The sequence below is a fragment of the Brachybacterium phenoliresistens genome, from assembly GCF_039530785.1.
GTDB classification, from domain to species: domain Bacteria; phylum Actinomycetota; class Actinomycetes; order Actinomycetales; family Dermabacteraceae; genus Brachybacterium; species Brachybacterium phenoliresistens.
Genome location: NZ_BAAAOW010000001.1, coordinates 57517 through 114099 on the forward strand (window position 1 = coordinate 57517; position 56583 = coordinate 114099).

The 56583-nt window shown below is 72.9% G+C and carries 52 protein-coding genes (2 of these 52 cut by a window edge); 31 read left to right on the forward strand and 21 right to left on the reverse strand.

The window, feature by feature from the left end; all coding sequences use genetic code 11:
• On the reverse strand, positions 1-749 hold the 5' end (the start) of the coding sequence (locus ABD234_RS00265; RefSeq protein WP_038370358.1) for a DEAD/DEAH box helicase. Its footprint begins 1171 nt before the window's first position; only the first 749 of its 1920 coding nucleotides appear in the window; the start codon lies at positions 747-749; its stop codon lies beyond the left edge, outside the window.
• A 204-nt stretch (positions 750-953) separates the two neighbouring features.
• Here ABD234_RS00265 and aspS point away from each other — a divergent pair, with 204 nt between their 5' ends.
• On the forward strand, positions 954-2780 hold the full coding sequence (gene aspS, locus ABD234_RS00270) for an aspartate--tRNA ligase (RefSeq protein ID WP_038370357.1): 1827 nt from the start codon (positions 954-956) through the stop codon (positions 2778-2780).
• A gap of 99 nt (positions 2781-2879) precedes the next feature.
• Here the strand turns inward: aspS and ABD234_RS00275 are convergent, their stop codons facing one another.
• A complete protein-coding gene (locus ABD234_RS00275) occupies positions 2880-3461 on the reverse strand; it encodes a DUF3043 domain-containing protein (protein ID WP_038370356.1) in 582 nt (193 codons plus the stop codon).
• 71 nt (positions 3462-3532) lie between these two features.
• On the opposite strand from ABD234_RS00275, the gene ABD234_RS00280 reads away from it, so the two are divergent.
• The 8 genes from ABD234_RS00280 to ABD234_RS00315 all read left to right on the forward strand — a co-directional run bounded on the left by ABD234_RS00280 (position 3533) and on the right by ABD234_RS00315 (position 10618).
• Positions 3533-4999, forward strand: coding sequence for a dipeptidase (locus ABD234_RS00280; protein WP_051486432.1), 1467 nt, complete (start codon positions 3533-3535; stop codon positions 4997-4999).
• Positions 4996-5289, forward strand: coding sequence for a hypothetical protein (locus ABD234_RS00285; protein ID WP_232226160.1), 294 nt, complete (start codon positions 4996-4998; stop codon positions 5287-5289). Before ABD234_RS00280 ends, ABD234_RS00285 begins: the two co-directional genes overlap by 4 nt.
• Positions 5290-5397: 108 nt before the next feature.
• Positions 5398-5757: an iron-sulfur cluster insertion protein ErpA gene (gene erpA / locus ABD234_RS00290; protein WP_038370355.1), complete on the forward strand. Its 360-nt coding sequence runs from the start codon at positions 5398-5400 to the stop codon at positions 5755-5757.
• Positions 5758-6199: 442 nt separating this feature from the next.
• Positions 6200-7123 (forward strand): aa3-type cytochrome oxidase subunit II, encoded by a 924-nt coding sequence (gene ctaC, locus ABD234_RS00295; protein ID WP_038370586.1) that lies wholly within the window; start codon positions 6200-6202, stop codon positions 7121-7123.
• Entirely contained in the window at positions 7120-8829 is a 1710-nt protein-coding gene (gene ctaD / locus ABD234_RS00300) for an aa3-type cytochrome oxidase subunit I (protein ID WP_038370354.1), read from the forward strand. The genes ctaC and ctaD overlap by 4 nt, the downstream gene beginning before the upstream one ends.
• A gap of 1 nt (position 8830) precedes the next feature.
• Complete coding sequence (locus tag ABD234_RS00305; RefSeq protein ID WP_038370353.1) at positions 8831-9247, forward strand: cytochrome c oxidase subunit 4; 417 nt, start codon at positions 8831-8833, stop codon at positions 9245-9247.
• 150 nt (positions 9248-9397) lie between these two features.
• A complete protein-coding gene (locus ABD234_RS00310; RefSeq protein WP_051486431.1) occupies positions 9398-9673 on the forward strand; it encodes a hypothetical protein in 276 nt (91 codons plus the stop codon).
• A gap of 183 nt (positions 9674-9856) precedes the next feature.
• Complete coding sequence (locus ABD234_RS00315) at positions 9857-10618, forward strand: class I SAM-dependent methyltransferase (protein WP_038370583.1); 762 nt, start codon at positions 9857-9859, stop codon at positions 10616-10618.
• 347 nt (positions 10619-10965) lie between these two features.
• On the opposite strand, the gene qcrB is transcribed toward ABD234_RS00315, so the two are convergent.
• The 4 genes from qcrB to ctaE all read right to left on the reverse strand — a co-directional run bounded on the left by qcrB (position 10966) and on the right by ctaE (position 15280).
• Positions 10966-12636 (reverse strand): cytochrome bc1 complex cytochrome b subunit, encoded by a 1671-nt coding sequence (qcrB, locus tag ABD234_RS00320; protein WP_038370352.1) that lies wholly within the window; start codon positions 12634-12636, stop codon positions 10966-10968.
• 4 nt (positions 12637-12640) lie between these two features.
• Positions 12641-13699, reverse strand: a complete 1059-nt coding sequence (qcrA, locus tag ABD234_RS00325; protein WP_038370581.1) for a cytochrome bc1 complex Rieske iron-sulfur subunit — start codon at positions 13697-13699, stop codon at positions 12641-12643.
• Between the two features lie 8 nt (positions 13700-13707).
• Positions 13708-14508 carry a cytochrome bc1 complex diheme cytochrome c subunit gene (gene qcrC, locus ABD234_RS00330; RefSeq protein ID WP_038370351.1) on the reverse strand — a complete coding sequence of 267 codons (801 nt, stop codon included), beginning with the start codon at positions 14506-14508 and terminating at the stop codon, positions 13708-13710.
• A 67-nt stretch (positions 14509-14575) separates the two neighbouring features.
• A complete protein-coding gene (ctaE, locus tag ABD234_RS00335; RefSeq protein ID WP_051486430.1) occupies positions 14576-15280 on the reverse strand; it encodes an aa3-type cytochrome oxidase subunit III in 705 nt (234 codons plus the stop codon).
• Between the two features lie 244 nt (positions 15281-15524).
• Here ctaE and trpD point away from each other — a divergent pair, with 244 nt between their 5' ends.
• On the forward strand, positions 15525-16607 hold the full coding sequence (trpD, locus tag ABD234_RS00340) for an anthranilate phosphoribosyltransferase (protein WP_038370350.1): 1083 nt from the start codon (positions 15525-15527) through the stop codon (positions 16605-16607).
• Positions 16608-16644: 37 nt separating this feature from the next.
• On the opposite strand, the gene ABD234_RS00345 is transcribed toward trpD, so the two are convergent.
• From ABD234_RS00345 to ABD234_RS00355, 3 genes are all read right to left on the reverse strand, one after another.
• On the reverse strand, positions 16645-16926 hold the full coding sequence (locus tag ABD234_RS00345) for an Lrp/AsnC family transcriptional regulator (protein WP_038370349.1): 282 nt from the start codon (positions 16924-16926) through the stop codon (positions 16645-16647).
• A 96-nt stretch (positions 16927-17022) separates the two neighbouring features.
• Positions 17023-18690 carry a DEDD exonuclease domain-containing protein gene (locus ABD234_RS00350; RefSeq protein ID WP_038370348.1) on the reverse strand — a complete coding sequence of 556 codons (1668 nt, stop codon included), beginning with the start codon at positions 18688-18690 and terminating at the stop codon, positions 17023-17025.
• Between the two features lie 79 nt (positions 18691-18769).
• Positions 18770-20581 carry an AMP-dependent synthetase/ligase gene (locus ABD234_RS00355; protein ID WP_038370347.1) on the reverse strand — a complete coding sequence of 604 codons (1812 nt, stop codon included), beginning with the start codon at positions 20579-20581 and terminating at the stop codon, positions 18770-18772.
• Positions 20582-20749: 168 nt separating this feature from the next.
• On the opposite strand from ABD234_RS00355, the gene ABD234_RS00360 reads away from it, so the two are divergent.
• A complete protein-coding gene (locus ABD234_RS00360) occupies positions 20750-21685 on the forward strand; it encodes an ROK family glucokinase (RefSeq protein WP_038370346.1) in 936 nt (311 codons plus the stop codon).
• Positions 21686-21722: 37 nt separating this feature from the next.
• Here ABD234_RS00360 and ABD234_RS00365 read toward each other — a convergent pair whose 3' ends face one another.
• Together ABD234_RS00365 and ABD234_RS00370 are read right to left on the reverse strand one after the other, a co-directional pair.
• Complete coding sequence (locus ABD234_RS00365; RefSeq protein WP_038370345.1) at positions 21723-22238, reverse strand: hypothetical protein; 516 nt, start codon at positions 22236-22238, stop codon at positions 21723-21725.
• The gene (locus ABD234_RS00370; protein WP_051486429.1) at positions 22235-22990 is read right to left on the reverse strand and encodes an alpha/beta hydrolase; all 756 of its coding nucleotides are present in this window, start codon (positions 22988-22990) and stop codon (positions 22235-22237) included. The genes ABD234_RS00365 and ABD234_RS00370 overlap by 4 nt, the downstream gene beginning before the upstream one ends.
• 73 nt (positions 22991-23063) lie before the next feature.
• On the opposite strand from ABD234_RS00370, the gene ABD234_RS00375 reads away from it, so the two are divergent.
• Both ABD234_RS00375 and ABD234_RS00380 read left to right on the forward strand, forming a co-directional pair.
• Positions 23064-23777, forward strand: a complete 714-nt coding sequence (locus ABD234_RS00375) for a lysophospholipid acyltransferase family protein (RefSeq protein ID WP_038370344.1) — start codon at positions 23064-23066, stop codon at positions 23775-23777.
• A 76-nt stretch (positions 23778-23853) separates the two neighbouring features.
• A complete protein-coding gene (locus ABD234_RS00380) occupies positions 23854-25236 on the forward strand; it encodes a class II 3-deoxy-7-phosphoheptulonate synthase (RefSeq protein ID WP_084148214.1) in 1383 nt (460 codons plus the stop codon).
• A 61-nt stretch (positions 25237-25297) separates the two neighbouring features.
• Here the strand turns inward: ABD234_RS00380 and pknB are convergent, their stop codons facing one another.
• A complete protein-coding gene (gene pknB, locus ABD234_RS00385; RefSeq protein WP_038370342.1) occupies positions 25298-27361 on the reverse strand; it encodes a Stk1 family PASTA domain-containing Ser/Thr kinase in 2064 nt (687 codons plus the stop codon).
• A 122-nt stretch (positions 27362-27483) separates the two neighbouring features.
• Between pknB and ABD234_RS00390 the strand changes: the two genes are divergently transcribed.
• The gene (locus ABD234_RS00390) at positions 27484-27837 is read left to right on the forward strand and encodes an Rv2175c family DNA-binding protein (RefSeq protein WP_232226159.1); all 354 of its coding nucleotides are present in this window, start codon (positions 27484-27486) and stop codon (positions 27835-27837) included.
• Between the two features lie 62 nt (positions 27838-27899).
• Here ABD234_RS00390 and ABD234_RS00395 read toward each other — a convergent pair whose 3' ends face one another.
• Positions 27900-29006: a polyprenyl synthetase family protein gene (locus tag ABD234_RS00395; RefSeq protein WP_038370340.1), complete on the reverse strand. Its 1107-nt coding sequence runs from the start codon at positions 29004-29006 to the stop codon at positions 27900-27902.
• 195 nt (positions 29007-29201) lie between these two features.
• Here ABD234_RS00395 and ABD234_RS00400 point away from each other — a divergent pair, with 195 nt between their 5' ends.
• The 4 genes from ABD234_RS00400 to ABD234_RS00415 all read left to right on the forward strand — a co-directional run bounded on the left by ABD234_RS00400 (position 29202) and on the right by ABD234_RS00415 (position 33672).
• A complete protein-coding gene (locus ABD234_RS00400) occupies positions 29202-30368 on the forward strand; it encodes a hypothetical protein (RefSeq protein WP_038370339.1) in 1167 nt (388 codons plus the stop codon).
• A 47-nt stretch (positions 30369-30415) separates the two neighbouring features.
• Positions 30416-31564, forward strand: a complete 1149-nt coding sequence (gene metX / locus ABD234_RS00405) for a homoserine O-acetyltransferase MetX (protein ID WP_051486428.1) — start codon at positions 30416-30418, stop codon at positions 31562-31564.
• Positions 31565-31718: 154 nt separating this feature from the next.
• Positions 31719-32132 carry a universal stress protein gene (locus tag ABD234_RS00410; protein WP_038370338.1) on the forward strand — a complete coding sequence of 138 codons (414 nt, stop codon included), beginning with the start codon at positions 31719-31721 and terminating at the stop codon, positions 32130-32132.
• Positions 32133-32268: 136 nt separating this feature from the next.
• The gene (locus tag ABD234_RS00415; protein WP_084148192.1) at positions 32269-33672 is read left to right on the forward strand and encodes an RNA polymerase sigma factor; all 1404 of its coding nucleotides are present in this window, start codon (positions 32269-32271) and stop codon (positions 33670-33672) included.
• A gap of 187 nt (positions 33673-33859) precedes the next feature.
• On the opposite strand, the gene ABD234_RS00420 is transcribed toward ABD234_RS00415, so the two are convergent.
• Positions 33860-34234, reverse strand: a complete 375-nt coding sequence (locus ABD234_RS00420) for a CPBP family intramembrane glutamic endopeptidase (protein WP_344354254.1) — start codon at positions 34232-34234, stop codon at positions 33860-33862.
• Positions 34231-34449: a DUF7455 domain-containing protein gene (locus ABD234_RS00425; RefSeq protein ID WP_038370335.1), complete on the reverse strand. Its 219-nt coding sequence runs from the start codon at positions 34447-34449 to the stop codon at positions 34231-34233. The genes ABD234_RS00420 and ABD234_RS00425 overlap by 4 nt, the downstream gene beginning before the upstream one ends.
• A gap of 152 nt (positions 34450-34601) precedes the next feature.
• Here ABD234_RS00425 and ABD234_RS00430 point away from each other — a divergent pair, with 152 nt between their 5' ends.
• The 3 genes from ABD234_RS00430 (at position 34602) to ABD234_RS00440 (ending at position 38512) form a co-directional block, all read left to right on the forward strand.
• Positions 34602-36707 carry a DNA gyrase/topoisomerase IV subunit B gene (locus ABD234_RS00430; protein ID WP_038370334.1) on the forward strand — a complete coding sequence of 702 codons (2106 nt, stop codon included), beginning with the start codon at positions 34602-34604 and terminating at the stop codon, positions 36705-36707.
• Positions 36708-36788: 81 nt separating this feature from the next.
• The gene (gene hisF / locus ABD234_RS00435) at positions 36789-37574 is read left to right on the forward strand and encodes an imidazole glycerol phosphate synthase subunit HisF (protein WP_038370333.1); all 786 of its coding nucleotides are present in this window, start codon (positions 36789-36791) and stop codon (positions 37572-37574) included.
• Positions 37571-38512, forward strand: a complete 942-nt coding sequence (locus ABD234_RS00440; protein WP_051486427.1) for a metallophosphoesterase — start codon at positions 37571-37573, stop codon at positions 38510-38512. The genes hisF and ABD234_RS00440 overlap by 4 nt, the downstream gene beginning before the upstream one ends.
• Positions 38513-38530: 18 nt before the next feature.
• Here ABD234_RS00440 and ABD234_RS00445 read toward each other — a convergent pair whose 3' ends face one another.
• Entirely contained in the window at positions 38531-39439 is a 909-nt protein-coding gene (locus tag ABD234_RS00445; protein ID WP_038370332.1) for a D-hexose-6-phosphate mutarotase, read from the reverse strand.
• A gap of 58 nt (positions 39440-39497) precedes the next feature.
• Positions 39498-41948 (reverse strand): DNA gyrase/topoisomerase IV subunit A, encoded by a 2451-nt coding sequence (locus tag ABD234_RS00450; RefSeq protein WP_038370331.1) that lies wholly within the window; start codon positions 41946-41948, stop codon positions 39498-39500.
• Positions 41949-42042: 94 nt separating this feature from the next.
• Between ABD234_RS00450 and ABD234_RS00455 the strand changes: the two genes are divergently transcribed.
• Genes ABD234_RS00455 through ABD234_RS00465 form a run of 3 tightly spaced genes read left to right on the forward strand, consistent with a single transcriptional unit; the run spans position 42043 to position 46470 of the window.
• A complete protein-coding gene (locus ABD234_RS00455; protein WP_038370330.1) occupies positions 42043-44775 on the forward strand; it encodes a GNAT family N-acetyltransferase in 2733 nt (910 codons plus the stop codon).
• On the forward strand, positions 44772-45347 hold the full coding sequence (locus ABD234_RS00460) for a DUF5998 family protein (RefSeq protein WP_038370329.1): 576 nt from the start codon (positions 44772-44774) through the stop codon (positions 45345-45347). Before ABD234_RS00455 ends, ABD234_RS00460 begins: the two co-directional genes overlap by 4 nt.
• Positions 45331-46470 carry an alkaline phosphatase family protein gene (locus ABD234_RS00465; protein ID WP_038370328.1) on the forward strand — a complete coding sequence of 380 codons (1140 nt, stop codon included), beginning with the start codon at positions 45331-45333 and terminating at the stop codon, positions 46468-46470. The genes ABD234_RS00460 and ABD234_RS00465 overlap by 17 nt, the downstream gene beginning before the upstream one ends.
• Before the next feature lie 170 nt (positions 46471-46640).
• Here the strand turns inward: ABD234_RS00465 and sepH are convergent, their stop codons facing one another.
• A complete protein-coding gene (sepH, locus tag ABD234_RS00470; RefSeq protein WP_038370327.1) occupies positions 46641-47990 on the reverse strand; it encodes a septation protein SepH in 1350 nt (449 codons plus the stop codon).
• 232 nt (positions 47991-48222) lie between these two features.
• Here sepH and ABD234_RS00475 point away from each other — a divergent pair, with 232 nt between their 5' ends.
• Positions 48223-48525, forward strand: a complete 303-nt coding sequence (locus tag ABD234_RS00475; protein ID WP_038370326.1) for a DUF4193 domain-containing protein — start codon at positions 48223-48225, stop codon at positions 48523-48525.
• Between the two features lie 28 nt (positions 48526-48553).
• Here the strand turns inward: ABD234_RS00475 and ABD234_RS00480 are convergent, their stop codons facing one another.
• Positions 48554-49036 carry a DUF3093 domain-containing protein gene (locus tag ABD234_RS00480; protein WP_038370325.1) on the reverse strand — a complete coding sequence of 161 codons (483 nt, stop codon included), beginning with the start codon at positions 49034-49036 and terminating at the stop codon, positions 48554-48556.
• A 106-nt stretch (positions 49037-49142) separates the two neighbouring features.
• Here ABD234_RS00480 and dut point away from each other — a divergent pair, with 106 nt between their 5' ends.
• Genes dut through ABD234_RS00500 form a run of 4 tightly spaced genes read left to right on the forward strand, consistent with a single transcriptional unit; the run spans position 49143 to position 51690 of the window.
• Positions 49143-49613 carry a dUTP diphosphatase gene (dut, locus tag ABD234_RS00485; protein ID WP_038370324.1) on the forward strand — a complete coding sequence of 157 codons (471 nt, stop codon included), beginning with the start codon at positions 49143-49145 and terminating at the stop codon, positions 49611-49613.
• A 3-nt stretch (positions 49614-49616) separates the two neighbouring features.
• A complete protein-coding gene (locus ABD234_RS00490) occupies positions 49617-50354 on the forward strand; it encodes a DUF3710 domain-containing protein (RefSeq protein WP_038370323.1) in 738 nt (245 codons plus the stop codon).
• Complete coding sequence (locus tag ABD234_RS00495; RefSeq protein WP_344353320.1) at positions 50351-50821, forward strand: OB-fold nucleic acid binding domain-containing protein; 471 nt, start codon at positions 50351-50353, stop codon at positions 50819-50821. Before ABD234_RS00490 ends, ABD234_RS00495 begins: the two co-directional genes overlap by 4 nt.
• A complete protein-coding gene (locus ABD234_RS00500; protein WP_084148189.1) occupies positions 50818-51690 on the forward strand; it encodes a DUF3159 domain-containing protein in 873 nt (290 codons plus the stop codon). Before ABD234_RS00495 ends, ABD234_RS00500 begins: the two co-directional genes overlap by 4 nt.
• Before the next feature lie 83 nt (positions 51691-51773).
• On the opposite strand, the gene ABD234_RS00505 is transcribed toward ABD234_RS00500, so the two are convergent.
• Positions 51774-52562, reverse strand: a complete 789-nt coding sequence (locus tag ABD234_RS00505; protein ID WP_084148188.1) for a potassium channel family protein — start codon at positions 52560-52562, stop codon at positions 51774-51776.
• Positions 52559-53230, reverse strand: coding sequence for a potassium channel family protein (locus ABD234_RS00510; protein ID WP_038370322.1), 672 nt, complete (start codon positions 53228-53230; stop codon positions 52559-52561). The genes ABD234_RS00505 and ABD234_RS00510 overlap by 4 nt, the downstream gene beginning before the upstream one ends.
• 100 nt (positions 53231-53330) lie before the next feature.
• Here ABD234_RS00510 and ABD234_RS00515 point away from each other — a divergent pair, with 100 nt between their 5' ends.
• Positions 53331-55355 (forward strand): APC family permease, encoded by a 2025-nt coding sequence (locus ABD234_RS00515; RefSeq protein WP_038370320.1) that lies wholly within the window; start codon positions 53331-53333, stop codon positions 55353-55355.
• Positions 55342-56583, forward strand: partial view of a class I SAM-dependent RNA methyltransferase gene (locus ABD234_RS00520; protein ID WP_038370319.1) — the 5' portion only. Its footprint extends 72 nt past the window's final position; the window shows 1242 of its 1314 coding nt (coding positions 1-1242); its start codon is at positions 55342-55344; the stop codon falls past the right edge of the window. The genes ABD234_RS00515 and ABD234_RS00520 overlap by 14 nt, the downstream gene beginning before the upstream one ends.

Sequence of the window (56583 nt, forward strand, 5' to 3'; positions counted from 1 at the left end):
ACGGTCGAGGACTGGCGGGCCACGGTCACGCGGACCGGATCGTTCATGTGCTCGGCGGCGACCTTCTGGATCGCCGGCGGCATCGTCGCGGAGAACAGCGCCGTCTGCTTGGTGGACGGCGAGTGGGAGAGGATCTCCTCGACGTCCTCCGCGAAGCCCATGCGGAGCATCTCGTCGGCCTCGTCCAGGACCGCGTAGCGGATCCCGTCCAGGCGCAGGCTGCCGCGGCGCATGTGGTCCATCACGCGGCCGGGGGTGCCGACGACGACCTGGGCGCCGCGGGAGAGGGCGCGCTCCTGCGGGTGGTAGGGCGAGCCGCCGTAGACGGCGACGACCTCGAGGCCCTCGCTCGCGGAGGCAAAGGAGGTGATCGCGTCGGCCACCTGCATGGCGAGCTCCCGGGTGGGGGCCAGCACCAGGGCCTGCACCGAGCGCAGGGCCGGGTCGACGGCGGCCAGCAGCGGCAGCCCGAAGGCGGCCGTCTTGCCGGTGCCCGTCTGGGCGACGCCGATCACGTCGCGGCCGGAGAGCAGGGACGGGATCGCCTGCTCCTGGATGGGGGAGGGGCGCTCGAAGCCGAGCGCGGCCACCGCCCTGCGCAGCGCCGGCGGCAGCTGCAGATCGTCGAAGGTCGGCTCGGGGGCGGCCGGGGCCGCCTCGGCCGGGGGCGCCTCATCGCCGGCGCCGGCGCCCTCGCGGGGCGCGTCGGTCATCTCGGGGTCGGAGGGCATGGGGGCGTGTTCAGACATCTCGTCCTCGGTCTGCGGGATTGGAGCCGCTGCGGGGGTGGACCCGCACTCGCGCAGGTCGGGACAGCTCCCCAGTCTAGGTGCGAGGGTGCGCACGGCGACAGGTGCGGGCCGGGCGAGATCGCTCACGCCCGCTGTAGGCTGGCCCCTGCCCGGGCGGCCCCCCGCCGGGTCGAGACCACCCCGACGACGAAGGACATGTCTGTGCTGCGCACCCACAACGCCGGTGAGCTCCGTGAGGACCACATCGGAGCGACCGTCACCCTGACCGGCTGGATCGGCCGCCGCCGCGATCACGGCGGCGTGACCTTCCTCGACCTCCGCGATGCGAGCGGGGTCGCGCAGGTGGTGGTGCGCGAGGACGAGGCCATGCACCTGCGCAACGAGTACGTGCTGAAGGTCGTCGGCACCGTGGACCGTCGCCCCGAGGGCAACGAGAACCCGGCGCTGCCCACCGGCACCGTGGAGGTCACCGCGCAGGAGGTCGAGGTGCTCAACACCTCGGCGCCGCTGCCCTTCCAGCTCGACGAGCACACCGAGGTCGGCGAGGAGGCGCGGCTGCGCTACCGCTACCTCGACCTGCGCCGCCAGGGCCCCGCGCAGGCGCTGCGCCTGCGGTCGCTGGCCAACCGGGCCGCCCGCGACGTGCTGCTGGACGACGGCTTCCTCGAGATCGAGACGCCGACGCTGACCCGCTCCACCCCGGAGGGCGCCCGCGACTTCCTGGTGCCCGCGCGCCTCTCGCCCGGTTCCTGGTACGCCCTGCCGCAGTCGCCGCAGCTGTTCAAGCAGCTGCTCATGGTCGCCGGCATGGAGAAGTACTTCCAGCTGGCCCGCTGCTACCGCGACGAGGACTTCCGCGCGGACCGCCAGCCCGAGTTCACCCAGCTCGACATCGAGATGTCCTTCGTCGACCAGGAGGACGTGATCGCCCTCGGCGAGAAGATCGTCCAGAAGGTGTGGGCGAGCGCCGGGTACGAGATCTCCACCCCGATCCCGCGGATCACCTACGAGGAGTCCATGCGCCGCTACGGCTCGGACAAGCCGGACCTGCGCTTCGACCTCGAGATCACCGAGATGACCGAGTTCTTCGCCGACACGCCCTTCCGCGTGTTCCAATCCCCGTACGTGGGGGCGGTCGTGATGGCCGGCGGCGCCTCGCAGCCGCGCCGCACCCTGGACGCCTGGCAGGAGTGGGCCAAGCAGCGCGGTGCCCGCGGCCTCGCCTACGTGCTGATCCAGGAGGACGGCAGCCTCACCGGCCCGGTCTCCAAGAACATCTCCGAGCAGGAGAAGGCGGGCCTCGCGGAGAAGGTCGGCGCGAAGCCCGGGGACTGCGTCTTCTTCGCCGCGGGCGAGGCGAAGACCTCCCGCGCCCTGCTGGGCGCCGCCCGCAACGAGATCGCCGCGCGCCTGGGCCTGATCGACGAGGACGCCTGGGCCTTCGTCTGGGTCGTGGACGCGCCGATGTTCGAGCCGGCCGGCGACGCGGTCGCCGCCGGTGACGTGGCCGTCGGCTCCGGGGCCTGGACCGCGGTCCACCACGCGTTCACCTCGCCCAAGCCGGAGTACCTCGACACCTTCGACAGCGATCCCGGCTCGGCGCTCGCCTACGCGTACGACATCGTCTGCAACGGCAACGAGATCGGCGGCGGGTCCATCCGTATCCACCGTCGGGACGTCCAGGAGCGCGTGTTCTCCGTGATGGGGATCGACGAGGAGCAGGCCCGCGAGAAGTTCGGCTTCCTGCTGGACGCCTTCGCCTTCGGCGCCCCGCCCCACGGCGGCATCGCGTTCGGCTGGGACCGCGTGGTCTCGCTGCTGGCGAAGACCGATTCGATCCGCGACGTCATCGCCTTCCCGAAGTCCGGCGGAGGCTACGACCCGCTGACGCAGGCCCCCGCGGCGATCACCCCGCAGCAGCGCAAGGAGGCCGGCGTCGACGCGAAGCCCGAGCCGAAGGGCGAGCAGGCCGCTGCGACGGCCGAGAGCGGGAAGGCCGCCGCGACGGGGGAGTCCGCTCCCGCCTGATCCGTCGTCCGCGCGGACCCGGACATGCACAAGGGCGCTCCCCTCGGGGAGCGCCCTTGGTGCTGTCGGCGCAGGCCGCGGCGCCGGTGGGGAGCAGTGTCAGCGGGGAGCGTCGCCGTGCTTGATCTGCGCGCGGGGCAGGCGCCAGCGGCGGATCTGCATGGCACGCATGATGCCGTAGCCCACCAGGCCCTGGCCGACGGAGCCGTACCGCTCGGTGAGCGCCGCCCGCAGCCGCCGGCGCAGGATGAAGCCGTCGACCACGCACAGCAGGATCCCGCCCCACAGGACGATGATCATGCCGGTGCTCATGACGGTGTAGAGATCGATGCGGATCAGCGGGACGACCAGCGCGATCACCATGAAGACGAGCGCGATGGGGAAGAAGTACTCCGCGATGTTGCGCCGGGAGTCGACGAGATCGCGCACCAGGCGCCGCTCGGGACCGCGGTGCTGCGCGGGCATGTTCGCCTCGTCGCCGGTCATGAGCGCCTGCTGAGACTTCGCGCGCTGGGCGGAGGCCCGCTCGCGGTCGCGGCGCCGCGCCTCCTTGCGGTCGGTCACCACCAGCGGTCGGCGACGTGCCGCCTCCGCCTCGCGGCGGGTGCGGGTCGGCCGGCCCTTGCTGCCGGGCCGCGGTGCGGGCGTGGACTCGGGGGTCTCGGGCTTCTGGGAACTCACCGGAGCATTCTAGGCGCTGGACGTGCGTGATCCCGGTGAGCCGTCCGTCGCGGTGGCGATACGGTGGATCCATGCCCACTGCCGATGCCCCCCGCCCCGCCGCTGTGCCGGATCTCGCCGCCGATGTGCCCGCGCTGCGCGCGCGCCTGGACTCCCTGCTGCCCGCGGCGATCGCCGACCTCGAGGACCTCGTGCGGATCCCCTCGATCGCCTTCGACGGATACGACCGGGCCGAGGTCCGTCGTAGCGCCGAGGCCGTCGCCGAGCTCCTGCGCGGTGCGGGACTGCCGGATGTGCGCATCACCAGCGTCGCCGACGGCGCGCCGGCGGTCATCGGCCGCCGCCCCGCCGCGGACGGCATGCCCACGGTGATGCTCTACGCCCACCACGACGTCCAGCCCACCGGCGATCCCGACCAGTGGTCGAGCGCGCCCTTCGAGCCCACCCGTCGCGGGGATCGCCTGTACGGGCGCGGCGCCGCCGACGACAAGGCCGGGGTGATCGCCCACGTCACCGCGCTGCGGCTGGTCGGGGAGGAGCTCGCCGCCGCCGGCATCGGGGTGAGCGTCTTCGTCGAGGGGGAGGAGGAGGCCGGCTCCCCGACCTTCCGCCCGTTCATCGAGGCCCACCGCGAGGACCTCGCCGCCGATGTGATCGTCGTCGCCGACAGCGCCAACTGGTCCGTGGGGACGCCGGCGCTCACCACCAGCCTGCGCGGGCTGGTCGATCTGACCGTCACCGTCCATGCCCTCGACCACGCGGTGCACTCGGGCATGTTCGGCGGGCCCGCCCTGGACGCGCTCACCCAGCTGGGACGGCTGATCGCGACCCTGCACGACGAGGACGGCTCCGTAGCGGTCGACGGCCTGGTGCAGGCCCCCGATCCCGAGGTCGACATGCCCGAGCAGGACTACCGCCGCGATGCGAGCGTCCCCGAGGGTCTCGAGCTGGCCGGCACCGGATCGATCACGTCGCGGCTGTGGACCAAGCCCGCGCTGTCGGTGATCGGCATCGACGCCCCGAGCGTGCAGCAGGCCTCCAACACCCTGGTGCCCTCCGCCCGGGCCAAGCTGTCGCTGCGGATCGCCCCCGGCCAGGACCCCGAGGCCGCGATGTCGGCGCTGATCGCCCACCTCGAGGCGCACACCCCGCGCGGCTGCCGCCTCGAGATCGCCCGGGGCGAGCAGGGCCGGCCCTTCCTCGCCCCTGCGGACACTCCCGCGATGGGTCTGGCCCGTTCCGCCTTCGCCGCGGCCTGGGGCACCGACCCGGTGGACACCGGGCTCGGCGGGTCGATCCCGTTCATCGCCGATCTGCTCGAGGTCTTCCCCGGCGCCGAGGTGCTGGTCACCGGCGTCGAGGATCCCGATTCCCGCGCCCATGGCGTGGACGAGTCCCTGCACCTGGGCGAGTTCGCCCGGGTGTGCCTGGCCGAGGCCCTCCTGCTGCGCGCCGCCGGGAGCCTGCAGGGCGGGGCCCCGGAGACCTCGGCCGCGACATCGCAGACCGCCGGCTCCGAGACGGGGGAGGGGGCATGAGCACCCAGCGTCCCGGTCCCGGGACCGACCCCGAGCGTCCCGAGGACGGCGTCGTGCACGTCTCCCCGCTGACCGTCCCCGCCCTGTTCCTGGGCCTGGTCGTCGGCTTCCTCGCGGCGTACTTCTTCCTCGGATGGGGCGCCTTCGTGCTGGTCGCCGTGGTGGTCGGCGCGCTGTCGGCCCTGGTGCGGGGGAGCCGGCACCGCGAGGCGGCGATCGCCCTCGTCCTGGGCACCGCGGTCGGCTACTGCGGCGTGATCCTGCTCGCCCTGTTCCGCGGAGCGCTCTGACCAGGGGCGTCTGCGCGCCGGGCGAGGACCGCCCAGCGGTCGGGTGTCCCATTGCGGGCCGCGCAGGCGTACGCTGGATGGATCCGCAGATCCGATCAGGAGGACGGCATGACCACCACCGCTGAACCGACGCAGACCGCGGCGCACGGCGTCACCCTCACGGAGGGGGCGGCCGAGAAGGTCCGCACGCTGCTGGACCAGGAGGGCCGCGACGACCTCCGCCTGCGCATCGCCGTGCAGCCCGGCGGCTGCTCGGGACTGATCTACCAGCTCTACTTCGACGAGCGCATCCTCGACGGCGACGCCACCGTCGACTTCGACGGGGTCGAGGTGGTCGTGGACAAGATGAGCACGCCCTACCTCAGCGGGGCGGTCATCGACTTCTCCGACACCATCGAGAAGCAGGGGTTCACGATCGACAACCCCAACGCGCAGAGCTCCTGCGCCTGCGGCGACTCCTTCTCCTGAGCCCCGCACCCTCGCGCGCGTCCCGGACCCGCGGTCGGCTTCTGCCGGCCGCGGGTCCGTCGTCTGCGGGCATCCGGGAGCTCATCCGTCGGCCGAGCACCGCGGGCGGGTGGTCTCCGGCCGCGAGCCGGGGCGCCACGCCGGCGCGCCGGAAGTCGGCATGCTCACAGCGGGGTTCCCAGGCGGTCCGGACGGCGGGTCCGTGCTGTGTCCGCCCTGAGAAGACCGTATGATGACGGTGTGTCGTGAGCGGACCCGCTCCTGCGCCGCGCCCGGGATCCCGGGAGCGAGAGGCAGGGCTCCGGGGCCGGCTCGCGGACCACGCGCCGGGACCCGTCCCGACGGACATCGAGTACCATCCCCGCCCCGCGGGCCATGCGCCATCTCCCCAGGTGGCGTGCGGATCGCCCGGGTCGGTGACGACGAGCGGAAGGTCATCCACGTGATCCCCCAGGCCACCCACCGCCCCCGGCGCCTGCGCCGCGTGGCGACCGGTATCGCGCTAGCGGGCCTCGCCCTGACGGGCTGCACGGCTGAGCAGCGTCGCGGGTTCCTCCCCGGCGATTCCACCCAGGAAGTCACGAACCAGACAGGCCGCATCGTCGACCTGTGGGTCGGCTCGTGGGTCACCCTGCTCATCGTCGGCCTCATCGTCTGGGGCCTGGCCATCTGGTGCGCGATCGCCTACCGTCGCCGCCGCACGGACACCGGCTACCCGGTGCAGCTGCGCTACCACGTGCCGCTCGAGATGATCTTCACCCTCGTCCCCGTGGTCATGATCATGACGCTGTTCTACTTCACGGACCGGGACATGACGGCGATCGAGAACCACGTCGCCGAGCCCGACGTGACGATCAACGTCGTGGCAAAGCAGTGGAGCTGGGACTTCAACTACGTCGACGAGGACGTCCACGAGCCCGCGGGCGTGCAGTCCTTCGAGACCGGCGTCCCCGGGGCGGAGGAGTCGCTCCCGGTGCTGTACGTGCCGGTCGACCAGACGGTCGAGTTCAAGCTCGACTCGCGCGACGTCATCCACTCGTTCTGGGTCACGGACTTCCTCTACAAGAAGGACATGTTCCCCGGCCACAGCACGAGCTTCCAGGTGACCCCGACGAAGGTCGGCACCTACAAGGGCAAGTGCGCCGAGCTGTGCGGCGAGTACCACTCGGACATGCTCTTCGTGCTGAAGGTCGTCCCGCAGGACGAGTACGACCAGCACATCCAGGATCTCCGGGACCAGGGTCTCGAGGGTCAGCTCAGCGTGGACCTGAACCGCAACGCCGAGGAATGGGACATGCGCGAGCTCAGCGAGACCGCCCACGACAACGCCTACGGGCGCACCGAGAAGCAGGGGGAGCAGGAGTGAGCACGCAGAGCGCCACCGCCCAGTCAGCGGATCGTTTCCTTCCTCGGCGGGAGACGAACCTGGGCAAGCAGTTCTTCTCGCTGCTGACCACGACCGACCACAAGGTCATCGGTCTGCTCTACATGGGCATGGCCTTCGCCTTCTTCTGCTTCGGCGGCGTCCTCGCGCTGATGATCCGCGCGGAGCTGTGGGAGCCCGGCCTGCAGGTCGTGGTCTCCAAGGACCAGTACAACCAGCTGTTCACCATGCACGGCACGATCATGCTGCTGATGTTCGGCACGCCGCTGTTCAACGGCTTCGCCAACTTCCTCGTCCCGCTGCAGATCGGCGCGGTCGACATGGCGTTCCCGCGCCTGAACATGTTCGCCTTCTGGCTGACGCTGTTCGGCTCCCTGATCGCGGTGGCCGGATTCCTCACCCCGCAGGGCGCCGCGTCCTTCGGCTGGTTCGCGTACGCGCCGTTGTCGGACACGACGTTCACCCCCGGCCTGGGCGGTGATCTGTGGGTCTTCGGCCTCGGCTTGTCGGGCTTCGGGACGATCCTGGGCTCGGTCAACTTCATCACCACGATCCTGTGCATGCGCATGCCCGGCATGACCATGTTCCGGATGCCGATCTTCACCTGGAACATCCTCATCACCGCGCTGCTGGTGCTGATGGCCTTCCCGCCCCTGGCGGCGGCGCTGTTCGCGCTCGGTGCGGACCGCAAGTTCGACGCGCAGATCTTCAACCCGGCCAACGGCGGCTCCCTGCTGTGGCAGCACCTGTTCTGGTTCTTCGGCCATCCCGAGGTGTACGTCCTCGCGCTGCCCTTCTTCGGCATCGCCTCCGAGATCTTCCCGGTGTTCAGCCGCAAGCCGATCTTCGGCTACAAGACGCTGGTCTTCGCGACCATCGCGATCGCGGCCCTGTCGGTGACCGTGTGGGCGCACCACATGTACACCACCGGCGGCGTCATGCTGGAGTTCTTCGCCTTCATGACGATGCTGATCGCCGTGCCGACGGGCGTGAAGTTCTTCAACTGGGTCGGCACGATGTGGCGAGGATCGGTCACCTTCGAGACGCCGATGCTCTTCTCGCTCGGCTTCCTCACGACCTTCCTCTTCGGCGGCCTCACCGGTGTCATCCTCTCGACGCCCGTGCTGGACTTCCACCTCTCGGACACGTACTTCGTGGTCGCGCACTTCCACTACGTCGTCTTCGGCACGGTCGCGTTCGAGATGTTCGCCGGCTTCTACTTCTGGTGGCCGAAGATGTTCGGCTACAAGCTCAGCGAGAAGATCGGCGTCGTCCACTTCTGGCTGCTCATGATCGGCTTCCACATGACGTTCCTCATCCAGCACTGGCTGGGTGTCGAGGGCGCACCGCGCCGCTACGTCAACTACCTCGCCGAGGACCAGTTCGACTGGATGAACCAGGTCTCCACCGTGGGCGCCTTCATCCTCGGCGCCTCGACCCTGCCCTTCATCCTCAACGTCGTCGTGACGCACATGAAGGGCGAGAAGGTCACCGAGGACGATCCGTGGGGCTACGGCGCCTCCCTCGAGTGGGCGACCTCCTGCCCGCCGCCGCGCCACAACTTCCACTCGCTGCCGCGCGTGCGGTCCGAGCGCCCCGCGTTCGACCTGCACCACCCGGAGGTCGCCGCCGCAGACCACATGCTCGAGCCGGAGCTCGTCGCCGCCACCGACAGGAGCGCTCACTGACATGCGTACCACGTCCCGGATCTTCTGGATCCTCGCGCTGTTCTTCCTCGCCGCCGCGGTCGTCTACGGTCTGATGACCGGATATGCCGCCCCGATGGGCATCGAGACGGTCGGCTTCCCGGCCCTGCTCATGGCCACCGGTCTGGCTGCCCTCATCGCCCTGACCACGCAGATCACGGCCAAGAAGTTCCCGAACCAGCCGGAGGAGGACGAGGTCGCCCCGGTCTCGGCCCAGGCCGGCGTCCAGGGCAGCTTCGCGCCGTACAGCTGGTGGCCGCTGTGGGCAGCGATCGGCTGCGCGATGGCGTTCCTCGGTGTCGCCGTCGGCTGGTGGCTGCTGGGTCTCGGGATGATCCCCGTGATCGTCGGCGTCTGCGGCTGGGTGATGGAGTTCTCCCGCAACGAGCACGCCCACTGACAGATCGCTCCGGCGCGGACACACCGCGCGGGAGCGACGACGGCTCAGGGCCGGACACCGCACAGGTGCCCGGCCCTGAGCCGTTCTGCTACCGTGCTCTGCGAGTCCGCGCCGTCCTCGCGCGGCCCGGCGGCCAGGAGGCGCATCCCGATGATCGGACCGTCCACGACCCCCGCCCAGCGGGCGGAGGAGCAGATCACCGTCCAGTTCGCGGGGCCGGACGTGCTCGAGGGCGCGATCGCCTGGGCGCGCGACGTCCTCGACGACGCCGGCGTCGACGCCGCCCGGAAGCCCCGGGCCGCCGCCCGCCGCCTCCGGGCCGCACGCCCCGGCCTGAGCCGCATCGCGGCCCGCTACCTCGTCCACCGCGTCCGAGGCGGAGGCCCGGCCCAGGGAGACGGGCGCGGCGCCCTGCTGCGGCGCTGAGCGTCCTCTCGGCCACGCCTCGTGTGCCCTGTGCCGTGTCGCGGCCACGCCCCGTGCCGTGCCTGCTCGCGGCCGCCGCGTCCTGATGCTCCGGGGAGGGCCCGGAATGCTCCGGGGAGGGCCCGGAGCCGGTGCCGGACAAATCGGTGGCGCTCTCCTCGGTTGATGCGCGACGATCGCCGCATGATCGATCAGCAGAAGCTCTGGGACACGGACGCCGCCCGGCAGTACGACACCCCCGGCGAAGGCATGTTCGCCCCCGAGGTCCTCGGACCGACCGTCGAGACGCTCGCACGTCTCGCCGAGGGCGGCTCCGCGCTGGAGCTCGCGATCGGGACCGGGCGGGTGGCGATCCCGCTGCGCGCCGCCGGTGTGCCCGTGCAGGGCATCGAGCTGTCCGAGGCCATGCTCGAGCGGCTGCGCGAGAAGGTCGACGCCGCGCAGATCCCGGTCGTGCAGGGCGACATGACCACCGCCGTCGCGGGCGGCGCGCACTCCCTCGTCTACCTGGTCTTCAACACCATCGCGAACCTGCTCTCCCAGGAGCATCAGGTCGCCTGCTTCCGCAACGCCGCGCGCCACCTCGCACCCGGCGGACGCTTCGTCGTCGAGCTCTGGGTCCCGCAGCTGCGGGCGCTCGCCCCCGGCCACCGGGGCACCGTCGAGATCTCGGAGGAGGGGTACCTCCTCGTGGACACCATCGACCTGCTCGACCAGAGGCTCATCTCGCATCACATCCGTTTCGACCCGCAGGTCGACGGCAGCCGGGACGCCCGCATCACGCGCACGCCGCATCGGTACATCTGGCCCTCCGAGCTGGACCTCATGGCGCAGCTGGCCGGCTTCGAGCTCGAGGACCGCTGGGCCGACTGGCAGCAGAGCCCCTTCACCGCCGAATCGGCCGGCCACGTGAGCGTGTACCGCCTCGCGCCCCCGCAGACCTGATCCGGCGGGGCCGAGCCGGCCTCTTCACGGTGCTCTGCAGGGAGAACGGACAGCACAGCAGACTTCGGCATCTCGCGCTGTAACAGCGTAATTCCACTGTTGGCGCCGCATCTCGTGGTGATCGGCCCTGGCACCCTGCCATGGACGGTCAGCTCCCTGTCTGCGGGACGCCGGCCGGGGCTGCGCCGCCACGTGGCGTCGGCTGCGCCGCCGTGGAGCGTCCGCGCCCGCTGGGGGAGGGGCGGTGCGCGGGTGGGCGCGCCGGCGGAGCATGAGCATGGACGCAGAACGACGGCGGGCCCCGGGAATGTTCCCGGGGCCCGCCGTCGTGAGGGGTGATCCGTCGGTCAGTGGCCGACCTTCGCGGAGGGGACCGTGTAGTCCCCGCCGGTGACGGCATCGATCTCGTGCTTCTCGTGGGCCGCGTGGTCGAGGGCCTCGCGCAGCTCGGCCGGGGTGACCGGCGAGATGTAGTCCTTGAAGAAGAAGCTCGTGGCCTTCGCCCGCAGCGCGGAGACGCCCTTGCCGGCCTTGAGCGGACGGAAGTCGTCGTGCTGGACGAGGACCCAGCGGTCGTACTCGTTGAGCGGCTCGTGGATCTCGAGCATCTCCCCGTTGGGCATGCGGACCACCTTCGACGTCTCCACGCCGTGCAGAGCCAGCCCGCGCTTGTGGCGCTGCATGGCGATGCACAGTCTCTTGGTGATGTAGAAGACGAGCACCGGCGCCACGAAGATCGAGACGCGGAACAACCAGGTGAGGTCGTTGATCGACAGGTGCAGCTTGAGGGCGATGAGGTCGTTGGTCGCGCCGAGGGCGAGGATCAGGTAGATCGTGATCCAGGCGACGCCCAGGCCCGTGCGCACCGGGTTGTTGTACGGCAGGTCCAGCACGTGGTGCTCGCGGTCGTCCCCGGTCACCCATGCCTCGAGGAAGGGGTAGAGCGCGAGGAAGGCCAGCAGCCCGCCGTAGATCGCCATCGGCAGCAGGATGTTCAGCGAGATGACGTAGCCGAAGATCGTGAACTCCCAGCCCGGGATCAGGCGCAGGCCGCCGTCGGTCCACAGCATGTACCAGTCCGGCTGCGAGCCCGCGGACACGGGGGAGGGGTCGTACGGCCCGTAGATCCACACCGCGTTGATCGCCGTGGTCGCCGAGATCAGGGTGATGATCCCGAAGACGAGGAAGAAGAACCCGCCGGCCTTGGCCGCGTACACCGGGAAGACGGGGAAGCCGACGACGTTGCGGTCGGTGCGGCCCGGCCCGGGGTAGTGGGTGTGCTTGGACAGCACCAGCAGCGTCAGGTGGATCGCGATCAGTCCGAGGATGGCGGCAGGCACCAGCAGGATGTGGATCGTGAACAGACGCGGGATGATGTCGTGCCCGGGGAACTCGCCGCCAAACAGCAGCATGGAGAGGTAGGTCCCGACGATCGGGATGCCCTTCATGAGGCCGTCGACCACGCGCAGGCCGTTGCCGGAGAGCACGTCGTCGGGGAGGGAGTAGCCGGAGAAGCCGGCGACCATGCCCAGGACCATCAGGGAGAAGCCGACGAGCCAGTTAAGCTCACGGGGCTTGCGGAACGCACCGGTGAAGAACACGCGGAACATGTGCACGAAGATCGCGACCATGAACACCAGCGCGGCCCAGTGGTGCATCTGGCGGAACAGCAGCCCGCCCTTGACCTCGAAGGAGAGATGAAGCGTCGACTCGAAGGCGCGCGACATGTGCGCGCCCTGCATCGGCCCGTACACGCCGTCGTAGACGACCTCGTCCATCGAGGGGACGAAGAACATCGTCAGGAACGTGCCGGAGACCAGCAGGATGACGAAGCTGTACAGCGCCACCTCGCCGAACATGAAGGACCAGTGGTCCGGGAAGATCTTCCGGCCGAGGAACTTGACCAGGCCGCCGCCGGCGGTGCGCTGGTCCAGCCAGTCGCCGCCCACGGCGCCGAGCCGTGCCACGCGACCGGGCTGCGCGTCCTGCTTCTGGGAGGAGGGAGTCGTGGTCGTCACGTGATCACTTGTCCTTGTGGAGGTCCCAGAAGCTGGGGCCGATCGGTTCGGGGAAGTCGCCCGTGGCCACCAGGTAGCCCTCGGCGTCGACCTCGATCGGCAGCTGGGGGAGCGGGCGGTGGGCGGGGCCGAAGATCACCTTCGCGGCATCGGTGACGTCGAACGTCGACTGATGGCACGGGCACAGCATGTGGTGGGTCTGCTGCTCGTACAGCGCCACGGGGCAGCCCACGTGCGTGCAGATCTTCGAGAAGGCGAGGATGCCCTGGTGGCCGTTGGCCAGGCTCTCCTCGTTCTTGCCGATGGCCGGGTCGATGCGGACGATGACCGCGGCCGCCTTCGCGCGCTCGTTGAGGAAGTGGGGCGTCTCCTCGGTCAGGCCCTCGGGCATCACGTGGAAGATCGAGTTCATGGCGACCTCGTCGGCCCGGATGGGCGTGCCGTCATGGTCGCGGGTCAGGCGCATGCCCGGCTTCCAGAAGGTGTGGTGCAGCTTGTTCCCGGGCAGCGGGCCCAGGGTCGACAGCGGCGCCAGCACGGCGATGGGCAGCGCGGCGAGCGCTCCGACCATGGCGGTGACGATCACGGGGCGGCGGGCGATGCCGGACTCCTGCAGGCCGCCGGTGATGATCTCCACCGCGCGATCGCGCGACTCGTCGGAGCTGCGGGTGGCGTGCCGCTCCTCGACCATCTCGTCGTCGGGCATGAGGGTCTTGGCCCAGTGCACGGCCGCGGCGCCGATGAAGAACACCGCGATCGCCAGGCCGAGGCCCGTGAACAGATTGGACCAGAAGACGGCGCGCAGCGTGCCGCCCTCCGCGAGGAGGTTCGTGTCCATCGGAGTGAAGACGAAGTACGAGGCGATGAACAGGACCGTGCCCAGGATCGAGAGCACGAACATGCCCGCGACGATCTTCTCGGCGCGCTTCTCGGCGCGCTTGTCGGTGTCCGCCTGGCGGTGGACGTGCGGGGGCAGCCCCGGGTTCGGGAAGCCGCCGCCCTCCTTGGGGGCGATGGCGCTGACGCCCTTCGCAGGGGTGGTGCCGTCGAGGTTGTCGGTCATCTCGGTGCTCACTTGGCCTTCGCCCCCAGCCACACGGCGCAGGCGGTCAGCAGGGACAGGATGATGGTCCACGCGTACAGGCCCTCGGTGACGGGGCCCAGGGAGCCGAGGGACAGGCCGCCGGGCGAGCCGTTCTCCTCGAGCGCATGCAGGTACGCGATGACGTCGTTCTTGTCCTGCGCGGTCAGGTTGTCGTCGTTGAAGACGGGCATGTTCTGGGGCCCGGTCTCCATGGCCTCGTAGACATGCTTCGGCTCCACGCCGTCGAGCGTGGGCGCGAACTTGCCTCGGGTCAGGGCACCGCCGGCGCCGGCGGCGTTGTGGCACATGGCGCAGTTGATGCGGAAGATCTCGCCGCCCTTGGTGGCGTCGCCGTTGGCGGGGTCGAGGTACTGCTCGTCGGGCAGCGACGGGCCGGGGCCGAGCGAGGCGACGTACGCCGACAGCTGCCGGGTCTGCTCCTCGTTCATCTGCGGCGGCTTGCGCCACGCCTGCGCGCCGGAGTTCTCCATGGGCATGCGGCCGGTGCCGACCTGGAAGTCGACGGCGGCGGCGCCCACGCCGATCAGCGACGGGCCGAGGGTGTTGCCGTCGGCATCCTGGAGGCCCTCGCCGCTGCGGCCGTGGCAGGTCGCGCAGTTGGCCAGGAACAGGGCCTCGCCCTGCTGGATGTCGTCGGCGGTGTACGTCTCGGCCTGCGCGGTCCGGGGCTGGAAGGCGGCGTAGAGCCCACCGGTCGCGACCAGCGCGAGCAACAGGATCACGAGTAGCGCCATCGGATGATGACGGCGCGCGGCGAGTGCCTTCACGGTGTGGACCTCGATTCGTGGGTGGGGCGTGGGGAGCTGAGGAGATGCGGGGCGGCGGCGGGCGGCATCAGAAGACCGAGAGGTTCCACGGGACGTGGCCCATGATCGGGTCGAGCAGGTACACGATGCTGAACAGGCCGATCCACACGACATCCACGAAGTGCCAGTAGTAGGAGATGCAGATGGCGCTGACCTGCTCGTGGTGCGTGAACTTCTCCGCGGCGAAGGCACGGGCGAGGACGAACAGGAAGGCGATCAGGCCGCCGACCACGTGCAGGCCGTGGAAGCCGGTCGAGAGGTAGAAGACCGAGCCGAACGGCGAGGAGGACAGCGTCACGCCGTGGTGGATGAGCTCGGTGTACTCGTAGGCCTGGCCGGCGACGAACACGGAGCCCAGGACGAAGGTGAGCGTGTACCACTCGACCATGCCCCAGCCCGCGAGGTTGAAGATCGACCCGGTGCGGCGGCGCCGCGGCTCGAAGCTGCCGGTCCAGGGGAGGTGGCCCTCGGCCATCCACACGCCCATCTGGCAGGTGACGGAGCTGAACACCAGGATCGCGGTGTTGACCATCGCGAAGCCGTGGGTGAAGTGCCCCTCGCCCTCGTAGAAGGTCTCCGGAGCCATCGCGCGCAGCGTGAAGAACATCGCGAACAGGCCGGCGAAGAACATGAGCTCGCTGGACAGCCAGACGAGCGTGCCGACCTGCGTGGCATTGGGGCGGCCGACGGCCGGGACCGCGGGCGAGCGCTGGGGCAAAGTCGCTGTAGTCACGTCACCATTATGTCGTGTCGTCAGATTCGGTGCCGCCGGAACACGACATCCGGGCGCACCGGGGGCATCGCCCCACGGTCCCGGCCAGCATATCGCTCCTGACAAGCTGTCATGAACCCGGACACGCGCCCGTGCACGTGCTGTGACGGACACCTGTCCGTGCCGGTGCGGCGCGGTGCCCCGGCAGGCCGTCCGGGACGGGACGATCGCGCCTGCGGCGGCCCGCGGATGCCAGAATGGCGCCATGAGTGCGACATCCCCCACGTGGCCGGTCCTGACCTCCCATCTGGTGCGCGGAGAGGACCTTCCCGCGGACTGGGCGGCGTGGGCGATGGGCGAGCTGATGGACGGGGCCGCCACCTCCGTGCAGCTGGCGGGCTTCCTGGTCGCCCTGGCCTCCAAGGGCGTCACCAGCGCCGAGCTCGCCGCGCTGGCCGATGTGATGGTCGAGCACGCGCGCCCCATCGAGGTGCCGCGCCACGCCGTGGACATCGTCGGCACCGGCGGGGACCTCGCCAGCACCGTGAACATCTCCACGATGGCCTCCGTGGTGATCGCCGCGACGGGCCGCCGGGTCGTCAAGCACGGCAACCGGGCCTCGAGCTCGCGCAGCGGCTCCGCGGACGTGCTCGAGGTGCTCGGCGTGCGCCTGGATCTGCCGGTCCCCGACGTCGCCGCGATGGTCGAGGAGGTCGGGATCACCTTCCTGTTCGCCGTGCTGTTCCATCCGTCGATGCGCCATGCCGCCGAGGCGCGCAAGGGGCTGGGCGTCCCCACCGTGCTGAATTTCCTCGGGCCGATCACCAACCCGGGACGGCCGCGGGCGGGCGCGGTGGGCGTGGCCGACGCCGTCATGGCCCCGACCGTCGCCGGCGTCTTCGCCGAGCGGGGGACGAGCGCCCTGGTGTTCCGCGGCCAGGACGGGCTGGACGAGATCACGGTGCAGTCGCCCAGCGACATCTGGGAGGTGCGGGGCGGCACGATCCGCGAGCACGTGCTGGACCCGGAGGCGCTGCTCGGGGTGCCCCGCAGCCCCATCGGCGCGCTGCGCGGCGGGACGGCCGAGGAGAACGCCGAGGTCGCCCGGCAGGTCTTCGCCGGGGAGCGGAGCGGTCGCATGGGCCCGATCCGGGAGGCGGTGCTGCTGAACGCCGCGGCGGGCCTGGTGGCCCACGACGGCATCGACCAGGGCGAGGACGACGGCTTCGCGGAGCGCTTCGTGGCCGGCTACCAGGAGGCGTCGGCCGCGCTGGACGCGGGCGCGGCGGCCGGCGTCCTGGAGCGCTGGGCGGCCGCCTCCCAGCGCGCCTTCGACGCGCAGCGCTGATTCCTGCGGGGCGGGGGCGGCCGCTGCCCGTGCTGCCTCAGCCGTCGATGCCCAGATCGAAGGCGGCGTCCAGGTCGGTCTTCGAGTAGGTCTTGAAGGCGATGTTCGTCGTCGTGTCCAGGACCCCCTCGACCTTCCCGATCCGGTCGGCGATGACGGCGGCGAGCTCCTCGTGCTCGCGCACCCGCACCACGGCGATGAGGTCCACGTCCCCGGTGACCGAGTAGACCTGGTCGACCGCGGGGATGTCGACGACCTGCTCGGCGACCTCGGGGATGAGACGGCCGTCGACGATGATCGAGACGATGGCGGTGATCATGGTGCCTCCTGCTGCGGGGTGGTGGGTGCTGCCGGCCGCGTCCTCGCGCGCCGGGGCGGGCGCCCGCGGCGGGGGATGATCGGCCCAGCGCCCACCCTAGTGCGTGCGTGCGTAGCTCTCCTGCAGCTGCGCCATGTCGAAGCGCGCCCGGGCGGGGGAGAGCCAGACGCCCTCGCGCAGGACGATCCGCACCCCGTCCTCGTCCAGCCAGCGCAGCAGCAGCTCGGTCTCCTGGTGGTAGCCCTGGCACATCGGCGTGCACAGCGCGGACTCGCCGGTCCCCGTCGCGGCGAGGGAGCGCGCCACCGGCAGGGGGTCGGCGGCCATCGGCACCATCGCCGCTCCGGCGAAGCGGCCGCCGCGCACGGCGAGCAGCTCCCAGCTGCGGGCCCCGCTGCGTCGGTCCTCGTGGGGCCGCGCGGCCACCAGCAGGTCGCAGGCACGGATCGCCCGCAGCCGCGCGGCGCGCTCGGCGGCCCGCAGGTACGTCTCGGCGAGGGAGCGCACGCGGGCCGCGTCCTCGTAGCGGCCGTCCGCGGAGAAGCGCCGCATCCGTGCGGTGGCATGGTCCACCACGGCCCGCGGGTCCTGGACCATAACCGTGCGCAGGGCCTCGTGGTGGGCGGAGGCGATCGTGCGGGCGGGGGACCGCCCCTCGAAGGCGGCGCCGCGCCCGAGGACGGCGTCGGACAGCAGCCCCCGCAGCGGCTCGACGTCGTGGCGCGAGCGCAGGGGGCCGATGTGCGCGGAGCCGTCGGACTCGTCCCGGGCCAGGCGCGCGGCCCGGAGCCCCTCGGCGCCGGGACCCAGACGCAGCCACAGCGCCTTCTCCGGCTTCAGCCCGTGCCGGTTGGCCGGCGGCTGCTCGGCGGCGATGGTGCGCAGCTCCCGCACCGAGGCCTCGAGGGCGCTGGCGCAGGAGATGGTCCGGATGCGCTGGGCGCGCGGCAGCATGTCCAGCACCTTGCGCCGCCGCTCGGAGGCGGAGAAGTAGGTGCGCACCCGGGTGCGCAGGTCCCCGGAGGTGCCCACGTACAGCACCTGGTCCCCCTCGCCGAGGAACTGGTAGACCCCGGGCCCGGCGGGGACGTCGGCGGCCAGGTGCCGTTTGCGCAGCTGCACGGGGGCGACCGTGCGATGCGCCGAGGCGAGGTCCTCGAGGGTGCCGGCGCGGTGCGGGCCCAGACGCTCGATGATCGCGTGCAGGACGTCCACGGTCGCCCTCGCGTCCGAGAGGGCCCGGTGGTCCGGGGCCACGCTCGCACCCACATGCGCGGCCAGGGTCGAGAGCTTGTGGTCGCGCACCTCGTCGCGACCGAACACCTGCCGCGCCAGCAGCAGGGTGTCCAGCACCTGCGGGTCGGGCCAGCCCACGCCGATGCGGGCGGCCTGCGCGCGCAGGAAGGACACGTCGAAGCGGGCGTTGTGCGCGACGAGGGCGGCGTCGTGGGCGAAGTCCAGGAACATCGGCAGTACGGCCTGGATGCGCGGCGCTCCGGCGACCGTGGCGTCGCTGATCCCGGTCAGGCTCGCGACGTAGGCCGGGATGGGGCGCTCGGGATCGACGAAGGAGCGGAACTCGCCGAGCACCTCCCCGCCGCGCAGCCGGACCGCCCCGATCTCGGTGATGGCGTCGTGCGCGGGGTCCGTGCCCGTGGTCTCGAGGTCCACCACGACGAGCTCCGCCTCCGGCAGGGGGGTGCCCAGGTCCTCGAGGGAGAGCTGCCCGCGCAGGCGGCGAGGTCGACGGGTCGGGGAGCTCATGCCCGCAGGATACGGCGGCGCCCCGACATCCGGCCGGGGGCCGGAGGGCGGGGCGCCGGTGCGGCGGGGCCGCGCGGGATCAGGCGGTCGGCGGCTTCGTGCCGGAGTAGATCCGCTCGATGATCTCCGAGTAGTCCTTGCTCACGACATTGCGCTTCAGCTTCAGCGAGGGGGTCAGGTAGCCGTTCTCCTCGGTGAAGTCGGTGTCGATGACCTCGAAGGTGCGGATCGACTCGGCGCGCGAGACCGCCTCGTTGGCCGAGTCCACGGCCCGCTGCAGCTCGGCGCGGACGGCCTCGTTGCCCGCGGCCTCGGCCACCGACAGCTCGGGCTGGTCGTGGTTCTTCAGCCAGGTGGGGAGCATCTCCGCGTCCAGGGTGAGGATCGCCGCGATGAACGGCTTCTGGTCGCCGACCACCATGCACTGGCTGATCAGCGGATGGGCGCGGAGGCGGTCCTCGAGCACGGCCGGGGAGACGTTCTTGCCCCCGGCGGTGACGATCAGCTCCTTGGAGCGCCCCGTGATGGAGAGGTAGCCGTCCTCGTCGAGGGACCCGATGTCCCCGGTGTGGAACCAGCCGTCCCGGAGCGCCTCGGCGGTCGCCTCGGGGTTGCCGTGGTAGCCCTTGAACACGACCACGCCCTTGACCAGCACCTCCCCGCTCTCGGAGATCGCGACGGTGACGCCGGGCAGCGGCGGTCCGACCGTGCCCGGCCGCGGGTCCCAGGGCGGGTTCACGCTGACCGGCGCGGTGGTCTCGGTCAGGCCGTAGCCCTCCAGGATCGTCACGCCGATGCCGCGGAAGAAGTGCGAGATGCGCTCGCCCAGGGGCGCGCCGCCGGAGACGCTCCATCGCACCTGCCCGCCCATGGCGTCGCGCAGCTTCCCGTAGACGAGCTTGTCGAAGACGGCGTGCTTGGCCTTCAGCACGGGGGAGACCCGGCCGGCCGACAGGGCCTGCGAGTAGGAGACGGCGGTCCTGGCCGCCAGCGCGAAGATCTTCCCCTTGCCGCCGGCGATGGCTTTCTGCTCGGCACTGTTGTAGACCTTCTCGAACACCCGCGGGACCGCCAGCAGGAACGTGGGCCGGAAGTCGGCCAGGTCGCCCAGCAGGTTCTTGGTGTCCGGGGTGAAGGCCGTGGTCGCACCGGCGGCGACCTGGGTCACCGAGAGCAGGCGCGCGAAGACATGGGCCAGGGGCAGGAACATGAGCGCCCGGGAGCCGGGCGGCAGCACCGACTCGCCGAACTGCGTGATCGCGGCGCGGGAGGTGTCCACGAAGTTGCCGTGGGTGAGCTCGGCGCCCTTGGGGCGGCCGGTCGTCCCGGAGGTGTAGATGAGGGTCGCCGTGTCCGCGAGGGTGCGGGCGGTCCGGGCCGCCTCCAGGTCCGCGTCGTCGATCTCCGCGCCGGAGGCCGCGAGGGCGTCGAGGTCGCCGTCGTCGATGGTCCAGATCTGCTCGAGGGCGGGCAGCTCGCCGCGCACGGAGGCGAAGTCCTGCGCGTGGCGCGTGCTCTCGACGATCGCGAACCGGGCGCCGGAGTCCCCGGCGATCCACTGGACCTGCGAGGGGGAGGAGGTCTCGTAGACGGCGACGGACACGCCGCCGGCGAACCACACGGCCCAGTCCGCCAGCACCCATTCGTAGCGGGTGCGCGACATGATCGCGACCACGTCCCCCTGCTCGAGGCCCGCGGCGAGGAGGCCCTTGGCCAGCGCCCGCACCGCACCGAGGAACTGCGCGGAGGTCATGGGAACCCGGCGGCCGTCGGCCCCGGCCACCTCGAACAGGGCGATCCCGGGGTACTGCCGATGCCGTTCGAGGAGGAGATCGGTGGCGTTCTCGTCCTCCCGGCTCGTGTGCTTGGCGGGTGTCCCGAACTCTCTCACGGAATCTCCTTCGACGAGGTCACGGCTGCGGACGATGTCCGATGCGCGGACACCGGCGTCGGCGCACGGCGCGAATCACAGTGTAGGCCAGCGGCGCTCTAGCATGGTCCCGTTCAGGGCCCCGTCGGGCCGCCCCGGCCCGTCCGGCCACTGCGGAAGGAAACGCACATGCTCTCCATCGGCGTCGACATCGGCGGCACCAAGATCGCGGCGGGAGTCGTCGACGAGGACGGCCGCATCCTCGACCGCACCACCCGGCGCACGCCGGCCACGGACCCGGAGCTGATCGAGGACGCCGTGGTCGACGCCGTGCGCGAGCTCCAGGCCTCGCACCAGGTCGTCGGCGTGGGCATCGGCGCCGCCGGATTCGTCGGCTCCGACCGGCGCACGGTCGTGTTCGCCGCGAACCTCGCCTGGCGGGACTGCGCGCTGGCCGATGACGTCGAGTCGCAGCTGGACCTGCCGGTCGTGGTGGAGAACGACGCCAACGCGGCGGGCTGGGCCGAGTACCGCTTCGGCGCGGCCCGTGACTCGCGCAACATGCTCATGCTCACCGTCGGCACCGGCCTCGGCGGCGCGCTCGTCCTCGAGGGCGGCCTGGTGCGCGGCGAGGGCGGCTTCGCCGGCGAGGTCGCCCACATGACCGCGGTGCCCGATGGGCAGTGGTGCGGCTGCGGCCGCCAGGGATGCCTGGAGCAGTACACCTCCGGGACGGCGCTGGTGCGCTCGGCGCGCCGCCGTGCCCGGACCGGACACGAGCTCTACGCCCCGCTGCTGGCCGCGGCGGACGGCGACCCGAAGAAGATCGACGGCCCGCTGATCACCCACCTCGCCGAGCAGGGCGATGCGGGCGCTCGGGCGCTGCTGGCCCACCTGGGCGAGTGGCTCGGCTTCGGGGCCGCGAGCATCGCGGCCCTGCTGGACCCGGGGACCATCGTGATCGGCGGCGGCGTCTCTGCGGCGGGCGATCTGCTGCTGGACCCCGCGCGCGACGCCTACGACCGCCACCTCACCGCCCGGGCGCATCGGACCCTGGCCCCGTTCGTCGTGGCCAGCACCGGGAACGAGGCCGGGATGATCGGAGCGGCCGACCTGGCCCGCTGAGCCCTCGTCCGCGGGGTCGGGCGGCCCCGGCCCCGCGCTAGACCTGGGCGCCGTCGTCGAACGGGTCCCGGCCCCGGGGGACCCGCAGCAGCAGGGCCACCAGGCCGCCGACGGCGATCGCCCCGCCCAGCGGCCCGCACCAGGACGGCAGCAGGTCGGTGGTGGCCGTCAGCAGGAGCATGACGACCCCTGCGATCAGCGCGCCCCAGGCCCACATCGCCCCGTCCGACGGCGGGGCGATGTCGGGGTCCGGCGGCTCGAAATCCCCGAGCAGGACGTCGTCGTCCGCGTCCTCGGGCGAGCTCTCCGGCGGCAGCCGCCGGGAGGACGGGTGCGCCGCCCGCGCCCGGGCGCGGTGGGCCTCCCGCTCCTCGGGCGTCGGCGACGGCGGGGAGTCCGCGCTGCCCGAGGACGCCGGGGGCAGGGCAGGAGGCTCGTGCGGGGCGGTCCCGGGGCGCAGGGCGAGCCCCTCGTCGTTGAGGATGCGGGCGAACTCCGCCGCGATCTCGTCGTCGTCCCGATGGGGAGGACGGGCGGATGGCCGTTCGGTCATCGGGGCGTCTCCTCGAGGAAGCGCAGCGAGGCCTCGAAGAAGCGCGGGGCGTCGTGATCGAGGGTCGCCACGTGATGGCTGTCGGGAAGGCGCAGGCGCTCCACCGCCCCGCCGACCCGCGCGGCGATGAGGTCGCTGTCGCGCGGATCGACGACATGGTCCTGCGGGGAGGTCGCCAGGAGCAGGGGAGTCCTGACGCGGTGCAGCGCGCGGCGCACCTGCGCGGTGAGCGCCCGCAGCTGGGCGACCGATCGCAGGGGCGTGCGCTCATAGGCCTCCTCGATCTGCCCCGGGGCGGCGATGTCCGAGGCGATCGCCGGCAGGGAGCGCACCAGGGGCCACAGGACGGGCGCGAGGACTGCGGCCCGGGGCACCGTCGCCGCGGGGTTGACCAGCGCCAGAGCCCGCAGGCGCGGCGCGATCATCGGGTCCTGGGCCAGGGCGAGGGACAGCGTGCCGCCCATGGACATCCCCGCCACGGCGATCCGCTCGTGCCGCTCGAGCAGCTCCAGCGCCGCCTGCCGGACCTCGCCGTACCAGTCGTGGCGGGTGGTGCGGGTCATCTCCTGCCACGTGGTCGCATGGCCGGGCAGCAGAGGCAGGGACACCTCCCACCCCGCGGCGGCGTGGTGCTCCGCCCAGGGGCGCATCGACTGCGGCGCCCCGGTGAACCCGTGGCACAGGAGGAGCCCGCCGCGCGGGTTATAGTCGCCTCGCATGCGCCAGGGGCGGGACAGTTCGCTGAACGCCATGGGTCCATCGTCGCACCCCAGGACGCCGATCGCATGCGGCCCGCTCCCTGCGACCCCTCGAAGGTGCCCCCAGATGCTGTATGAGCTCGCGAAGCCGCCGGTCGCCGCCGTCATGCGGCTGGTCTGGGCCCCGCGGATCCGCGGGGCGGAACGGATCCCGCGCACGGGTGCGGTGATCCTGGCCAGCAACCACCTCTCGTGGGCCGACACCGTCTTCCTGCCCGCGCAGCTCGAGCGGACCGTGCACTTCCTGGGCAAGGCGGATCTCTTCCATGGCCGCTCCGTGCCGGCCCGGATCATCGGGGCGATCATGCGCCAGCTGCGGGTGATGCCCGTGGACCGCTCCGGCGGCGGCGCCGCGCAGGGCGCGATCGACGCCGGGCTCAGCGTGCTGGTGCGCGGCGACGTGCTGGGGATCTACCCCGAGGGCACCCGCAGCCCGGACGGGCGGCTGTACCGGGGCAAGACCGGTGTCGCCCGCCTGGCGCTGGCCTCCGGCGCCCCGGTCGTGCCGGTCGCGATGATCGGCGCCTTCGAGGCCAGCCAGGGCCGCCTCCTGCCGCGCCGGCGGCCCCGCATCGTCGCGCTGGTCGGGGAGCCGGTCGACGTGGAGGGCGTGATCGCGCGCAGCGCCGGGCTGTCCGAGGCCGAGGTGCTGCGCCGCGTCACCGACGAGGTCATCGCGGCGATCCGCGCGATGTCCGGCCAGGAGTACGTCGACGAGTACGCGACCGTGGTCAAGGCGCGGCAGAAGGCGGCGTCGCAGGACGGGTCCCGGGACGCCTGAGCCGTCCGCGTCCAGCGCCCGGGCCCGGCACGGGACGTGACGCCCGATCGCCTACCCTGGTGGGGTGAACTCATTCCTGCGCGACAGCCCGGCCCGGGCGCACGACTTCGACCTGTCCGCCTCCAGCGACGAGCTGGCGGCCCTCGGCTCGTGGCGCGAGCTGCCCCGTGTCCAGCAGCCGACGTGGCCCGACGAGGCCGAGCTCGGCCGGGTCTTCGGCGCCCTCCGCTCGGCTCCGCCGCTGGTGTTCGCCGGCGAGGTCGACGTGCTGCGCCATCGACTGGCGGCCGCCGCCACGGGCGAGGCCTTCCTCCTGCAGGGAGGAGACTGCGCCGAGACGTTCGAGGACTCCAGCGCCAACCGGATCCGCAACAAGATCCGCACGATCCTGCAGATGTCCGCCGTGCTCACCTACGGGGCCTCCGTGCCCGTGGTGAAGATGGGCCGGATGGCCGGCCAGTTCGCCAAGCCCCGCTCCGCGGACACCGAGACCCGGGACGGGGTCACCCTGCCCACCTACCGCGGCGACGCGGTCAACGGCTACGCCTTCACCGAGCAGTCCCGGGTCCCGGACCCGGAGCGGCTGTGGAAGACGTACACCACCAGCGCCCAGACGCTGAACCTCCTGCGCGCGTTCACCAGCGGAGGCTTCGCCGACCTGCGCGAGGTGCACTCCTGGAACCAGGGCTTCATCTCCGGGCCGGGGTACGACCGGTACGAGCAGCTCGCCGCGGAGATCGACAAGGCGATCCGCTTCATGGCCGCGATCGGCGCGGACTTCGACGCGCTCAAGGTCGTCGAGTTCTACTCCTCGCACGAGGCGCTGCTGCTGGACTACGAGGAGGCGCTCGCCCGCATCGATTCCCGCACCGGTGAGATCTACGGCTGCTCCGGCCACTTCCTGTGGATCGGCGAGCGCACCCGCCAGCTGGACGGGGCGCACGTGGAGTTCATGTCCCGCATCCGCAACCCGATCGGCGTGAAGCTCGGGCCGGAGGCGAGCGTGGACGACGCGCTGCGGCTGATCGACAAGCTCGACCCCGAGCGCGAGCCCGGCCGCCTCACCTTCGTCACCCGCATGGGCGCCTCGAAGATCCGCGAGCGCCTACCGCGCCTGGTCGAGGGCGTGCGTGATGCCGGGGCGCAGGTCGCCTGGGTCACGGACCCGATGCACGGCAACACCATCACCTCCTCCAACGGCTACAAGACCCGCCGCTTCGAGGACATCGTGGACGAGGTCGTCGGCTTCTTCGAGGTGCACCGTGCCGCGGGCACGGTTCCGGCCGGGCTGCACATGGAGCTCACCGGCGACGACGTCACCGAGGTCCTCGGCGGGGCCGGGGAGATCGACGAGGCCGGGCTCGAGCGCCGCTACGAGACCCTGGTGGATCCCCGCCTGAACCACCAGCAGTCCCTCGAGCTGGCCTTCCTCGTCGCGGAGATGCTCGGCAGGCGCTGACCCGCGCCGCCCGGGACGGGCCCTCCTGCCGCGCGGCGGGAGGGCCCGTCCGCGTCCGGGTTCAGGGGAGCGTGATGGTGACGGTCGAGCCCTTGGCCAGCCGGGTCCCCTCGACCTCGGACTGCGCGGACACGAGGGCCGTGGCGGGGGTGCCGGCGGGCTTGCTCACCACCACCTGCAGGCCCGCCGCCTCCAGGGCGGCACGGGCCTCGGCCTCCGTGCTCCCCGTCACCGCGGGGACCGTGACCAGCTCCTGCCCCTTCGAGATCACCAGCGAGACGGTGTCCCCGCGATGCAGCGTGCCGCCCACGGGATCCTGGGAGATGATCGCACCGCGCGGCACGGTCGCGGAGAACGCCCAGCTGGTGGTCACCTGCAGGCCGGCGTCCTCGAGCTGTGCGGTCGCGGTGTCGTAGCCCTTGCCGCGCTGGTCGGCGACCGGGATCGGTTCGCGGCCCTGCGAGAGGACGACGGTGACGACGCCCCCGGCGGGCAGGGCCTCGGCATCGCCCGGGGTGGACTGGGAGATCACCGAGCCCTCGGGGACGTCCTCGGAGTAGGCGGGCTCGCCCTGCGCGAGGACGAACCCCGCGTCCTCGAGGGCGGCGGTGGCGGTCTCCAGGTCCTGGCCGGTGACGTCGGGCACGGCGAAGGTCTGCGGCCCGGTGGACACGATGATCGTCACCGGGGTGTCGCGCTTGATGACGGCGCCGGGCTCGGGGGAGGCGGAGATGATCTCCCCGGCCGGGACCGAGTCGCTGAACTGCTCCTGGGTCCGCGTGCCGAGGTCCCGCGAGGCGAGCTCCGCCTCGGCGTCCGCGAGCTGCTCCCCCTGGAGCACGGGGACGACGCGGTCGCCGCCGGGGCCCGCCGTCGCGTACCAGCGCCATCCGGCGAGGCCCGCCCCGGCCAGCAGGGCCAGGACCGCGGCGAGCCCGAGGATGCGCACCGCCGGCGAGGGGCCGCGCCGCGGCACGGCGAGATGGCGGCCGTCGGGGACGCGGGGGAGCGGGACGTGCAGGTCCACGGCGCCCAGATCCGCGTCGTCCGGCCCGTCGGGATCCCGGCCCGCGGGGGCGCCGGCCGCGGCCTCGCCGTCCGCGCCGGGCTCTGCGTCGCCCAGCGACCGCTGCGCCCGGGCGGCGAGCCCCTCCGGGAAGGAGCGCACGGCGCCGTCCTGGGCGAGGTCGACCTCGTCCAGGCTCGCGGTCAGGTGCGGCAGGTCCTGGGTGTGCACCCGCTCGGCGGTGAGCGGTGCCGCGTCCAGCACGCTGTCGGGGACGGTGCGCAGGAGGTCCCGCACGCTCTCCAGCGCCTCCTCGGCGCTCGCCGGACGCGAGGAGGGGGTGCGCGCGCAGCACCAGGTGACCAGGGAGTCCACGCCCTGGGGGACGTGCGGAGCCCGCAGCGAGGGGGCGGGGATGTCCTCGTGCACGTGCTGGAAGGCGATGTGCACCGCCGCCTCGCCGGTGTAGGGCTGCGTGCCCACGAGCATCTCGTAGAGCACCACGCCCAGGGAGTAGAGGTCGCTGCGCTCGTCGCTGACCCCGCGCGTGACGACCTCGGGGCTGACGTAGGCGACCGTGCCCAGCAGGGTCCCGGTCGCCGAGGACGCGGCCGTGCCGATCAGCCGGGCGAGCCCGAAATCGGCGACCTTCACCTGGCCGTCGTCGGACAGGAGGATGTTCTCCGGCTTGATGTCCCGGTGCACGATGCCGGCGCGGTGGGCGGCCGAGAGCGCCTCCAGCACCGCCCCGGTCACCTCGAGCGCGTCCCGGACCGTCAGCTGGCCCTGCCGGGAGATGCGGTTGCGCAGCGTCCCGCCCTCGACCAGCTCCATGGCCAGGTAGATGCGGTCTCCGTCCTCGCCCTGGTCGAACACGCCGACCACGTGACGGTGGGCGAGACGGGCGACGCTGCGCGCCTCCCGGGCGAACCGGCGGCGGAACTCCTCGTCCACCGCGAGGTGGGGATGCATGATCTTGAGGGCGACGCTGCGGTCCAGTCGCTGGTCGTGCCCCCGATGCACGGAGGCCATCCCGCCCCGGGCGACGAGCTCCCCGACCCGGTAGCGGCCGTCGAGCAGCATCCCGGTGTCGGGAGAGGTCGTCGGCTGAGCGCTCACGCTGCCACTGTAGGTCCGTGCGCGGCGAGGATCCCCGTGCGACACAGCGGCGCGCACGTTTCCCTCACAAGCCCCCCACCTCCGGGCCCCGGGGACGCCGCCGGATGTGGCACCCTGGTGCGGTGAACGCTCTCGACTCCCTCATCCCCGCGTGGCTGAACCTGCCCGATGCCGCCGAGAAGCTCGGCGTGGAGGTCTCCAAGGTCCGCCGTCTGATCGACGAGGGCCAGCTCATCTCGATCCGCCGCGGCGATCCCGTGGTCCGCTCCGTCCCCGCGGAGCTGATCGTCGACGGGGAGATCGCCCCGCACCTGGCCGGGACCATCACCGTCCTGCGCGACGGCGGCTTCGCCGACGAGGAGATCCTCGCCTGGCTCTTCACCGAGGACGAGACGCTCCCCGGCCGCCCCATCGACCATCTGCGCCGCGGGCAGCGCGGCGAGGTGCGCCGACGGGCCCAGGCGCTCGCCTTCTGACCTGGGCGCTCCGCCTCAGGAGGGCCGCCCAGGCGCTCGCCTTCTGACCTGGGCGCTCCGTCTCAGGAGGGCCGCAGCACCGACAGGTCGGTGGCCGCGTCCGCGAGGGCGCCGAGCCCTGCGCGGCCCAGCGGGCGGAGCAGGTCGTCCGCGTCCATCAGCGCCGCCGCCTCCCGGGCCAGGCGCTCCACGTCCGCCCGCACGCTGTCCACGGCTCCGGTGCCCACCAGCACCGCATGGGCCGCGGCGATCGCCTCGGGATCCGCGGACGGATCGCCGAGCGCGGCCTCCAGCGCCGCGCGCTGGCCCGCATCGGCGGCCTCGAGCGCCCGGGCGAGGACGACCGTGCGCTTCCCCTCGACGATGTCGCCGCCCACGGGCTTTCCCGTCCGCTGCGGGTCCCCGACCACGCTGAGCAGGTCGTCCCGCAGCTGGAACGCGGTGCCGATGGCGACGGCCCAGCGCTCCAGCAGGTCGAGCTGCGGCGTGCTCGCCCCCATCAGCGCGGCCCCCATGCGCAGCGGTCGCAGGACGGTGTAGGGGACGGTCTTCCACCGGATCACGGCCATCGCCGCCTCCTCCGGGGTGCCCGCCGAGGCGAACCCCCCGGCCTGGTGGAGGACGTCCAGGTACTGCCCGCCCATGACCTCGGTGCGCAGCAGGTCGAACTCCTCCCGCCCGGCGACGGCGTGATCCCGGTCGATCTCGGAGAAGAGCTGCTCGGACCAGGCCAGGGCGAGGTCGCCCAGGATGATCGCGAAGGCCTCGCCGAAGTCCTCGGAGCTGCCGGAGAGCGCATCGGCGCGGTGGCGGGCGGCGGCGGCCATGTGCGCGGCGGGCCGGCCGCGGCGGGTGGGCGAATGGTCGATCACGTCGTCGTGCAGCAGCGCCGCGGCCTGGACCAGCTCGATGGCGGCGCCGGCGCGGGCGAGGTCGGCCGCGGCGCCGTCCGAGAGCTCCGCCCCGTGGACGGCGACCCCGCCCCAGTAGCAGAACAGGGGACGCAGCATCTTGCCGCCCCCGAGGTAGGCCTCGAGATCCTCGTCCATGCGCAGGACCTCCGGCGCGACGGCGGCCATCACCTGGCGCTGCCGGTCGAGGTGGGCGCGCAGCTGCTCGCGCACCGCGGCGACGGCGCGCTCGGACAGGACCTCGGGGTGGTCGGGCATGCAGGGCTCCTTCGGAGATCGGACGCGCTCGATCCTCCCACGCCGCGGCGGGAGCATCGGCCGCCGCGGGGCCGAGCGGCCGGGGCGCGGGTCGCTCCTCCTCCCCATCGGCCGCGCAGCAGCCGGCACGGGCCGGTTGTCCACAGAGCCGGCCCCGGGCCCGCGGGGCAGCGCGGGATCCGGGATCGTCTCGGTATGAGAACTTCGCAGCGCACCGCGCAGACCCCCGCCCGGACGCTCCGGGCAGACTCCCCGGCCGAGCTCCTGGCCGAGGCCCGGATGGCCATGGGCGCCGTCGCCCGCGACTGCCTGATCCTCATCGGGCACGCCGGCCGGCGCTCGAGCCCCGTGGTCACCCGCATCCCCGTGGAGGACCACGGCGGACCGCAGGCCGAGCTGGTCGAGGACCTGCTGGACCAGATGGCGCGCCAGGGCTGCACGGGCGCCTTCGGCCTGGTGGTCCTCGGCGACGGCTACGAGAGGGGCCCCCGTGAGGCCGATGTCGCCGAGGCGATCGGCTGGTGCGCTCTCGTCCTCGCCACGGCGAGCGAGCGCGCGCCGCACCCCTTCGACATCCCCGAGCTGTGGGTGCTCGCCCACGAGCGGGCGATCGACGTCCTCCTGCGCCCGGTCCCGGGGGCCGGTCGAGGGGAGGAGCCCTCCTTCGATCTCGCGATCGGCCCTCCGGAGGTCCTGCCGCCGCTGGACTCCACCCTCGTGGCCGCGCAGGCCGTTGCCGAGGGGCGCACGCTGCCGGTGGACCGCCCCCAGGTCGAGGCCGCGCTGGAGGAGGCCCGGCCTCGGATCGCCGCCCTGCGCGGACGGCTGCCGGCGCCTCCGCTGGAGCTGGCCTGGGAGCGGGCCCTGGCGGCCCTCTCGCGCCTCGCGCGCGGGGCCCACCGGCCCGGCACCGACGAGCACATGACGGACTGTGAACACGTCGCGGCGTTCCTGGATCTCTGCGATGCGGTCGATGCGATCGACACGCTCCTGGCTCTCGCGTTCCCGTCCCACAAGGGCCGCGAGCTCAGCTCCGGTGCCGGCGTCGACGCCATGCTGACGGACCCGTCGGCGCGACCTCATCAGCGCATCTGCGCAGGTGGTCACTGGTATGAAGGGCTCGGGACGCTGCGTCGGCTGGCCCGGGATCCGCAGGGGACGGGAGGGCCGGGCCATGCCGACCAGGCATGGGTCTCCCTCACCTGCGTGCTGTCCGTGCTCGCCTGGTGGAACCTGCGGTACGCCACGGCGGCGGAGCTCGCGCAGGAGGTGCTGGAAGACCTGCCGGACCACGGTCTGGCACTCTGTCTGGACCAGATGACCATGGCCCCGATCCGGCCGGCATGGCATGCGCGCACCTGAGCCGCCGCAGCCGCCGTCCCGTCGGAGCCGCCGAGGAGAGGGGCGCGATGACGACCGTGCAGCCACGCACACAGCTCGTTCCCGCCTCCGGTGCCTGGACCCCCGACCAGGGGCCCGGCGCACGTCTCTTCGCCCCGCTGGGCGACCTCCCGCTGGAGTCGGGGAGCGTGCTGCCGGACGTGACCCTCGCCTACGAGACGTGGGGCGAGCTGTCGCCCGCGGGCGACAACGCCGTCCTCGTGCTCCATGCCCTGACCGGGGACTCCCATGTCCGGGGCCCCGCCTCGGCGGCGCACCCCACCGCCGGCTGGTGGGAGGAGCTGGTCGGCCCCGGGCGCCCGGTGGACACCGACCGCTACTTCGTCGTCGCCCCCAACGTGCTCGGCGGCTGCCAGGGCTCGACCGGCCCCGCCAGCCCGGCGCCCGACGGCCGGCGCTGGGCCTCCCGCTTCCCCGGCATCACGGTGCGCGACCAGGTCGCCGCCGAGGCCCTGCTGAGCCGGGCGCTGGGGGTCTCGCGGTGGGCCCTGGTCATCGGCGGGTCCATGGGCGGGATGCGGGCCCTGGAATGGGCGGCCACGCTGCCGGATCAGGTCGAGCGCCTGGCCGTGATCGCGACGAGCGCCCGGGCCAGCGCCGACCAGATCGCCTGGAACAGCGCCCAGCTGGCCGCGATCGAGGCCGACGGCGGCTTCCTCGGCGGCGACTACTACGACCAGCCCGACGGCTCCGGCCCGCACCGCGGCCTCGGCGTCGCACGGCGGATCGCGCACACCACCTACCGCAGCGCCCTCGAGCTCGAGGAGCGCTTCGGCAACCGCCTCCAGCCCGGAACGGACGGGCGCGAACGGCCCGACTATCCGCAGGTGACCAGCTACCTGGACCACCATGCGACGAAGCTGGCCCGCCGCTTCGACGCGAACTCCTACCGCGTGCTGGTCCGGACCATGAACAGCCATGACGTGGGACGCGGTCGGGGCGGGACGGCTGCGGGCCTCGCCCGGATCACCGCGCGGACCCTGGTCGTGGCGATCGAGTCCGATCGTCTCTTCCCGGTCCCGCTCGTGCGGGAGATCCGCGACGGCGTGCCGGGAGCGACCTGGAGGGTCGAGACCTCGCCCATCGGCCACGACGCCTTCCTGGTGACCAATCCCGATCTGGAGCGGTGGATCGCCCATCTCCTCGAGGACGCCTGAGCCGGACCCGGAGCACGGCCGTCGCACCGGTGCGACGGCGTCGTGCCGGGAGCGCTAAGCTGGGGGCCGATCGGGTCGCGCGGACGGCGCAGGTGTGCGACCGTGCACCCGGCCGGTGACCGTCCGGAGCACGTCGAAGGGGAGCCGATCGAACATGAGCATCGTGGTGGGATATGCACCGTCCGCGCAGGGCACCGCCGCCCTGCGGGCCGGGATCCGCGAAGCGCGCAGCCTGAAGGAGGATCTCGTGGTCGCGGCCTACGCCTACCACGACCCCGAGCGGGGCAAGACCGTGCCGACCGAGGAGCAGGTGCGCGCCGAGGTCGACCAGCTCGCCGAGGGCGAGCTGCCCCCGATGCGGGTCCTGTCCAGCACCTGCGACGACGCGGGGGAGTTCCTGCTCGAGGCGGCCCAGAAGGTCTCCGCGAGCCTGCTGGTGATCGGACTGCGCCGCAAGTCGCCGATCGGCAAGCTGAACCTCGGCGCCGCAGCCCGTCGCGTGCTGCTCGGGGCGCCGTGCCCCGTCCTCGCCGTCAAGGATGCGGCGCGCAGCCACGCCGCCGCCTGATCCTCGTCCCGCGCCGCCCGCTGCCGGTGACGACGCCGCAGCGCCCACGGCCGATCCCCGCCCGTGACCCGCGGCCCCTCCGGACGGAGGGCGGTGGGAATAGGAACGCCCTCGTGGCGTTATACTTGTCAGGCCCATGCGCACCGTCCGTCAGAGCGCCGCGAGTCCGTGTCCCCCTGCTCGCGCCCACGCCGGTGCCCTGAGCCTCGCCGACCACCGAACGCCTGTGCACTGCGAGGCAGCCCTCGCTCTGCCCGCCGGAAGAAGGAACTGCGTGACCCCTCCCACGAAGACCAAGACCACCTCCACCTCGCGGAGCACGAGCACCTCGACCCCCGCCGGGGAGGACGCGGCCGTGTCCGAGGAGCAGCCCGGGAAGTCCGCTGCGGCGAAGAAGGCCCCGCGCAAGGCTCCTGCGAAGAGGACCAGCAAGGCCGCCGCGGCCAAGACTTCCGCCTCCGAGGCCCCGGACGGGGCCGAGGAGCCGCGCGAGGACGAGGTGACCGAGGACGAGTCCAAGGATTCCAAGGACACGGCGGCCAAGGACACCGAGGCCGAGGCCGCCGGCGGCTTCGTCTTCACCGCCACCGACGACGACGCCCCGGCCCAGCAGGTCGTCACCGCCGGCGCGACCGCCGATCCGGTCAAGGACTACCTCAAGCAGATCGGAAAGGTCGCCCTGCTGAACGCGGCCCAGGAGGTCGAGCTCGCCGAGCGCATCGAGGCGGGCCTTTTCGCGGAGCAGCAGCTCAAGCGCGACGAGTCGATCGTGCGCACCAAGGCCGGCCGCGAGCTCGCGATCATCGTCGAGGACGGCCGCGCCGCGAAGGATCACCTGCTCGAGGCGAACCTCCGCCTGGTCGTCTCCCTCGCCAAGCGGTACACCGGCCGCGGCATGCTGTTCCTGGACCTGATCCAGGAGGGCAACCTCGGTCTGATCCGTGCGGTCGAGAAGTTCGACTACACCAAGGGCTACAAGTTCTCGACCTACGCGACGTGGTGGATCCGTCAGGCGATCACCCGCGCCATGGCCGACCAGGCCCGCACCATCCGCATCCCCGTGCACATGGTCGAGGTCATCAACAAGCTCGCCCGCGTGCAGCGCCAGATGCTCCAGGACCTCGGGCGCGAGCCCACCCCGGAGGAGCTCGCCAAGGAGCTCGACATGACCCCCGAGAAGGTCGTCGAGGTCCAAAAGTACGGCCGCGAGCCCATCTCCCTGCACACGCCCCTGGGCGAGGACGGCGACAGCGAGTTCGGCGACCTGATCGAGGACTCCGAGGCCGTCGTCCCCGCGGACGCGGTGAGCTTCACCCTCCTGCAGGAGCAGCTCCACTCGGTGCTGGACACCCTCTCCGAGCGGGAGGCGGGCGTCGTCTCCATGCGCTTCGGCCTCGAGGACGGCCAGCCCAAGACCCTCGACGAGATCGGCAAGGTCTACGGCGTGACCCGCGAGCGGATCCGCCAGATCGAGTCGAAGACGATGAGCAAGCTGCGTCACCCCTCGCGGTCGCAGGTGCTGCGCGACTACCTCGACTGAGCTCCTCGCCGCACGCATGACCCAGCAGGCCGGGCACCCTTCGGGGGCCCGGCCTGCTGGCATCGGGAGCCCGGGCGGCACCCGTCGGCGCACGGAAGGGCCTCGGGATCGGGGCCGGAAGGCCCCGGGGTCGGGGCGGGACGCGCACGGGGTCGGGGCGGGAGCCGCACCGGCGGTCCGCCCTCGATCAGCCGGCCGCGATCGCGACGAGGACGAGCGGGGCGTCGACGAGCAGGTGCACCACCATGCACATGCCCAGGCTGCGCCAGCGCAGGTACACCAGCCCCAGCAGCAACCCGAGCGGCATCACGACCCCGACCACGTGCGCCGGGCTCCACGACCCGGCGTGGGCGAGGGTGAACGCGATCAGGGGGACCAGCACGGCCGCCCAGGACGGGAACCGGCGGCGCAGCAGCAGCTCCATCGGCACCGCGCGGAAGATGACCTCCTCCGTGACGGCTGCCGTGAGGACTCCTGCGACGAGCAGCCCCAGGGGAGGGCGCCGATCGCACGAGGGCCCCGCACCGGGACGGTGCGGGGCCCTGCGGGGGAGGACGATCAGTCCTCGACGGGCTCAGGCTTGGCGTGCAGGCGCTCGGTCTCGTCGATGACCTCGGAGGCGAGGGGCTGCAGGGCATCGGCATGCGCACGCGCATGGTGCCCGCAGAACATCAGCTCGCCCCCGGCGGTGAGGACGACCTTGACGTACGCCTGGGCGCCGCAGCGGTCGCAGCGGTCGTCGGCGGTCAGTCGCGGAGCTTCGAGGGTCATGTTCATGCCCCACATTCAAGCACCCCGCGCGGCCGCGCACACGGATGCGGGGCCCCGGTTCGCTCACCGCGCAAACCGGACACCGCGGAGGTAGCCCGCGTCACGCCGAGGCAGGTCGTTCCCGGGTTCGGGGGCCGGCGCGCCGTAGAATCGGCCAGGTGACTCCTTCCATCTCTGCGTATGACGCCCAGCACCTGCAGGTGCTCGAGGGCCTCGAGGCGGTGCGCAAGCGCCCGGGCATGTACATCGGCTCGACCGACTCCCGCGGCCTCATGCACTGCCTCTGGGAGATCCTCGACAACGCCGTGGACGAGGCGCTCGGCGGCTTCGGCCAGGCGATCCGCGTGATCCTCCACGACGACGGCTCCGTCGAGGTCCACGACCGCGGGCGCGGCGTCCCGGTGGACGTGGAGCCCCGCACGGGGCTGACCGGCGTCGAGGTGGTCTACACCAAGCTCCACGCGGGCGGGAAGTTCGGCGGCGGCTCGTACGCCGCCTCCGGCGGCCTGCACGGGGTGGGCGCCTCGGTCGTCAACGCCCTGTCCGCGCGGCTGGACGTCGAGGTCGACCGCTCCGGCAAGACCTACGCCATGTCCTTCCAGCGGGGCGTGCCCGGCGTCTTCGACGACTCCGTCGCCGCCGGACCGGACGCCCCGTTCACCCCAGCGGACGGCCCCGCCGAGCTGCGGATCGTCGGCAAGGCCAAGCGCGGCGTGACCGGCACCCGGGTGCGCTACTGGGCGGATCCGCAGATCTTCGTCAAGGGCAGCCACTTCTCCATCGAGGAGCTCTCCCGCCGTGCCCGCCAGACGGCCTTCCTCGTGCCCGGCCTCGAGGTGACCGTCTCCGACCAGCGCCCCGAGCGCACGCCGGAGCAGCCGGAGAACCGCACCTACCGCTACGAGGGCGGCATCGCGGAGTACGTCGAGTACCTCGCCCAGGACGAGCGGATCACCGACGTGATCCGCCTGACCGGCACGGGCGACTACACCGAGACGATCCCGGTGCTGGACGCGCAGGGGCACATGGTCTCCACGGACGTGGAGCGGCAGTGCGAGGTCGACATCGCCCTGCGCTGGGGCGCGGACTACGAGACGACGCTGCGCTCGTACGTGAACATCGTGGCCACCCCCAAGGGCGGCACGCACGTCGCCGGCTTCGAGCAGGCCCTGGTCAAGACGCTGCGCAAGCAGATCGAGAACCAGGCGCGCCGGGTGAAGTTCAACGCGAAGAACGAGAAGATCGAGAAGGACGACACCCTCGCGGGGCTCACCGCCGTGATCACCGTCCGGATCGACGAGCCGCAGTTCGAGGGCCAGACCAAGGAGATCCTGGGGACCCCGGCGATCCGCGCGATCGTCGCCCGGGTCGTCGAGGAGCGCCTGACCGAGTTCCTCACCTCCTCGAAGAAGGGGGAGAAGGAGCAGGCCGCCCTGGTGGTGGACAAGGTGGTCTCGGAGATGCGCGCCCGCATCGCCGCGCGCATGCACAAGGAGGTCTCGCGGCGCAAGAACGCCCTGGAGTCCTCGACCATGCCCACCAAGCTCGCCGACTGCCGCTCCACCGACGTCGAGCGCAGCGAGCTGTTCATCGTCGAGGGCGACAGCGCGCTGGGCACCGCGAAGAACGCCCGCAACTCCGAGCATCAGGCGCTCTTGCCGATCCGCGGCAAGATCCTCAACGTGCAGAAGGCGTCCATCACGGACATGCTCAAGAACACCGAGTGCGCGGCGATCATCCAGGTGATCGGCGCCGGGTCGGGACGCACCTTCGACCTCGAGGCCGCCCGCTACGGCAAGATCGTGATGATGACCGACGCGGACGTCGACGGCGCGCACATCCGCACCCTGCTGCTGACCCTGTTCCACCGGTACATGCGGCCCCTGGTCGAGGCCGGCCGCGTGTACGCCGCGGTCCCGCCGCTGCACCGCGTGGAGATCATCCACGGCGGATCGAAGAAGAACGAGCTCGTGTACACCTACACCGAGACGGAGCTCAACGCGCTGCTGAAGAACCTCGAGAAGCGCGGCAAGCGGTACAAGGAGCCGATCCAGCGCTACAAGGGCCTGGGGGAGATGGACGCGGACCAGCTCGCGGACACCACCATGGACCCGGCGCACCGGACTCTGCGCCGGGTGCGGATCGAGGACGCCGAGGCCGCCGCGACGATGTTCGAGCTGCTCATGGGATCCGAGGTGGCCCCGCGCAAGCAGTTCATCATCGAGGGCGCCGAGGAGCTGGACCGCGAGCGCATCGATGCCTGAGCCCGCTGCCGCGGCGACCTCGGCGCCGGCGACACCGACCCCGGGCGCAGCCCCGATCCCCGCGATGCCCCAGGAGGAGCGATGAGCCTTGCCGTGCGAGTGATCCCGTGTCTGGACGTCGACGACGGCCGCGTCGTCAAGGGCGTCAACTTCCGCAACCTGCGCGACGCCGGGGACCCGGTCGAGCTGGCGGGCCGCTACGAGGCCATGGGAGCCGATGAGCTGACCTTCCTGGACGTCACCGCCTCCAGCGGAGGCCGCGCGACCATGCTCGACGTCGTCTCCCGCACCGCCGAGCAGATCTTCATCCCGCTGACCGTCGGCGGCGGGGTGCGCACCCCGGCGGACGTCGACCAGCTGCTGCGGGCCGGCGCGGACAAGTGCGGGGTGAACACCGCCGCGATCGCCCGCCCCGAGGTCATCACCGAGATCGCCGAGCGCTTCGGGAACCAGGTGCTGGTGCTCTCGATCGACGCGCGCCGCGTCACCGAGGACACCCCCGACGGACCGGCCCGCACCGGCAGCGGCTTCGAGGTCACCACCCACGGCGGCCGCCGCGGCACCGGCATCGATGCGCTCGAGTGGATCGCGGAGGTCACCCGGCTCGGGGCCGGGGAGATCCTGCTGAACTCCATGGACGCCGACGGCACCGAGGATGGCTTCGACCTGGAGCTGATCCGCGGTGCGCGGGCCGCGACGACGCTGCCGCTGATCGCCTCGGGAGGAGCGGGCACCGCCGCGCACTTCCCGCCCGCGGTGGAGGCGGGGGCCGATGCCGTCCTCGCCGCGAGCGTCTTCCACTTCGGCCAGATGACGATCGGCGACGCCAAGGACTCCCTGTCCGCTGCGGGCATCCCCGTGCGGTGACCGCTCCGCTGAGCACCGCCGCCCCGCAGATCGGGCCCCGGCGCCCGCGCGGGCGCCTCGGCCGGGCCCTGCTGCGCTCGAGCGTCGTCGGGGCGCTGCTGGCGGCCCTGGTGGGCGGCTGGCTGGTGTGGGACAACCATCGCCTGGTGACCACGCAGGTCACCGTCGCCGCGGCGACGCTGCCGGAGGAGTTCTCCGGCTTCCGGATCGTCCAGGTCTCGGACCTGCACTCCCGCAGCTTCGGGGAGGACAACGCCCGGCTGGTCGAGGCGGTCCGGCAGGCCCGTCCCGACGCGATCGCCGTGACCGGCGACGTCGTCGACCGCACCAGTGCCGGCCCGGAGGTGGCCCTCGACCTCGTCGAGGACCTCACCCGGATCGCCCCGGTCTACTACGTGACCGGCAACCATGAGGAGAAGTTCCCGGCCACGCCGGAGCTCCTGCACGGTCTCGAGGCGCGCGGGGCGGTGGTGCTGCGCGGCGACGCGGTCGTGCTGCAGCGCGAGGGGGCACGCCTGGCGATCGCCGGGATCGACGACCCGCGCGTCCTGGCCCCCGGGGAGCAGCGCCCGGAGGGGACCGAGCAGCAGCGCACCCAGCGTCGCCTCCAGGCGCTGCGCGAGGACCTCGACGCCGCGGCCGGGACAGGAGGAGCACCGTTCACGGTGCTCCTCTCCCACCGGCCCGAGATGATCGACGAGTACGCGGCGGCCGGCATGGACGTGGTGCTGGCCGGCCACGCCCACGGGGGCCAGGTGAGGCTGCCGCTGATCGGCGGGCTGATCGCCCCGGACCAGGGGCTCCTGCCGCGGTACACGGAGGGCGTCCACCGGCGCGAGGGGACGGCCCTGGTGGTCAGCCGCGGCCTGGGCAACTCGGTCGCGCCGATCCGTGTCAACGACCCGCCGGAGCTGGTGGTGCTCACCCTCGAACGCTGAGCGGCGGGGCCCCGGCGCTCAGCGGGAGGAGACCTCGTAGCGTGCCTGCAGGTGATGGGTCTGGCCCGGCTCGAGGTGCACGGCGCCGTCCTTGGCGACCGCGGTCTCCACGCAGAGGAACTGCTGCCAGGCGTCCAGCGGCATGTCCGACAGGTGCGCCGCTCCGTCGCTCCACGGGTTCCACAGCACTGTGCGGGTGGAGCACTTGGGGGTGATCACGATGTCGCGCTCGAGGACCTCGTCGTGCACGGTCACGGGGCCGTCGACGTCGTAGACCCGGTCCACGGGGCCGGTCAGCTGCGGTTCGCCGTCCTGGGTGAGCTCGCGCAGGTCCTGGAGGTTGTCGAGATAGCGGGCGCCGGCCAGACCGTGCAGGCGGGTGGCGCGCACGTCCCCGACCGAGAGGTACGTGTGCAGCGCCGCCTCGAGCTCCAGCGGCGCGCTGCCGGCGGTGATGTCCAGGCGCACCTGCAGGTGGTCCACCGCGATCGCGAAGTGGACCTGGGCGCTGATCCCGTCGCCGGCCGGGTCGTCGTCGACCAGGCCCAGCGTGATGGCGACCGAGTCGGAGTGGACCACATCGGCGTCCTCGTCGGCCCAGCCGTGGAAGCGCTCGGCGGAGACGAGATCCCAGCGTCGGCGCCGCAGCCAGCCGTGGGCCGGCGCGGAGCGGCCGTCGCGGCCCGGCCCGAACCACGGGCCGATCAGGGGGATCCCGCCGCGGATCGGCTCGCCCTCCGCGTACACCGCGTCGGGGCTGGTCCACAGCACGTCGTCCTCGCCATCGGGGACCCAGCTGGTCAGGTGGGCGCCGTCCCGATGGATGACGGCGGTGCAGGCGGCGATCTCCACCAGCACCGCAGGCGTGCCGTGCACGTCCTCGAGCCGGACGCCGCGGGGCAGTTCGGTCGTCGTGTTCTCGTCCATGCCCCTATGGTCCCACTCCGGCGCGATCGCCGCGGCCGGTCCGCGCCGATCAGGGCGGTCAGCCGACGGCGGCCACGGGAACCGCCACCGGGGTGCCGGACCCGTCGCGGCGCCCCACGGGCTCCGGGAGGTCGATCGGCTGTCCCGACTCGGAGCATGCCCGGGCGGGGGAGGGCACCACCCAGGCGCCGATCAGCACGTCCTCGCCGCGCAGGAAGCGGTGGCAGCGCACGCCGCCGGTGGCACGCCCCTTGGCGGGGAACTCGGTCAGGTCCGAGACCTTCAGCGAGCCGGTCTGCGTCCCCGGCAGCGCCTGCGAGGTGCCGGCGATGGTGACGACCTCGGCCGGGCGGGTGACGTCGACGGCCGTGAACGCCACGACCGTGGCGCCGGCGGAGAGCTTGATGCCGGCCACGCCGCCCGCGCTGCGGCCCTGCGGACGCACCCCGGAGGCGGGGAAGTGCAGCAGCTGCGCATCGGAGCTGACCATCACCAGGTCCAGATCGGTGTCGTCCTCGATGTCGACCACGCCGACGACCCGGTCATCGCCCTTCAGGCCGATGATCTCGAAGCCGTCCGAGCGCGGGAAGTCCAGGGAGACCCGCTTGACCACGCCGTCGCGGGTGCCCAGGGCCAGGCAGCCGCCGCGGGCGCGGTCCTCCTCGCTCGCCCGCACCAGGGCGATGACCTTCTCGTCCTTGTCCAGGGCGAGCAGGTCCGACAGCCGCGTGCCGCCGGCGAGGGAGGGCGCTGCCGCCGTGGGGGCGAGGGAGGGGAGGTCCACCACCCCGAGGTGCAGCAGGCGGCCGCGGTCGGTCACCGCGCCCACCTGCGAGCGGGTCGTGGTCAGCACCTGGGAGACCAGGACGTCGTGCGCGGAACGGCCGCCCTCCCGGGGGATCTCCGCGTCCCCGGCGGTGCGGGCCACCAGGCCCGAGCCGCTGAGCAGCACGCGGCACGGCTCATCGGCCACCTCGAGCGAGGAGCTCTGCGGCGCGGGCTGGGCGCCGGCCTCCAGCAGCACGGTGCGCCGCGGCGTGCCGTGCTCGGCGGCGACGGCCGCGAGCTCGGCGGAGACCAGATCGCGCAGCACCTGCTCCGAGCCGAGGATCCGTTCGAGCTCCTCGATCTCGGCCCGCAGGGAGTCCCGCTCGCTCTCGAGCTCGAGACGGGAGAACTTCGTCAGGCGCCGCAGCCGCAGCTCGAGGATGTACTCGGCCTGCGCCTGCGAGAGGTCGAAGGCGGACATGAGGGCGGTGCGGGCCCGCTCGCCGTCGTCCGCCGCGCGGATGATCTGGATGACCTCGTCGATGTCGAGGATCGCGATGAGCAGGCCCTCGACCAGGTGGAGGCGGTCCTGCCGGCGGCGCAGACGATGCTCCGTGCGGCGCCGCACCACCACCAGGCGGTGATCGACGAACACCTCGAGCAGCGACTTCAGCCCGAGGGTGCGGGGCTGTCCCTCGACCAGCGCCACGTTGTTGATGCCGAAGGAGTCCTCCATCGGCGTGTACCGGTACAGCTGCTCGAGCACGGCCTCGGGGTTGAAGCCCGACTTCACGGTGAGCACGAGGCGCAGGCCGTGGTGCCGGTCGGTGAGGTCCTGGTAGTCGCTGATGCCCTGGACCTTCTTGGACTGCACCGCATCGCGCAGCTTCTCGGCGACCTTCTCCGGGCCCACCTGGTAGGGCAGCTCGGTGACGACGATGCCCTTCTTGCGGCTGGTGACGTTCTCGATGCGGGTGGTGGCACGGACCTTGAAGGATCCGCGCCCCGTCCGGTACGCGTCGCGGATCCCCTCGAGGCCCACGATCCGGCCGCCGGAGGGCAGGTCCGGTCCGGGCACCAGGCGCATGAGGTCCTCGAGGGAGGCGTCCGGGTGGGCGATCAGGTGGCGGGCCGCCGCGATCACCTCGACGAGGTTGTGCGGGGGCATGTTCGTGGCCATGCCCACCGCGATGCCGGAGGCCCCGTTGACCAGCAGGTTCGGGAACTGGGCGGGCAGCACCTCGGGCTGGGTGAGCTGGTTGTCGTAGTTCGGGATCATCTCCACGACGTCCTCGTCCAGCGAGTCCGTCATGAGCGTGGCCGCGCGGGCCGGGCGCGCCTCCGTGTAGCGCGGCGCCGCCGGCCCGTTGTCGAGGGAGCCGAAGTTGCCGTGCCCGTCCACCAGCGGCAGGCGCATGGAGAAGTCCTGCGCCATGCGCACCAGGGCGTCGTAGATCGCGGTGTCGCCATGGGGGTGCAGCTTGCCCATCACCTCGCCGACCACGCGCTGGCTCTTGACGTGCCCGCGGTCGGGCCGCAGGCCCATGTCGTCCATCATGTAGAGGATCCGGCGCTGCACCGGCTTGAGGCCGTCGCGCGCATCGGGCAGGGCCCGCGAATAGATCACCGAGTAGGCGTACTCGAGGAACGAGCTCTCCATCTCGCTGGTGACGTCGACATCGACGATCGTCCCGTCGGAGTTCTCGTCCGCCGGAGCCGGGGTTCTGCGCGAAGTGGCCATAGCCGCTATCCTGCCTCACCGCCGCGCCGGATCGCGGCAGGTGACGCCGTGAATCGGATCATCCCGCCCCGGGGCGACCCGCTAGGCTCGCCCCATGGCACCACGGCGCGACGCAGGCACCGGGCGTCGGAGCACGGGCGCTCCGGACCCTGCGCACTACCCTGCCCACTGGGAGGCGGACATCGCCCTGCGCGACGGCACGGCCGCGCACCTGAGGCCGATCCTGCCCACCGACGCGGACGCCCTCCAGCGCTTCCACCAGGCCCAGTCCGAGCAGTCGCGGTACCTGCGGTTCTTCGCCGCCATGCCCCGGCTCTCCCCGCGGGACCTGGACCGCTTCACCCGCGTGGACCACCACGACCGGGTCGCGTTCGTGGTCCTGCACGAGGACGACATCATCGCCGTGGGCCGCTACGACCGCATCGGCGGCCGCGAGGCCGAGGTCGCCTTCAACGTCGCCGACTCCCAGCAGGGGCAGGGGCTGGCCTCGATCCTCCTGGAGCATCTGGCCGCCGCCGCCCGCGAGCACGGCATCGACACCTTCACCGCCGAGGTCCTCCCGCAGAACCAGAAGATGATCGGCGTGTTCACCGACGCCGGCTTCGACGTGCGCCGCACCTTCGACGACGGCGTCGTCCAGGTCGTCTTCCGCATCGACCCCACCGCGCGATCCCTGGCCGTGATGGCCGAGCGGGAGCGCCGCGTCGAGGCCCGCGCCATGGAGCGCATGCTCCACCCCTCCTCCGTGCTCGTGGTCGGGATCTCCTCGCGCGCCGACAGCGCCGGGCGGCGCATCCTCGACGCCCTGGACCGCTCGGGCTACGACGGCGTCGTCCACGTCGTCGCCCGCGAGGACTTCGAGATCGCCGGGCATCCCACCCGCGCCCGCATCGCCGACGTCCCCGGCCCCATCGACGTCGCCGTCATCGCCCTGCGCCCCGAGGCCTGCCTCGAGGCCGTCGACGACTGCGCCCGGATCGGGGTGCGCTGCGTGGTCATCCCCACCGAGGGGTTCTCCGACTCCGCCGTCACGCGCGCGGACCTCCAGCGCCGGCTCGTCGCCCGGGTGCGCCGCCACGGCATGCGGCTGCTGGGCCCCGGTGCCCTGGGCTACCTGCGCACCGGCGAGCACCCCATCAACGCCTCGCTGTCCCCGCGGCTGCCGCGGGCCGGGCGGGCGGCGCTCGCCGCCCAGTCCAGCGCCCTGGCGGCCATGCTGCTGGCCGCCACCGACCGCCGCGGCACCGGCGTGCACGAGTTCGTCGCCGCCGGCAACCGCGCGGACGTCTCCCTCAACGACTGCCTCCAGCACTGGGACGAGTCCGAGGACGTCGGCGTCATCGGCCTGGCGCTGGAGTCCATGGGAAATCCCCGCAAGTTCACCCGCATCGCCCGGCGCCTGACCCGCACCCGTCCCGTCGTGGTCCTGCGTCCCCCCGGCGTGGGCTCCCAGGCCCCGCCCGGACATGACGTCCGCGCCTCCGTCCTGCCGCGCCGCGCGCTGGACCAGGTGCTCAGCGCCGCCGGCGTGGTGCGGGCCGACAACGTCGACCACCTCATGGACCTTGTCGACGCGCTCGAGCGGCAGGGCGTGCCGCTGGGCGCGCGGGTGGGGCTGCTCTCCAACACCGCCGCCCTCGGCGAGGCCCTGCGCGGCGCGGCGGACCGCCACCGCATCCGGGTCAGCGCCGACAACCGCTCCGTCCCCCTCGCGGAGGACCCCCGGCTGGTCCAGCGTGCCTTCACCTCGATGGCGGGCCTGGGCGGCGTGGACCTCGTGGTCGCGGCGGTGCTGGACCCCCTCACCGGGGATCTCGTGAGCATGCTGCGGGCGATGGCGACCGTCGCCCGCGGGAGCGAGGTCGCCCTGGTCGTCTGCCTGGTCACCGACCGCGACCGCTGGCTGGCGGTCGAGGAGGCGGTGCGGGCCGACGGCACCCTTCCGCCCGTGCACACCAGCCCCGCCGCCGCGATGCGCGCCGCCGCGGGCCTGCTCGCCGCGGCGCGCCGCAGCGCGGTGGACGACGCCCCGCCCGAGCGTCCCGCGGACATCGACGTCGAGGCCGCCCGCACGATGGTGCGCGAGCTGCTGCCCGAGCGGCCCGGCGCGCCGCGCGCGCTGTCCGGGCAGCAAGTGCGGGACCTGCTGGCCGCCTACGGCATCGGCGCCCTACCCACCGCCGAGGTGCACGACGTCGACCAGGCCCTCCAGGCCGCCGGGCGGATCGGCTACCCGCTCGCCCTCAAGAGCACCGACCCGGTGCTCCGCCACCGCACCGACCTCGGCGGCGTGCGCCTGGACATCGCCGACCCCGCCCAGCTCGCCCACGCCTTCACCCGCATGCGCGCCGAGCTCTCGTACTCCGACGCCCCTCTGGAGCTGCAGCGCATGGCCCCGCCCGGCGTGCCCGTGGTCATCCGCTCCACGGAGGACCCGGCGCTGGGGCCGGTGGTCTCCTTCTCCGTCGCCGGCGACGCCACGGACCTGCTGGACGACATCGCCTATGCGATCCCGCCGCTGGGCCCGCAGGTCGTCGAACGGCTCATGTCCTCGCCCGCGACGGCCGCCAAGCTGCGCGGGGACCGCGGGATGCCGCACGTGGACCGGGCGGCGCTCGCCGACCTGCTCGCGCGGGTGGGGGTGATCGCCGAGGACCTGCCCGAGCTGCGCCGGCTCGAGCTGTATCCGGTGGTGGTCGGGCTCGACGGCGTGAAGGTGGTCGGCGCGAGCGCGGAGGTCGCCCATGCGCCCAACCGCACCGACGGCACCCGGCGCATCCTCAGCGGTCCCGGATCCGACCCGCTGCGTGGGAGACTGGGGGAATGACCTCAGCGCTGCCCGCGGACCTCGCCTCCGAGCTGGAGGCCTCCGGCTACTTCCCGCAGACCGCCGCGGCCTGTGTGGCGCGGGCCCTGCGCGGCGCCCCGGTGCGTGCGCACCTGGTGCGGCCCGAGACCACCTTCGACGGCTCCGAGGTGCGCCGCCATCTGACCGTCCTCGCCCTCACCGAGCGCCACCTGGTGATCTCCCACATCGACGACGAGTCGGCCGATGAGCTGAACCCGCCCCAGGTCGTCGCCACCACCGAGAAGGTGCGCCTGGACCGGATTGGCACCACGGGCCTCACCCAGGTCTTCGCGGCCGATGACGAGGGCAGCGGCGTCGAGGAGTCCGAGGTCACCCTCGGCATCTCCTGGGGCGGCAGCCGCCGGATCGACCTCGAGCGGGCCTGGTGCGAGGACCCCAACTGCCAGGCTGACCATGGCTACACGGGCACGCTGGCCCCGTCGGATCTCGCCCTGCGCATCAGCGCCCTCGCCGACGGCCCCCTCGCGGTGGCCGCGGCGATCGCCTTCCACGAGCGCCTCATGGACGCGGTCGATGAGCTCGAGGCCTGAGCTCGGCGGCGACCTGCTCGCCCCGCCGTTCGCCGGGGGCGCGGCACCGGGGATCCTGGGCGTGGTCGCGGACCTCCTGCCCGCCGGCGCCGCAGGCCCGGGGGGCCGGGACCTCGTGGTGCTGGCCGACGGGCTGGGGCGGGAGCTGCTGGACGAGCACCTCTCCCTCGCCCCCACCCTGCGCCGCCTCGCCGGGCAGACCCGCACCCTGCGCACCGTCACCCCGGCGACCACCGCCACCGCCATGACGTCCCTGCTCACGGGCCTGCCGCCGATCCGCCACGGGGTCCTGGGGTACACCACCATCGATCCCGAGCGCGGGGTGGCGGTCAACCAGCTCACCGGGGACGCCCCGCACGTGGATCCCGTGCGCTGGATGCCGCAGGCGACCCTGGGGGAGTCCAGCACCCGGCGCGCCGTCCATGTGGGCCCGCTCAAGCACTCCGGCAGCCACCTCAGCGCGGTCGCCTTCCGGGGCTGGGACTTCGTGCCCCATCGCCGCCCCGACGAGCGGGTCGACGCGGTGCGCACCGCCCTGCAGCGGGCGGGGAAGGGCGGCGTGGTCCACCTCCACGTCGACGACGTGGACCATGCCGGGCACCGGTACGGCGTGGACTCCGATCCGTGGCGCGAGGCCGTCTCCGAGGTCGACGCGCTGCTCGCGACGCTGCTGCGCCGCCTTCCGCCGCGCACCCGGATCCACCTGACCGCGGATCACGGGATGGTCGACGTGGATCCCCGGCTCCGCCTGGACCCGACGGCGCTGCCCGGGGTGCGCGACCTGGTCGCGGTGATCGCGGGGGAGTCCCGGGCGATGTGGATCGGTGCCCGGGGCGGCGAGGACGGCGCCGCGCAGCTCGCGGAGCTGCTGCGGGAGGGTCTCGGGGAGAGGGCCCTCGTGCTCTCGCGCGCGGAGGTGATCGCCGCCGGGGTCCTCGGTCCGCCGGGGGAGGAGCCGGCGCCCCATGCGCGCGGACGCATGGGGGACGTGCTTGTGCTGGCACGCGGGCGCACGACCCTGGTCGATCCGGGCAGGCCCGCGCCGCGGCACCCCGAGATCGGCGTGCACGGGTCCCTCACGGCCCGCGAGAGCCTCGTCCCGCTGCTCAGCGTCGAGGTCTGACCGGCCCTGCGTCGGTCAGCCTGTCCGGCGGCGGCCGTCCGTCGGCCCTGCCCTGGTCGGCACCGCAGCGCCGTCCGCCGGCCATGCCTCGGTCGGCCCCGCGGCGCCGTCCGCCGGCCCTGCCCTGGACGGCCCCGCGGCGCCTCCGGCGGCCCGGCGGCGCCGAGCCGTCAGTCGTGCTTCGAGCCGAAGACGATCTCGTCCCAGCTGGGGATGCTGGAGCGCTTGGATCCGGACTTCTTGCGGGCGGGCTTGCGCACCGGCGCCTCCTCCGGCTCCGCAGGGCCGGAGGACTCCTCGGCGAAGCCCGGCAGCGGGGTGAGCTCGACCGTGTCGTTCTCCCCGGGGGCGGGGTCGGCGCGCTCCGCCGCCGGAGCGTCGTCCGCGGCGGACGCCTCGTCGGGCTCCCCGTCGGCGACGGGCTCCTCGGAATCCTCGCCGGAGGGCTCCTGCAGGCTCTCGAGGTCGTCGACGGGCTGGGATGCGCCCGCGAGCTCGCGGGCGTGCTCGGCCAGCGCCTCCTCATCGGCCGGGTCCGGGGAGGTGGCGTCCTCGGCGGCCGGGGCGGAGCCCGCAGCCGGGTTCGGCGCGTCCGCAGGGGCCGCGGGCTCGTCCAGGCTCTCCCACACCGGCTCCTCGTCGCCGTCCGGCACCGGGACCGCCGCGGGCGAGGGGACCGAGCGCAGTCCGCGCCGGGCGTTGAGGGCGTCGAGCTCGTCGGCATCGATCGACGCCGGGTGGTCCCGGCGCGCCTCGCTGCGGCTCCGCTCCCGGGAGGGGTCCTCCGTGCGGCCGGCGGCAGGCTCGGCCTCGACGGACGGCTCGGGGCGCGGGCGCCAGGCCAGGGGCCGCGGGCGGGTCCGGGCGGCGGTCTCCTCGAAGGAGCCGTCCGCCTCGATGTCGTAGACGGAGCGCTTGATGGCGGTCAGCCGGGCACGGCCCGCGCCCGGCTCGGGAGCCGCCGGGTCCTCGTCGACGAGCCAGCGGGCCTCGTCGTCCTCCGCGACGATGCTGCGACGGTCGAGATCGGCGACCCAGTGGGCGGAGCGCTCGCGGCCGCCCGCGGTGAAGGCCAGCTCGAGATCCCAGGTGCCGTCGGCGCGGCGCCAGGCGTCCCAGCGCACGTCCTCCCCGGCGCGCCGGGCCGCGAGCCGCTCGGCCACGATCTCGCCGAGGGAGGGGCCGTCGCCGCGTCCCACCGGGAAGGCGCGGCAGCGCTGGGCGGTGTACTCGCGCTCGGCCAGCACGGGGCCCTCGTAGCGGCGCACGTGCTCGAGGGAGACCTTCGCGATCTCGGCGATCTCCTCGGCGGTGCGTCCCTGGCGCAGCATGGCCTGGATGTCGCGGGGACGCAGCGGCGTCGCCGCGGTGGCGCGGATCGCCCCGAGCGCGGGCCGGTCGCGCCGGACCGCCGCGCGCAGGGCCTCGTCGATCTGCAGGGTGTACCGACCGCCGTCGGAATCGACCAGGATGACGTGCTCGTCGTCGTCGTGGATACCGTCGAGCTCGAGCTCTCGCATCGTCGTCCTCTCCGTCGGGTGTGGTCGGACCGTGCGTCGATCATAGTTGCGCGTCCCGAGGAATCCCGAACGCGGGAACATCCGCGATCCGCCTTGAGTTATCCAGGGGACTCTGCGATACTCTCGCCGCCCTGGCTCATCGATCCGCGCGTTTCCTTCCGCGGGATCAGGCTCGGGCGCGCTAGCCACAGGTCAGAGGACCGCAGCACGACACACGACGAACGGACCGCACATGGCGACTGATTACGACGCACCCCGCAAGCAGGAGGACGACTCCAGCGAGGACTCGATCGAGGAGCTGAAGGGACGCCGCAACGAGGCGTCCACCGCAGCTGTGGACGAGGACGAGGCCGAGGCGGCCGACGGCTACGAGCTCCCCGGCGCCGACCTCTCCAACGAGGAGCTCTCCGTGCGGGTGCTGCCCCGGCAGGCGGACGAGTTCACCTGCGCGAGCTGCTTCCTGGTGAAGCACCGCAGCCAGATCGACCACGCCGAGGGCAACCTCATCTTCTGCAAGGAGTGCGCGGCTGCCTGATCCGAGGCCGGGCGGGGCACCGCCCGGCTCAGACGGCAGCGCGCGCGACCTGCAGCGCCAGGACCAGGTCCTGGGGACGACGGCTCGACACCACCCACGCCGGTGTCGGGTCGTCGTCGTCGTTCAGGGGGACGCGCACGCCCGAGCGGATCCAGCCGCGGGTGCAGTGGTGGGCCAGCGGCTCGAACCCGGTGCCCATGACCCGGGTCCAGTCCTCCCCGGCCAGCAGCTCGGGCTCCTCGAGCAGCTCCACTTCGATCTGCGCGCGGCCGGCGATCAGCCGACCGCCGGAGACCTCCACGACCGGGCTCATCAGCGCCCCCAGGGCGCACATCGCCGCGATCCCCACCAGGCCGACCACCAGCGCGAGGGTCGTCGACAGCGGCACCAGGACCACGCCGAGCACGGCTCCCAGCAGCGCCAGCACCACCCACGTCCCGACCGACGGGAGCAGCCGCTCCCGGTGCAGGACGGACAGGGGATCAGCAGGGCGCGCGGCGGCATCGGTCATGGCCTCATGCTCTCACGCAGGGCCTTCCGGCCCCTCCCAGGGGCGTGGCCCGCGACACCGTCGACGCACGCCGCGCATCCAGCCGGGATGACTAGGCTGTGTGCCCATGGAGTCCACCGCCACCCTGCCCGTCCGCCTCGCCCCCGGCGCGGCTCTCCCGCACCGCGCGCACGACCACGACGCCGGCTACGACCTCGTGAGCAACGAGAGCCTGACCATCCCCGCCGGAGGCCGCGCGCTCGTGGGCACCGGCGTCTCCGTGGCCCTGCCCGAGGGCACCGTCGGGCTCGTCTGCCCCCGGTCCGGCCTCGCCGTGAAGCACGGCATCACGGTCCTGAACGGGCCCGGCATCGTGGACGCCGGGTACCGGGGGGAGATCCGGGTCGCCCTGCACAACACCGACGCCGTCGCGGACTTCGCGATCGAGCCCGGCGACCGCATCGCCCAGCTCGTGGTGATCGCCCACGCCGCGCCGGAGCTGCACGTGGTGGAATCCCTCGACGAGACCGAACGCTCCAGCAGCGGGTTCGGGTCCAGCGGCGGCTTCGGCGCCGCCCGGCCCGACGGGAAGGAATGAGCCGTGGGACTGTTCTCCCGCAAGAAGGCCTCCGCACCGGCCGATGAGGCCGTGACGAAGGAATCGCCCGAGGACGCCGCCGAGACCGCGGAGGAGGAGACCCCCGCCGCCGGCTCCGGCACGGGCCGCCCCTCGCATCTCTCTCCCGGCCCCTACGACGAGGCCGATGCCCCCCAGGAGGAGCGCATCGACCTGGGCGGACTGCAGATCCCGCTGCTCAAGGGGCTCGAGCTGCGCATGGAGATGGACCAGCGCTCCCGCGCCGTGACCGGCGCGAACCTCGTGCTGGACGGTTCCTCCCTCCAGCTGCAGGCCTTCGCGGCTCCCAAGAGCCGCGGTCTGTGGGACGAGGTCCGCGTGTCCCTGCGCGACTCCGTCACCTCCCAGGGCGGGACGGCCGAGACGCGGCAGGGCCCCTTCGGCACCGAGCTCATCGCCCGTCTCCCGCTGAAGCGGGCCGACGGCCGCACCGGCTACCGCCCCACCCGGTTCATCGGCGTGGACGGTCCGCGCTGGTTCGTGCGCGCGATCCTCTCGGGACCGGCCCTGTCGGACCCGGAGCAGGCGCGCCGCTTCGAGAGGCTGCTCTCGCGGGTGGTCGTCGTGCGCGGCAGCGAGGCCATGGCCCCGCAGGAGCTGATCCCGCTGGCCCTTCCCGGCCAGCGCAGCGGCGTCCCGCACCGCCCGGGCGACCCCCTCGACCCGCTCGCCCGCGGCCCCGAGATCACCGAGATCGGATGACCCCGATGCCCGAGCGCTCGCCCGAGGCGGGGTCGCGCCGCCCCGTGCCGTCCCCGCGCGCCGCCCGGGGGGTGCTCGCGCGCCTGCGCCATCGCTTCGCCGACAGCGAGGTGATCGACGCCGAGGCCGCGCAGCGCGCCGCGCGCTCGGCGGGCTTCGACTCGGTCGCCGACATCGGCGATCGGATGAAGGTGCAGCTGGTGGGGTACATCAGCTCGCAGGTGATCCAGCCGCGCACGGCCGCCCCGGCCGTGGAGGCCGATCTGTTCGACGGGACCGGCACCATCACCCTCATCTGGCTGGGCCGCGACCGCATCTCGGGGATCGGCCCCGGCACCAAGCTGATCGTCAAGGGCTTCGCCGCCAACCGCGGCCACCACCGGGTCATGTACAACCCGCGCTACGAGATCCTGGGTCGCGCCGGGGAGGACCCCGACGCGACCGACGCGGATCAGGAGGACGCATGAGCAGCCCCGAGGACCCCCGCGCCGAGCAGGGCGGGAGCCCGAGAACACCTCCCGCGGCGCAGCCGGACGCGGCGCCCGCAGCCGGACCGGCCGCGGCACCGGCGGCGTCCGCAGCCGGACCGGCGGCCTCCGCAGCGACCGGGGCGGCCCCGGCCGATGCCGCGACCGGACCCGACGGCGCCCCGCGCCGCGGACTGGCCGCGGTGCTGCAGGAGGAGCAGTTCTCGGTGCGCGACGCCATGGGAGGCCCCCGCGGGATCCTCGAGTCGGTGCTGCCCACCCTGCTGTTCCTCGTGCTGTACGTGATCACGCGGGACGTGAAGGTCTCCGCCATCGCCGCGGTGGCCGTGGTCGTCATCGCCCTGCTCGCGCGGCTGGTCGCGCGCCAGAGCCTGTCCAGCGTGCTGGGCGGGCTGTTCGGCGTGGTGATCGGCGCGGTCTGGGCGATCCGGACGGGGGAGGGGTCCGACCTCTTCGCCCCCGGGCTCGTCATCAACGCGGTCACGCTGGTGATCCTGCTGATCTCGCTGCTCGCGCGCCGCCCGCTGCTGGGCCTGGTGATCTCCCTGCTGGACGGGCGCGTCGCGGACTGGGCCGAGGACCCCGACGCGCGGCGCGTGTACACCCGGGCGACCGCGGTCTTCATCGGCCTCTACGCGGCGAAGCTGCTGGTCCAGCTTCCGCTCTACCTCGCGGGGGCGGTGGCGGCGCTCGGTGTCGCCAAGCTCGTGATGGGCCTGCCCCTGTTCGCCCTCGCCGCCTGGATCGTGTGGCTCATGCACCGGGCGCTGCTGGTGCGCCGCGAGGCGCGCGCCCTGCGGTCGCAGGAGCCGGGCGCCGCGCCTCCCGGGCCCTCCCCGAGCGCCTGACGGCCCCGGCCGGGCCGGGGCGGAGCTCTGCGGCTGTGGCCGAGCTCAGCAGCCGTGGCCGAGCTCAGCGGGCGGGGCCGGCCTCAGGCGTCGAAGGGATGCTCGGGCTCCTCGGCCTTCGAGGCCTCGCGCTCGCGCAGCCGGATGCCGCCGGTCGCCGTCTCCTCCGGGAGCTGCGGCAGCTCGGTCTCCCCGCCCGGCTCCCCGTCGGAGCCGCGCGGCGCCAGCAGCGACTGCAGGGCCACCAGCTCGGAGTCCTGGGCGATGAACAGCAGCTCGTCGAGGGCGTCGAAGGCGTCATGGGCGGTCGGGGCGATCGGCCGCCCGTCCCGGATGATCCCCACCAGCACGCACGACCCCGGCCAGCGCATCGACCCGACCGTGCGACCCAGCACCGGGCTGCGGCGCGGCAGGGTGATCTCGACCATCTTCGCGCGGGAGCCGGCGAAGTTGAAGATCTTCACCACGCGGCCGACGCTGACGGCCTCCTCGACCAGCGCCGTCATCATCCGCGGGGTGGACACGGCCACGTCCACGCCCCACATCGGGCCGAACATCCATTCGTTGTCCGGGTGCGAGACCCGGGCCACGGTGCGCGGCACCCCGAACTCAGTCTTCGCCAGCAGGGAGACGACGAGGTTCACCTTGTCGTCTCCGGTGGCCGCGACCATGACATCGGCCTCCCCGACCTCGGCGCGGGTGAGGATGCCCAGCTCCGCGGCATCGCCCTGGACCCACAGCGCCTCCGGGATCGCGGAGCGCCGCTCGGGGGTGACGGTGCGGTCCACCAGGGTGATCGCATGGCCCTTGTCCAGCAGCTCGCGGGCGATGGAGCGCCCCACGCTGCCCGCGCCGACGATGGCGATCCTCATGCCTGGTCCTCCTCGGCGAGCGGATGGGCGAGCACCGACTCGACGTCGGCCAGCTTCCCGGTCGGGGCCATCAGGTGCAGCCGGTCCCCGTCCTGCAGGCGCAGGTCCTCGCGCGGGAGGATCCCCTCGCCCAGGCGGGTGACGTAGACCGCCCGGCTGCCGGTGCGGCGCTCGATGCCGGGCACGCTCAGGCCCATCCAGCTGGAGTGCGGGACGATGGAGAGCATCGTCAGCGCGCCGGAGACGTCCTGGTACTCGTGGCTGGGGGAGGCGGGGATGAGACGGTGCAGCACCTGCGCGGTGGTCCATCGGACGGTGGCGACCGTGGCGATGCCCAGCCGCTCGTACACCTCGGCGCGCCGCGGGTCGTAGATGCGCGCGACCACGCTGCGCAGCCCGTACTCCTCGCGCACCACGCGCGCCGCGATGATGTTGGAGTTGTCGCCGCTGGAGACGGCGGCGAAGCCTGCGGCCTCGCGGATCCCCGCCTGCTCGAGCACGGCGCGGTCGAAGCCGGGCCCGGTGATCCGGGCCGCCGGCAGATCCTCGGACAGCCGCTGGAAGGCGATCGGGTTCTGGTCGATGACGGCCGCGGTGTGGCCGTCGGCGACGGTGCGATGGGCCAGCATCGCGCCCACGCGTCCGCAGCCCATGATGACGAAGTGCACCCGTTCCTCCTCGCCTGTGGCCGCCCGCGAGCGCGAGCGGACCGGCCCTGACGTGCCGGTGGGACCACGATAGCGTCGCACGGGGCTTACAGTTGTCGCCGTGTCCGGTCCCTCCAGCGCGCTCAAGCGCGTCCTGTTCGGACGGGCGTTCGCGACCGAGCGCCTGTCGCGCGAGCGCCTGCCCAAACGGCTGGCGCTGCCGACCTTCGCCGCCGACGCCCTCAGCTCGGTGGCCTACGCGCCCGACGAGATCCTGCTCACCCTCGCGCTGGCCGGCGTCACCGCCATCACCCTGAGCCCCTGGGTGGCCGTGGCCGTGGTGGTGCTGATGGCGATCGTCGTCACCGCCAGCCGGAACATCGTCGAGGAATACCCGCGCGGCGGCGGCGACTACGAGGTCGTCGCCAAGAACCTCGGCGGCGACGCGGGCCGCGCCGTCGGCTCGGCGCTGATGGTTGACTACGTGCTCACCGTCGCGGTCTCGATCTCCCAGGCCGCGAGCTACACCTCGGGCATCTTCCCCGTGCTGCACGGCTCGGAGATGTGGGTGGCGATCGCGCTGATCCTCGTGATCGCCGGGATGAACCTGCGCGGGGTCAAGGAGAGCGGCACCGTCCTGGCCGTCCCCGTCTACCTGTACATGGCCGCGATCGGCGGGATGATCCTCATCGGCGCGGTGCAGGGCCTGGACGGCAGCCTGGAGAGCGCCCCGAGCGCCGGGCTGGAGATCATCCCGCAGTCCGGGTTCGAGGACGGGCTCACCGCCCTCGGCGGCGCATTCCTCGTGCTGCGGGCCTTCTCCAGCGGCTGCGCGGCGCTGACCGGCGTCGAGGCGATCGGCAACGGGGTGCCGTCCTTCCGCCCGCCCAAGCGGCGCAACGCCTCGATCACGCTGGTCATGCTCGGGGCGATCTCCTCGGCGATGATGCTCGGCGTGGTGTGGCTCGCCGACGCCACCGGCGTGGTGTACGTCGCCGATCCGGACACGCAGCTGCGCAGCGCCTCCGGGCCGATCGGCGACTACCAGCAGCTGCCGGTGATGGCGCAGCTCGCCCAGACCGTCTTCTCCTCGGGATCGGTGCTGTTCTACCTCGTGCTCGTGGTCACCGGCGCGGTGCTGTTCCTCGCCGCGAACACGGCCTTCCACGGCTTCCCCAACCTCGCCAGCGTGCTGGCCCGCGACGAGTACCTGCCGCGGCAGATGCGCCTGCGCGGGGACCGGCTGGCGTACTCCAACGGCATCGTCGCCCTCGCGCTGGGATCCATCGCCCTGGTCTGGGCGACCGGCGCGCAGGTCACCGTGCTGATCCAGATGTACATCGTCGGCGTGTTCGTCTCGTTCAGCCTGGGCCAGCTGGGGATGGTGCGCCACTACACGCGGCGCCTGCGCGTGACCTCCCGCGCAGACCTGCGCGGAGGCCTGCGCCGGCGGCGCGCGATGAACGCGGTCGGCTTCGTGGCGGTCACCGTCGTGCTGGTGATCGTGCTCGTGACCAAGTTCCTGCACGGGGCCTGGGCGGCCGTCGCGATCATGGCGGTGCTGTGGGGGGTCATGACCGCGGTGAACCGCCACTACCGCCGGGTGCGGGAGGAGCTCGCCCCGGGAGCCGAGGAGATCGCCCACACCGCGAGCCCCTCGCGCTCCCACGCCCTCGTCCTCGTGGGCACGCTCGACAAGCCGACGCTGCGGGCCCTCGGGGTGGCGATGTCGGCGCGGCACTCCAGCGTCGAGGCGCTCACGGTGCACGACGAGGACACCGACGCCGCCGCGGTCGCCCGGCGCTGGCACGACATGGATCTGCAGGTCCCGCTGCGCGTGGTCTACTCGCCCTACCGCGACCCGGTGCGCCCGGTGCTCGCGTACGTCAAGACGCTGCTGGCCCGCAACCCGCGAGATGTCGTGGTGGTCTACATCCCCGAGTTCCTGGTGCGACACTGGTGGGAGTCGTTCCTGCACAACCATGCGTTCCGGCGGCTGGGCACGCGCCTCGCCTACATGCCCCGGGTGATCGTCTCCACGGTCCCCTGGCAGCTGGGAGGCGACGACAGCGGACGTGGTCCGACGGAGCTCGCGGCGGAGTCCGCCGGGCACAGGGAAGGTGGAAGGTCTCATGGCAGCAGTTGAGTCCCGCACGTCGGAGCAGCACGGCGGCGGTCCTGTCATCACCGTGACCACCACGGTGCCCGCCGCCGGCGGCACCTTCGTGGCCCGCCATGAGGGACGGGTCGTCTTCGTGCGCGGGTCCGCCCCCCACGAGACGGTCACGGCCCGGGTGATCGACGACCCGTCCGGGCTGGACGGCGCCCGCTTCTGGCGCGCCGAGACCGTCGACGTGCTCGAGCCCAGCGTGGACCGCGTGCCGACGGTCTGGCCCGAGGCCGGGACCGACGGCGTGGGCGGCGCGGACTGGGCGCACATCGCCCTGCCGGCCCAGCGGCGGATCGCCACCGACGTGCTGCGCGAGCTGCTGCAGCGCGCCAAGGTCACCAGCTTCCCGCTGGACGACGTCCAGGTCGAGCCGGCACCCCACGACGAGGACGGCCTGGGATGGCGCACCCGGGTGCGCCTGGCCGTGGACGAGCGCGGGCGGGTCGGCATGCGCGGCTGGCGGAGCCATGAGGTGCGGCCGGTGGGGGAGAACCCGCTGGCGGCGCCGGCCATCCGTGCGCTGGCCCTGACCTCCTGGACGCCGCCGGCGGGCACCGAGGCGATCGACGCCGTCGCTCCCTCGGCCGACGAGCCCGCGGTGGTGATCATCGGCCGCGATCTCGATCCCGGCGACGTCTCGATCCCCGAGGGCTGGGGCGCCGCCCACGTCGCGGTGCAGAACAGCTCGGGCCTGCACGTGGTGCGGGGAGCGGAGACCGTGCGCGAACGGGTCGGCGACCAGGAGCTGGTCGTCGGCGTCACCGGGTTCTGGCAGGTCCACCGCGATGCGGCGTCCCTGCTCGCCGACGTCGTCGAGCGCGATCTCGCCGCCCGGCCGGGAGACAGCGTCTGGGACCTCTACGGCGGGGTGGGCCTGTTCGCGGCCCGCATCGGCCGGACCACCGGCCTGGACGGCGAGGTCGTGAGCGTCGAGGGCAACAAGCGCGCAGGGCGGCTGGCCCAGCAGAACCTCGCCGACGTGCCGGGGGCGAGCGCCCGCACCTCCGATGCCACCGATTTCGTCCGGGAGCAGCGGCGCGGCGCCGACCGCGTGGTGCTGGACCCGCCCCGCGCCGGGGCCGGGGCGGAGCTGATCGAGCTGCTCGCCGAGCGCGTGCGCGAGCGGATCGTGTACGTCTCCTGCGAGCCCTCCACCCTCGCGCGCGACCTGGCGATCGCCGAGCAGAAGGGCTGGCGGATCGAG

Bases quoted from the DNA above. Each gene is read 5' to 3' on its own strand.
- ABD234_RS00460 (WP_038370329.1), top strand. From the start codon at position 44,772: ATGACCTCAGCGCTGCCCGCGGACCTCGCCTCCGAGCTGGAGGCCTCC.
- sepH (WP_038370327.1), bottom strand. From the start codon at position 47,990: ATGCGAGAGCTCGAGCTCGACGGTATCCACGACGACGACGAGCACGTC.
- ABD234_RS00360 (WP_038370346.1), top strand. From the start codon at position 20,750: ATGCTCTCCATCGGCGTCGACATCGGCGGCACCAAGATCGCGGCGGGA.
- ABD234_RS00480 (WP_038370325.1), bottom strand. From the start codon at position 49,036: ATGACCGATGCCGCCGCGCGCCCTGCTGATCCCCTGTCCGTCCTGCAC.
- ABD234_RS00285 (WP_232226160.1), top strand. From the start codon at position 4,996: ATGAGCACCCAGCGTCCCGGTCCCGGGACCGACCCCGAGCGTCCCGAG.
- ABD234_RS00370 (WP_051486429.1), bottom strand. From the start codon at position 22,990: ATGGCGTTCAGCGAACTGTCCCGCCCCTGGCGCATGCGAGGCGACTAT.
- ABD234_RS00345 (WP_038370349.1), bottom strand. From the start codon at position 16,926: ATGATCACCGCCATCGTCTCGATCATCGTCGACGGCCGTCTCATCCCC.
- ABD234_RS00395 (WP_038370340.1), bottom strand. From the start codon at position 29,006: ATGCCCGACCACCCCGAGGTCCTGTCCGAGCGCGCCGTCGCCGCGGTG.
- hisF (WP_038370333.1), top strand. From the start codon at position 36,789: ATGAGCCTTGCCGTGCGAGTGATCCCGTGTCTGGACGTCGACGACGGC.
- ABD234_RS00465 (WP_038370328.1), top strand. From the start codon at position 45,331: ATGAGCTCGAGGCCTGAGCTCGGCGGCGACCTGCTCGCCCCGCCGTTC.
- ABD234_RS00365 (WP_038370345.1), bottom strand. From the start codon at position 22,238: ATGACCGAACGGCCATCCGCCCGTCCTCCCCATCGGGACGACGACGAG.
- ABD234_RS00455 (WP_038370330.1), top strand. From the start codon at position 42,043: ATGGCACCACGGCGCGACGCAGGCACCGGGCGTCGGAGCACGGGCGCT.
- trpD (WP_038370350.1), top strand. From the start codon at position 15,525: ATGAGTGCGACATCCCCCACGTGGCCGGTCCTGACCTCCCATCTGGTG.
- ABD234_RS00305 (WP_038370353.1), top strand. From the start codon at position 8,831: ATGCGTACCACGTCCCGGATCTTCTGGATCCTCGCGCTGTTCTTCCTC.
- ABD234_RS00410 (WP_038370338.1), top strand. From the start codon at position 31,719: ATGAGCATCGTGGTGGGATATGCACCGTCCGCGCAGGGCACCGCCGCC.
- ABD234_RS00315 (WP_038370583.1), top strand. From the start codon at position 9,857: ATGATCGATCAGCAGAAGCTCTGGGACACGGACGCCGCCCGGCAGTAC.
- ABD234_RS00310 (WP_051486431.1), top strand. From the start codon at position 9,398: ATGATCGGACCGTCCACGACCCCCGCCCAGCGGGCGGAGGAGCAGATC.
- ABD234_RS00425 (WP_038370335.1), bottom strand. From the start codon at position 34,449: ATGAACATGACCCTCGAAGCTCCGCGACTGACCGCCGACGACCGCTGC.
- ABD234_RS00500 (WP_084148189.1), top strand. From the start codon at position 50,818: ATGAGCAGCCCCGAGGACCCCCGCGCCGAGCAGGGCGGGAGCCCGAGA.
- ABD234_RS00475 (WP_038370326.1), top strand. From the start codon at position 48,223: ATGGCGACTGATTACGACGCACCCCGCAAGCAGGAGGACGACTCCAGC.
- ABD234_RS00415 (WP_084148192.1), top strand. From the start codon at position 32,269: ATGCGCACCGTCCGTCAGAGCGCCGCGAGTCCGTGTCCCCCTGCTCGC.
- ABD234_RS00505 (WP_084148188.1), bottom strand. From the start codon at position 52,562: ATGAGGATCGCCATCGTCGGCGCGGGCAGCGTGGGGCGCTCCATCGCC.
- ABD234_RS00495 (WP_344353320.1), top strand. From the start codon at position 50,351: ATGACCCCGATGCCCGAGCGCTCGCCCGAGGCGGGGTCGCGCCGCCCC.
- qcrA (WP_038370581.1), bottom strand. From the start codon at position 13,699: ATGACCGACAACCTCGACGGCACCACCCCTGCGAAGGGCGTCAGCGCC.
- metX (WP_051486428.1), top strand. From the start codon at position 30,416: ATGACGACCGTGCAGCCACGCACACAGCTCGTTCCCGCCTCCGGTGCC.
- dut (WP_038370324.1), top strand. From the start codon at position 49,143: ATGGAGTCCACCGCCACCCTGCCCGTCCGCCTCGCCCCCGGCGCGGCT.
- ABD234_RS00450 (WP_038370331.1), bottom strand. From the start codon at position 41,948: ATGGCCACTTCGCGCAGAACCCCGGCTCCGGCGGACGAGAACTCCGAC.
- ABD234_RS00350 (WP_038370348.1), bottom strand. From the start codon at position 18,690: ATGAGCTCCCCGACCCGTCGACCTCGCCGCCTGCGCGGGCAGCTCTCC.
- erpA (WP_038370355.1), top strand. From the start codon at position 5,398: ATGACCACCACCGCTGAACCGACGCAGACCGCGGCGCACGGCGTCACC.
- ABD234_RS00445 (WP_038370332.1), bottom strand. From the start codon at position 39,439: ATGGACGAGAACACGACGACCGAACTGCCCCGCGGCGTCCGGCTCGAG.
- ABD234_RS00280 (WP_051486432.1), top strand. From the start codon at position 3,533: ATGCCCACTGCCGATGCCCCCCGCCCCGCCGCTGTGCCGGATCTCGCC.
- ABD234_RS00375 (WP_038370344.1), top strand. From the start codon at position 23,064: ATGCTGTATGAGCTCGCGAAGCCGCCGGTCGCCGCCGTCATGCGGCTG.
- ABD234_RS00400 (WP_038370339.1), top strand. From the start codon at position 29,202: ATGAGAACTTCGCAGCGCACCGCGCAGACCCCCGCCCGGACGCTCCGG.